This is a genomic window from Streptomyces sp. B6B3 (assembly GCF_039871525.1).
Taxonomy (GTDB): domain Bacteria; phylum Actinomycetota; class Actinomycetes; order Streptomycetales; family Streptomycetaceae; genus Streptomyces.
In genome coordinates, this window is sequence record NZ_JBDPLU010000026.1 from 1 (window position 1) to 57,089 (window position 57,089).

Sequence of the window (57,089 nt, forward strand, 5' to 3'; positions counted from 1 at the left end):
CGGCGCCCCCACGGGGGGCCCGCGCGTGGCGCGTCGGGGAGGTCGGGGGAGCTAGCCGCCGAACTCCTGGAGACCCTTGAGCGCCTGGTCCAGCAGCGCCTGGCGGCCCTCCAGTTCTTGCTCCAGCTTCTCGGCCTTCGCGGTGTTGCCCGAGGCACGAGCCTTCTCCGCCTGCTGGCGGAGCCGCTCCACCGCGTCCTGCAGCTGGCCGGTCAGCCCCGCGGCCCGCGCCCTGGCCTCCGGGTTGGTGCGGCGCCATTCGGCCTCCTCGGCCTCCGCCACCGCGCGCTCCACGGCGTGGATCCGGCCCTCGATGCCCGCCCTGGCGTCCCGCGGGACGTGGCCGATGGCCTCCCAGCGCTCGCCGATCGAGCGCAGCGCGGCGCGCGCGGCGCGCAGGTCGGTGACCGGAAGCAGCTTCTCCGCCTCCGCGGCCAGCAGTTCCTTCGCGGCGAGGTTGTCCCGCTGCTCGGCGTCCCGCTCGGCGAAGGCGGAGCCGCGGGCCTGGAAGAAGACGTCCTGGGCCGCGCGGAAGCGGGTCCACAGGTCCTCCTCGGCGTCCCGGTGCGCCCGGCCCGCCGCCTTCCACTCCCGCATCAGCTCCCGGTACCGGGCCGCGGTGGGGCCCCAGTCGGTGGAGTCGGACAGCGCCTCCGCCTCGGCGATGAGCTTCTCCTTGCGCCGCTTGGTCTCGTCACGCTGGGAGTCCAGGGCGGCGAAATGTGCCTTGCGGCGCTTGGAGAAAGCCGAGCGGGCGTGCGAGAAGCGGTGCCACAGCTCGTCGTCGGTCTTCCGGTCCAGCCGGGGCAGGCCCTTCCAGGTGTCCACGAGCTCGCGCAGCCGCTCACCCGCGGACCGCCACTGTTCGCTGGCCGCGAGCTCCTCGGCCTCCGCGACCAGCGACTCCTTGGCGGCCCTGGCCTCCTCGGTCTGCCTGGCCCGGGCCGCCTTGCGCTCCTCGCGGCGCGACTCGACCGTCGAGACGAGGCCGTCGAGCCGCCGGGACAGGGCCTCCAGATCGCCCACGGCGTGCGCCTCCGCCACCTGCTCGCGCAGGTGGTCGATCGCGGTCGCCGCGTCCTTGGCGGACAGGTCGGTGGTCCGCAGCCGGCGTTCGAGCAGGTCGATCTCGACCACCAGCCCCTCGTACTTCCGCTCGAAGTAGGCGAGAGCCTCCTCGGGAGAGCCCGCCTGCCACGAGCCGACCACCTTCTCGCCGTCCGCCGTCCGCACGTACACGGTCCCCGCATCGTCCACGCGGCCCCACGGCTCGCTGCTCACAGCGCCTCCTTTTGATGCCCACCTCGGGTGCGTGCCCCCGGCATCGTCCACAGTTCTCATCCGGCACGGGCAGGCTCAGTCGGTCGTCCCGAGCCCCGCCGGGCGGAGCAGGCACCCTGCACAACGCCAACATAGGCGACCGTGCACCCGGCTGTCCGCACCTTGCCGCGCGGAAATTCCCGGTCGGCCCGGCTCAGCCCTCGTCCTCGCGACGCTCCACCGTGGCGTCGTTGATCACCACGGTCGCGTTCGGCGCCGTGTTGCCGGTCGTCGGGTCGGCCTCGGTGGCGCCGGCCGCGGCGATCTTCTCCAGCACGTCCATTCCGCCGGTGATGGTGCCGAACGGGGTGTAGTCGGCGGACAGGGTGCTGTCCTCGTACACCAGGAAGAACTGGCTGCCGCCCGTGTCCGGGCCGCTGTTCGCCATCGCCACGGTGCCCTTCGGATAGACGCCGCCGGCCACCTCCTCGGCGTCGAGGTTCTCGTCCGGCAGGCTGTACCCGGGGCCGCCCTGTCCGGTGCCCTCGGGGTCGCCGCACTGCAGCACGAAGATCCCCTCGTCGGTCAGCCGGTGACAGACCGTGCTGTCGAAGTAGTTGTTCCCGGCCAGGAAGTCGAAGGAGTTCACCGTGTGCGGCGCGGCCGCCGGATCCATGGTGATCTCGATGTCCCCGCAGGTGGTCTGCAGGGTCATGACGTAGCTGGCGGCGGTGTCCACCGTCATCTCCGGCTCCTCGTCCCACTGCTTTCCGACCGGGAAGCCGTCTCCCGCCGGCTCGCAGGGGTCCTCCGCTGCCGTGCTCGGGTCGTCCGTGGCCTCGCTCTGCTCGTCGCTCGCCTGGTCGGTGGTCTCGTCGTCCCCGCCCAGGAGCTTCATCGCGCCGAAACCGCCGCCGGCCACCAGCACCACGAGTGCCGCGGCGATGATCACGTTACGCCGCCGGTTCCGCCGGATCCGATCCACTCGGCGCTGCTGCTGCCGCTCCCACTTGGCCCGCGCCAGCTCCCTGCGTCGCTGCTCCTTGCTGCTCACCTTGTCAATCCTCCTGACAGTGCTGACAGACGTTCCTCTCCGTGGGCCGCCGGACCCTGGGCGTCACCGTATACGGATGCGGGTTCGCGTGCCGACCGCCGACGCCGGTAGGCTCTGGAGCCGGGCAGCCCGTAAGCCGTTGACGACCGAAGGACGACCGTGCTCGTTGCTGGGTTCCCCGCCGGGGCATGGGGGACCAACTGCTATCTGGTCGCGCCCGCCGCCGGCGAGGAGTGCGTGATCATCGACCCGGGTCACCGGGCCGCGCCGGGGGTGACGGAGACCGTCGCCCGGCACCGTCTCAAGCCGGTCGCGGTGGTGCTCACACACGGCCACGTGGACCACGTCGCCTCGGTGGTGCCGGTGTGCGGCGCGCACGGGGTGCCGGCCTGGATCCACCCGCGGGACCGGTACATGCTCTCGGATCCGGAGAAGGCGCTCGGCGCCCGGATCGGCGAGCCGCTGATGGGGGAGCTGACCGTCGGCGAGCCGGACGACCTGCGGGAGCTGTCCGACGGGGCGGAGCTGGCGCTCGCCGGCCTCACGCTCACCGTCGCGCACGCGCCCGGCCATACCAGGGGGTCGGTGACCTTCGGGATGCCCGAGCAGCCGGACGTGCCGCCGCTGCTCTTCTCGGGCGACCTGCTGTTCGCCGGCTCCATCGGACGCACCGACCTGCCCGGCGGAGACCACGCCGAGATCCTGCGGTCGCTGGCCCGTGTCTGCCTGCCGCTGGACGACGCCACCGTGGTCCTGTCCGGGCACGGTCCGCAGACCACCATCGGCCGCGAGCGCGCGAGCAACCCGTTCCTTCGCCCGCTGGCCGCAGGCGACGGCGCCGCGGACGTCGCGGCGCCGCGACAAGGAATGTGACAACACCCGTGAGCACCTTCTCCGCCCCCAGGGGCACCTACGACCTGATCCCGCCGGACTCCGCCGCGTTCCTGGCGGTGCGCGAGGCGCTCGCCGCCGGCCCGCGCCGCGCCGGGTACGGCTACGTGGAGACCCCGGGCTTCGAGCACGTCGAGCTGTTCTCCCGCGGCGTCGGCGAGTCGACCGACATCGTGACCAAGGAGATGTACACCCTCACCACCAAGGGCGGCACCCACCTGGCGCTGCGCCCCGAGGGCACCGCCTCGGTGCTGCGCGCCGCGCTCCAGGCCAACCTGCACCGGGCGGGCGGCCTGCCGGTGAAGCTCTGGTACTCCGGCACCTACTACCGCTACGAGCGCCCCCAGGCCGGCCGCTACCGGCACTTCTCCCAGGTGGGAGCGGAGGCCATCGGCGCGGAGGATCCGGCCCTCGACGCCGAGCTGGTCATCCTGGCCGCCGACGCGTACCGCTCGCTCGGCCTGACCGGCGTCCGGCTGCTGCTGAACTCCCTGGGCGATCCGGAGTGCCGCCCGGCCTACCGGGCCGCGCTGCAGGAGTTCCTGCGCGGACTCGACCTGGATCCCGACACGTTGGCCCGGGTCGAGATCAACCCGCTGCGGGTGCTGGACGACAAGCGGGAGAGCGTCCAGCGGCAGCTGGTCGGGGCGCCCCTGATGCGCGACCACCTGTGCCAGGCCTGCAAGGAGTACCACGAGGGGGTGCGTGAGCTGCTGCGCGCCGAGGGGGTCGCGTTCGAGGACGACCCGCGCCTCGTGCGCGGCCTGGACTACTACACGCGCACCACGTTCGAGTTCGTGCACGACGGCCTCGGCGCCCAGTCGGCGGTCGGCGGCGGCGGCCGGTACGACGGCCTCTCGGAGCTGATCGGCGGGCCGCCGCTGCCCTCCGTGGGCTGGGCGCTCGGCGTGGACCGCACGGTGCTGGCGCTGCGCGCCGAGGGCGTCGACCCCGCGCTGCCGCCGGGCACCCGGGTCTTCGCCGTGCCGCTCGGCGAGGAGGCGCGCCGGGCGCTGTTCACGGTGGTCACCGAGCTGCGCCGGGCCGGCGTGCCGGCGGACTTCTCCTTCGGCGGACGCGGCGTGAAGGCGGCCATGAAGGCGGCCAACCGCAGCGGCGCCCGGTACGCGGTGGTGGCCGGCGAGCGCGACCTCGCCGAGGGCGTGGTCCAGGTCAAGGACCTCGACAGCGGCGACCAGTCCCCGTGCCCGCTGGACACGGTGGTCGCCGAGCTCCGCGCACGCCTGTCCTGAGCCGTCGCGGGGCGCCCCCGCGGGCGCCCCGCGCCACCCCCGCGCGGCGGGTCAGAGCGGTCCATGGCGCGGTGTGTGCGTGCTCGTGCTGTTGGCGGCTGTCGCCGCGTGGGCGTGGGCTGGTCGTGTGGCCGTTGTTGTGGGCGAGCGCGGCGGGTCAGAGCAGCCCGTGGCGGAGCGCGTGCGTGACGGCGGCGGTGCGGTCGGTGACGCCCAGCTTGCCGAAGGCGCGGAGCAGATGCGTCTTCACCGTCGACTCGCCGATGTAGAGCCGCCGCCCGATCTCGGCGTTGGTGCACCCCTCCGCCACCAGCCGCAGCACCGCGGTCTCGCGCTCCGACAGCCGCGGACGCTCCGGCCGGGCCCGCACCTGGTCCATCAGCCTGGCGGCCACCGACGGCGCCAGCACCGTCTCGCCGCGCGCCGCCGCCCGGACCGCGTCGGCGAGTTCGCCGCGGGTGGCGTCCTTCAGCAGATAGCCCGCCGCGCCCGCCTCCACCGCCCGCAGGATGTCCCGGTCGGTCTCGTAGGTGGTCAGCACCACCACCCGGCAGGGCAGTCCCGCCGCGGTGATCCGGCCCACCGACTCCACGCCGTCGCCGCCGGGCATCCGCAGATCCATCAGCACCACGTCGGGGCTCAGCGAGGCGGCCAGGGCCTCGCCGCGCGGCCCGCTGTCGGCCTCGCCCACCACCTCCAGGTCAGGTTCGGCGCCGAGCATCCCGCTCAGCCCGGTTCGCACCACGGGATGGTCGTCGACCAGCAGGATCCGGATCATCGCTCAGCACCCTCCCGCGCGCGTTCCCACGCCCGCTCCCACTCCGCCTCGCTCCGCGCCGGCCCCGCCTCCGGCCCCGGCAGGACCGGTAGGAGCACGCTGACCTCGGTGCCCCCGCCGGGCACGGCGCTGATGCGCGCCGTCCCGCCGATCTCCGTGGCCCGGGCGCGGATGCCGGCCAGGCCGTAGCCACGCCCGCCGTCCGCCACCTCCGGGGCGGCCTCGAAGCCGCGGCCGCGGTCGTGGACGCGCAGCCGCACCGCGTCGGCACCGTACTCCAGGGTGATGGTGACCGGCGCGCCCGGCCCGGCGTGCTGACGCACGTTGGCCAGCGCCTCCTGGCACGCGCGCAGCGCCACCACCTCCGCGGCGGCGGGCAGCGCCCGTGGCGCGCCCCCGACCTCGACGCTCGCGGGGGCGCCGGACTCCGCGGAGTGGCGGGCGGCCACCCGCCGGAGCGCGTCCGGCAGCGAGCTGCCGTCCAGCCCCGCCGGGCCGCCGCCCGCCACCAGGGCCCGGGCCTCGGCGAGGTTCTCGCGGGCCGTGGCGGCCATCAGCGCCAGATGGTCGCGGGCCCGCACGGGATCGCGTTCCAGGTCCGCCTCCAGGGCCTGCACCAGCATCAGCAGGCTGGTGAAGCCCTGGGCCAGGGTGTCGTGGATCTCGCGGGAGAGACGGTCCCGTTCGGTCATGGCGCCGTGCGCCGTCGACAGCCGGGCGATCTCGTCCCGGCTGGTGGCCAACTCCTCGATCAGCCGGGCCCGTTCCGCGCTCTGTTCGGCGATGTGGGTCACCCATGTGCCGAGGACCACCGAGAAGGCGATGGCGACCACGGAGAACAGCGCCTGGGGCACCCACTCCGCGGCCAGCGGGCGGGCGACCAGGCCCCAGAGCGCCACGGGCAGGCCGTTGATCACCAGCATCGCGGCCACGGCCCACGCCCGGCGCAGCAGCATGAAGCACTGCGGGGCGATGGCGAAGGTCGCCATCTGGGTCTCGCCCACCACCACCGTCAACGGGAGGAAGAGCCCGACCATGCCGGCCGTGTAGAGCACGGCACGCCGCACGTCCGCCCCCTCCACCAGCAGGACGGGCCGGCCGACCCACACGTACCAGGGCACGGTGAGCGCGAACAGCCCGGCGGTGATCAGGCGGGCCCGGAGACCGGGAGAGGAGACGAGGAGGATGAACAGCGTGGTGATCACCCACACCATCGCGAAGTACAGGTCCCAGCGCCGGATGTGCCGTTCGGTCCACTGGTCTCCCATCCCGTGGGCCTCGCTCATCGACTCGTCCCTCCCTTCCCGGCCCCCGCCGCGCATCCGTCCGACCTGCCTCCGTTCAGCCGTCGCGCGCCGTCTTCCAGCGGAAGGTGGTCAGACACAGCACCAATCCTGCGACGCACCACGCCGCCAGCACCAGCGCCACCCGCTCGAACTCCCAGGCGCCCGCCTGCTCCAGGACGGCTGCCGAGTCGGGCAGGAAGACCCCCCGCAGACCCTGGCACATCCACTTCAGTGGGAAGAGCGCCGCGACGTTCAGCATCCACCCGGGGATGCCGTCGATCGCTATGTAGACGCCGGAGATGAACTGCAGCACCAGGAACGGCAGGATCACCACGGAGGTGGCGCTCTTCCCGGACCGCGGCAGGCTGCTGATGGCGATGCCGAGCAGGGCGCAGGAGGTCAGCCCGAGCACGAAGATCCAGCCGAACGTGAGCCAGGTCGTCACGTCGGAGGGCAGCTCGATGTCCCAGAACACCACGCCGGCGAGCAGCAGCAGCGCGACCTCGAGGACGCCGGTCACCAGCACCAGCCACAGCTTGCCGAGGAAGTACGCGGTCGGCGGCATCGGCGTGCCGCGCAGCCGCCGCAGCACCTTCTCGTCCCGCTCGATCGCGATGGAGACGCCCAGCGACTGGAAGCTGACCGACATCATGCCGGCCCCGATCATCGCCGGCACGTACAGCTGCGAGGCGGTGATGCCGGCGCCCTCCACGTCGTCGCTGAAGATCGAGGCGAACAGGCCCAGGAAGATGATGGGGAAGGCGAAGGTGAACACCGCCTGGTCGCGCTGGCGGAAGAACTGCCGGAGCTCGATGGCGGCGCGGTGCCGGCCGACGGTCCACGCGCCGGGCGGCCGGGGCGTGGCGCTCCGGTCGGCGGTGGCGTGCCCCGCGCGCGGCGTGGTCGTGGTGCTCATCGTTCCTTCCCCTCTCCGGTGAGCTCCAGGTAGACGTCCTCCAGGGTCGGGCGGGTGATCCGCAACCCCGGTATCTCGCCGCCGAACCGGGCGGCCAACGCGGTGACGGTCCGGGTGGGCGTCGCGGTCACCTCGTGACCCGGTCCCCGTTCGGGGTCGAGCCAGTGCACCGTGGCCTCGCTGCCGTGCCGGTGCCGGACGTCGTCGGCGGTGCCCTCGGCCACCACCCGCCCGGCCTGGATCACGGCGAGGCGGTCCGCGAGCACCTCCGCCTCCTCCAGGTAGTGAGTGGTGAGCAGGATGGTGGTGCCGTCCTCGGCCAGCCGCCTGATCAGCTCCCAGAACTGCCGCCGCGCCGCCGGGTCGAAGCCCGTGGTCGGCTCGTCGAGCAGCAGCAGCTCCGGGTCGCCGATGATGCCGAGGGCCACGTCGAGGCGGCGGCGCTGGCCGCCGGAGAGCGACTTGATCCGGCTGCGCGCCTTTCCGGCCAGCCCGACCAACTCGATCACCTCGCCCGGGTCCCGCGGGCGGGGGTAGTAGTGGGCGAAGTGCCGGACCGACTCGGCGACGGTCAGCTCGGCGGGCGCGGACTCGTCCTGCCAGACGATGCCGACGCGGGCCCGCCACGTCCCGTCCGCGGTGGCCGGGTCCCGGCCGAGCACGCTCACCGTGCCGGCGTCCCGGGAGCGGTGCCCCTGCAGGATCTCGACGGTGGTGCTCTTGCCCGCGCCGTTCGGGCCGAGCAGGCCGAACACCTCCCCGCGCTGGATGCCGAGGTCCACCCCGTCAACCGCGGTCACCTGGCCGTACCTCTTTCGTAGTCCCCGGACGTGCACCACGCGCTCCGCGTCCCCGCCGGAGCGCGCCCCCGTGTTCTCCTCGGTCTGAGTGGTCATGGCGCCAGCCTTCCGGACGGAGAGCGGTACGGGGACGACCGGACGGTCCGTCCGCTGTCCACCGTTCGGTGGACGCCGGGCGCGCCTCGGCCGGGCTTCGGCCGGTTCCGTGGGGTCCGCGGGCTCGGCGCGCTGGGGCACAATGGGGAGCCGTATCCGGCGCGGAGCAGACCCGACACGGAGTGGATGGGTGAGATGGCGGCAACGGTGGTGGACGAGGTGCGGACGGACGAGCCCGCGCGGCAGGAGTCAGGCGGTGTGGGCGCGGGTCGCGCCTTCTCCCTGCTGCTGGTGATCACCGGATTCGCGGGCCTGCTGGCCGCGTGGGTCATCACCCTCGACAAGAACCACATCCTCGAGGCGAAGGCCGTCGGGGACGAGTACATCCCCGCGTGCAGCCTCAGCCCGATCGTCTCCTGCGGCAGCGTCATGGAGAGCGACCAGGCGGAGGCGTTCGGCTTCCCCAACCCGATGCTGGGCCTGGTCACCTACGGCATGGTGATCGCCATCGGCGCGGGGCTGCTGGCCGGCGCACGGTACCAGCGGTGGTTCTGGTTCGGGCTGCAGGCCGGGACGCTGTTCGGCGTCGGCTTCTGCACCTGGCTCATGTACCAGTCGCTGTACAACATCAACGCGCTGTGCCTGTGGTGCTGTCTGGCCTGGGTCGCCACCATCTTCATGTTCTGGTACACGACGTCGCACAACCTGCGGCGCGGCATCATCCCCGCCTCCGCGGGCGTGAAGCGGACCGTGGACGAGTTCCACTGGCTCTTCCCCTCCGTGCACGTCGCGGTGATCGGCATGCTGATCCTGACCCGCTGGTGGGACTACTGGACCAGCTGAGCGGCCGACCCACTGTCAGCGGGGTGGCTTAGGGTCGGACGCGTGGAAGCCGACCTGTTCACCGCCGCCGCGGAGGAGCGTGCCGAGAAGGACCCGGCCGCCCGGCCGCTGGCCGTCCGGATGCGCCCGCGGACCCTCGACGAGGTGGTGGGCCAGCAGCACCTGCTCCGCCCCGGTTCACCGTTGCGCCGGCTGGTGGGCGAGGGCGCGGGCGGGCCCGCGGGACCGTCCTCGGTGATCCTGTGGGGCCCGCCGGGCACGGGCAAGACCACCCTGGCGTACGTGGTCAGTCAGGCCACCGACAAGCGCTTCGTGGAGCTCTCGGCCATCACCGCGGGAGTCAAGGAGGTGCGCGCCGTGATCGACGGGGCCCGCCGCTCCTCGGGCGCCTTCGGCAGGGACACCGTGCTGTTCCTGGACGAGATCCACCGCTTCAGCAAGGCGCAGCAGGACTCGCTGCTGCCCGCGGTGGAGAACCGCTGGGTCACGTTGATCGCGGCCACCACGGAGAATCCGTACTTCTCGATCATCTCGCCGCTGCTCTCCCGGTCGCTTCTGCTCACCCTGGAGCCGCTGACCGAGGAGGACGTGCGCGGGCTGCTGCGCCGCGCCGTCGCCGACGAGCGGGGCCTCGGGGGCGCCGTCGAGTTGCCCGAGGAGACCGAGGCGCATCTGCTGAGGATCGCCGGCGGCGACGCCCGGCGGGCGCTCACCGCGCTGGAGGCCGGCGCCGGCGCGGCGCTCGCCAAGGGGGAGCGCGAGGTGGCCCTGGCCACCCTGGAGGAGGCCGTCGACCGGGCGGCGGTGACGTACGACCGGGACGGTGACCAGCACTACGACGTGGCCAGCGCGCTCATCAAGTCCATCCGCGGCTCCGACGTGGACGCCGCCCTGCACTATCTGGCCCGGATGATCGAGGCGGGCGAGGATCCGCGTTTCATCGCCCGGCGGCTGATGATCTCGGCCAGCGAGGACATCGGCATGGCCGATCCCACGGCACTGCCCACGGCGGTCGCCGCCGCCCAGGCCGTCGCGATGATCGGCTTCCCCGAGGCGGCCATCACGCTCGGCCACGCGACCATCGCCCTCGCCCTGGCGCCGAAGTCCAACGCGGCGGTGCTCGCCATCGGGGCGGCACAGGCCGACGTGCGGGCCGGGCTCGCCGGCCCGGTGCCGTCGCATCTGCGCGACAGCCACTACAAGGGCGCCGCCAAGCTGGGCCACGGCGAGGGGTACCAGTACCCGCACGACGTGCCCGGCGGCATAGCCGCCCAGCAGTACGCGCCGGACTCCGTGCACGGCAAGCGGTACTACCACCCGACCCGGCACGGGGCCGAGGCCCGGTACACCGAGGTGCTCGACCGGATCCGCGAGCGCCTTGCCGGCGGGTCGGCCCCGGACTGACCTCACCCGCCGGGCGGCGCGACGAGGCCCCGGCAGAGCCGAACGGCTGGCCCGAGCCCCGCCGGCCCATGACCCGAAGCGGCCCTGGCGGCGTGGGCGGGGTTCGGCCGTCGTGCCGTGCTCCGATCGTGCGTGGTTCCGTCCGTCTGCCGGGTGGCTGTGGGCCCCAGCGTCCAGGGCCGCGGCGCCGGGGCTGTGCGACGCTCCGACCGCGTGCGTTTGGCGCCGCTGGCCTGGTGGCCGTGGTCCGCGGTGTCCACGGTGCGCTGCGGGCGTCGTGCCGTGCTCCGGCCGTGTGGTTGCTCCCGCTGGCCTGGTGGCCGTGTGCCGGGGTCTCCGGGGGTGCGGCGCACGCGCTATGCCGTGCCCCGCGTGCGGTTGTGGCCGTGAGTCGGGCGTCCGGGGTGGGGGCTCGCCGCCCTTCGGGGCGGCCGGGGCGCCGCGTCGCCGTGTCCGATGCGTGACCGAACGCGGGTGCGGCCCGGCAAGGGCTAGCGTGCGGCGGCGTCGAAGAGGTGGCGCATGGCGCGGCGGAGTTCGCCGATGTCCCGGACCGGCTCCGGGAAGTCGAAGCGCGCGTCCCGGCACAGCCCGTCGGCGCAGAACCGCACCCGCAGGCCGAACCGGTCGAGGCTCAGCGGCACCACCCGGCGCCACGGCCCGTGTTCCCTGACCGGCTCGCCGATCAGGTCGCAGAGCGTGCGCAACTGCTCCCCGTGCGCCGCGGACAGATGCTGGAGCAGCTCCGCCTCGTGCCGCACCAGCGGATCGGGCGCCGCGGCGGCGAACTCCCCGGGCTCGACGTGTCCGGCGCCCCACAGGTCGTCGGTGTACGCCTCGCCGACCTCCAGCCGCAGCGGCGTCCAGTGGCGCCCGGCCGCCGGTCCGGTCGGATGGTGCCGGGCCAGCAGTTCGAGGCCGGTGGCGCGCTCCGCGCCCCGGGTGGCCGTCAGCCAGCCCGCCACCCAGCCGCGCCCCCGGATCCGGTGCGGCACGGAGACCGGCGCCACGTCGGTGATCTCCATCACGGCGGTGAGCTCGTCGTCCCTGGCGTGCGCCGCGGCCCGAGCGGCCAGCGAGTCGGCGGGCAGCAGCAGGTAGACGTCCCCCGAGGGCGCCACGGCCCGCGACTCGGGCACCCCGTGCGGCGGTCCGGAAGACGCGTCGACCGGCGGTGACCCGTTCAGCTCAGCGCCTGGAATCACCAGGGTCGCCGAGGCGTTTGAGTCGACGAGGGTGCGTACCCGCTCGGCGGGCGAGGGCTGCGTGAGCTGGCCGTCCGGCTCCTCGGGCCGTCGCCGGCCGTCTTCGCGCACGGGGCTCCCGGGTCGAATCATGCGATCTCCTCAGCTAAGGTAAGCCTCACCTAACTTACATGGAGGTCCGTTCACCGTGAACCAGTCGCGTCCCAAGGTCAAGAAGTCACGTGCGCTCGGCGTGGCTCTCACCCCGAAGGCCGTCAAGTACTTCGAGCGACGCCCCTTCCCCCCGGGTCAGCACGGACGCGGCCGGAAGCAGACCAGCGACTACAAGGTCCGGCTGTTGGAGAAGCAGCGGCTGCGCGCCCAGTACGACATCAGCGAGCGGCAGATGCTCCGCGCCTACAACCGGGCCCGCAAGGTGACGGGCAAGACCGGCGAGGCGCTCATCGTCGAGCTGGAGCGCCGGCTGGACGCCCTGGTGCTGCGTTCGGGCCTCGCCCGCACCATCTACCAGGCGCGCCAGATGGTCGTGCACGGTCACATCTCGGTCAACGACCGGAAGGTCGACAAGCCGTCCTTCCGGGTCGCCCCCGAGGACGTGGTGGCGGTGCGCGAGCGCAGCCGGGGCAAGCACCCCTTCCTGGTGGCCAGGGAGGGCGGTTACGCGCCCGACGGCGAGATCCCGCGCTATCTGGAGGTCAACCTGCAGGCGCTGGCCTTCCGCCTGGACCGCGAGCCGAACCGGAGCGAGATCCCGGTGATCTGCGACGAGCAGCTGGTCGTCGAGTTCTACGCACGCTGAGCAGCCGCTACGGGCCCGCCGCCGGCTCGCCGCCCCCCGGTGCGCGCGGCGGAAGTGGTTACAGTCCGGGGCGCCGGGCGCGGTAGGGTCGTCACCTGCCGCCGCCCCCGAGACGGGCGCCGCCGGGCCGGGTGAGCGGCGGCGCGCCCCGCGGAGCCCCAGACGGAAGGCAGCGCTCGTGTCCGGTGGAGAGGTGGCCGGCCTCCTGGTGGCCGTCTTCTGGGCCATTCTGGTCTCGTTCCTCGCCGTCGCGCTGGTGCGGCTGGCCCAGGCCCTGCGGGCCGCCACGACGCTGGTGCACCAGGTCACCGAGCGCGCCGTGCCGCTGCTGGGCGAGGCGTCGGACACCGTGCGCGCCGCGCAGGGCCAGTTGGACCGCGTGGAGACCATCACCGCCGACGTGCAGGAGGCCGCGGCCAACGCCTCGGCGCTGTCCACCACCGTGGCCTCCACCTTCGGCGGCCCGCTCGTGAAGGTCGCCGCCTTCGGCTACGGCGTGCGCCGCGCGCTCGGCCGCGCCCCGGCGGCGGCCGCCCCGCCCGCCGACCCGTCCCGCTCCGGCGACCCCGGCGGCGCACCCGCCGACCGGCGTACCGTCGTAGGAAGGACGCTGCCGCCCGCCCGGCGCCGCCGGCGGGGAAAGGACTGAGTACAGCGCTATGATCCGCCGCGCCTTCTGGTTCACCACGGGTGCCGCCGCCGGCATCTGGGCCACCACCCGCGTCCAGCGCACGCTGCGGGAGCTCGCCCCCGACAGCCTCGCGGCCCGGGCGACCGGCCGCGCGGCCGCCGCGGGACAGCGACTGCGCGGGTTCGCCCTCGACGTCCGGACGGGCATGGCCCAGCGGGAGACCGAGCTGAACGAGGCGCTGGGGCTCACCACCCCGCCGCCCGCGGAACCGAACAGCACCAAGCCGCATCGCGGCGCACCACCGGAAAAGAGGACCACCGATGGAGTCGGCTGAGATCCGTCGTCGCTGGCTGAGCTTCTTCGAGAAGCGTGGGCACACCGTCGTGCCGTCGGCGTCGCTGATCGCGGACGACCCGACACTGCTGCTGGTCAACGCGGGCATGGTGCCGTTCAAGCCGTACTTCCTCGGCGAGGCCACCCCTCCCTACCGGCGCGCCGTCAGCGTGCAGAAGGTCGTGCGGACGCCGGACATCGAGGAGGTCGGCAGGACCACCCGGCACGGCACGTTCTTCCAGATGTGCGGCAACTTCTCCTTCGGCGACTACTTCAGAGAAGGCGCCATCACCCAGGCCTGGGAGCTGCTGACCGTCCCGGTGGCGGACGGCGGGTACGGGCTGGACCCCGAGCGGCTGTGGATCACCGTCTTCGAGCGGGACGACGAGGCCGAGCGGATCTGGCGGGACGTCGTCGGTGTGCCGGCCGAGCGGATCCAGCGCCTCGGCATGGGCCCCAACTTCTGGTCCATGGGCGTGCCGGGCCCGTGCGGGCCCTGCTCCGAGATCTTCTACGACCGCGGCCCCGGGTTCGGCCCCGAGGGCGGCCCCGCCGTCAACGACGAGCGCTACGTGGAGATCTGGAACCTGGTCTTCATGCAGTACGAGCGGGGTCCTGGCGAGGGCAAGGAGGACTACCCGATCCTCGGCGAACTGCCCGCCAGGAACATCGACACCGGGCTCGGCCTGGAACGCCTGGCGATGATCCTGCAGGACGTCCACAACATGTACGAGACGGACACCCTGCGCGTCGTCATCGACCGGGCCAGCGAGCTGACCGGCGTGCGCTACGGCGACGCCGAGAGCTCCGACGTCTCCCTCCGCGTCGTCGCCGACCACCTCCGCACCTCGGTGATGCTCATCGGCGACGGCGTCACCCCGGGCAACGAGGGCCGGGGCTACGTGCTCCGCCGCATCATGCGTCGCGCCATCCGCACCATGCGCCTCCTCGGCGCCACCCGCCCGGTCGTCGGCGACCTCGCCGACACGGTGCTCGGGATGATGGGCCAGCAGTACCCGGAGCTGCTGACCGACCGCGCCCGGATAGAAGCGGTCGCGCGGGCCGAGGAGTCCGCCTTCCTCAAGACCCTGCAGGCCGGCACCACCATCCTCGACGCGGCTGTCGCCGACACCCGGGCCGCCGGCAGCGCCGTGCTCGCCGGCGACAAGGCCTTCCAGCTCCACGACACCTGGGGCTTCCCGATCGACCTGACCCTGGAGATGGCCGCCGAGCAGGGCCTGTCGGTGGACGAGGCCGGCTTCCGGCGCCTGATGCAGGAGCAGCGGGACCGCGCCAAGGCCGACGCCCGGGCCAAGAAGCAGGGGCACGCCGACCTGTCCGCGTACCGCGAGGTCGCGGACGCCGCCGGGCCCTCCGAGTTCACCGGCTACACCGAAACGGCCGGCGAGGTCCGGGTCGTCGGGCTCCTCGCGAACGGCGCGTCGGTGCCCGCGGCCAGCGAGGGTGACGACGTCGAGGTGGTGCTGGACCGTACCCCGTTCTACGCCGAGGGCGGCGGTCAGCTCGCCGACACCGGCCGGATCCGGCTGGAGAACGGCTCCGTCGTCGAGGTGCGCGACGTGCAGCAGCCCGTGCCGGGCGTCATCGTGCACAAGGGCACCGTGCAGGTCGGCGAGGTCACCGTGGGCGCCGGCGGGTACGGCCGGATCGACCTGCACCGGCGCCGGGCCATCGCCCGCGCCCACAGCGCCACCCACCTGACCCACCAGGCGCTGCGCGACGCCCTGGGCCCGACGGCCGCCCAGGCCGGGTCGGAGAACGCGCCGGGACGTTTCCGCTTCGACTTCGGTTCGCCGGCGGCCGTGCCCGGCACGGTGCTGTCGGACGTGGAGCAGAAGATCAACGACGTGCTGGTCAGGGAGCTCGACGTCTCCGCCGAGGTGATGTCGATGGAGGAGGCCCGCAAGCAGGGCGCCATCGCGGAGTTCGGCGAGAAGTACGGCGACCGGGTGCGGGTCGTCACCATCGGCGACTACTCCAAGGAGCTGTGCGGCGGCACGCACGTGCACAACACCGCGCAGCTCGGCCTGGTCAAGCTGCTCGGCGAGTCGTCCATCGGCTCCGGCGTGCGCCGCGTGGAGGCCCTGGTGGGCGCCGACGCCTACCGGTTCCTGGCCCGCGAGCACACCGTCGTCGCCCAGCTCACCGAGCTGGTCAAGGGACGGCCCGAGGAGCTGCCGGAGCGCGTCTCCGGAATGCTGACCCGGTTGCGGGAGGCCGAGAAGGAGATCGAGCGGTTCCGCGCGCAGAAGGTGCTGGAGGCCGCCGGCAGCCTGGCCGCCGGGGCCCGGGACGTGCGCGGCGTCGCGCTGGTCACCGGGCGGGTGCCGGACGGCACCACCGCCGACGACCTGCGCACCCTGGTGCTGGACGTGCGTGGCCGGATCACCGGCGACCGGCCGGTCGTGGTGGCCCTGTTCACCGTGGCCAAGGGCCGGCCGCTGACCGTAGTGGCCACCGACGAGGCCGCCAGGGAACGCGGTCTGCGGGCCGGGGACCTGGTCAGGGCGGCCTCCAGGGCGCTGGGCGGCGGGGGCGGTGGCAAGCCCGACGTGGCCCAGGGCGGCGGCCAGGACCCGGCCGCCATCGACGAGGCCCTGACGGCCGTCGAGCGCCTGGTCGCGGAGGCCGCGTGAACGCTCGTCCGCGCGGTTCGGCCGCCGGTCGGGGAGCCGGCTGATGCGGCGCGGCAGGAGGCTCGGCGTCGACGCGGGGGAGGCCCGCATCGGCGTCTCCGCCTGCGACCCCGACGGGTTGCTGGCCACCCCCGTGGAGACCGTGCCGGCCCGCGACGCGTCCGCGGCCCAGCGGCGGCTGGCCGAGCTCGTCGCCGAGTACGAGCCCATCGAGGTCGTCGTCGGGCTGCCCCGCTCCCTGCACGGCGGCGAGGGACCGGCCGCCGCGCGGGCGCGGGCCTTCGCGCAGCGCACCGCCCGGCGGATCGCGCCGGTCCCGGTGCGCCTGGTGGACGAGCGGCTGAGCACCGTCAGCGCGGCGCGCGAGATGCGGGCCTCGGGAGTCTCGGCGAAGCGCGGGCGATCCCGCATCGACCAGGCCGCGGCCGTCGTTATCCTGCAGAGCGCTCTCGACACGGAACGGGCGTCGGGACGTCCTCCGGGTGAGAACGTCGAAGTGGTTGTCTGATCGCGATACGGTAACGTTCGGCGCGACGCGGCAGTCATCCGGCTGCCCGGCCGCCCGCGGCGGGGGGCGCGGCGAGCAGGAACTCCCGTCACAAGGGGATCGATGACAGCAGAGTATGGCCGGGGCGCGGGCTCCGATCCGTGGCACCCCGACGACCCGCTGTACGGGGATCAGGGCTGGTCCGGGGGATACGACACGACGGCCGGCCAGCCCTCCGGGGGCTGGGATCCCTACGGCGGCGCGCCCCAGCAGCCGCAGCAGGACTACTACGATCCCTCGCGGACCGGCCAGTGGGAGGCGCCGGGCCAGTACTACGACCCCGACCCGTACTCCTACGGGCAGCAGGCCGCCCAGCAGCCGTTTCCGCCCGGCCCGCACGACACCGGCTCCTATCCCACGGGCCAGCACCAGACGGGCCAGCACCCGACCGGTCAGCATCAGACGGGCCAGCATCCGACGGGTCAGCACCCCACCGGCCAACACCCCACCGGCCAGCATCAGACCGGCGGATACGGTCAGCATCCGACCGGTCAGCATCCGACCGGTCAGCATCCGACCGGTCAGCATCCGACCGGCCAGCACCCGGTCGGGGGGCATCCGGCGGGTCCGTACCCCACTGGCGGGCAGCAGGCGGCGTACGGCCGGCAGGACGCCTATCCGGCCGAACACCACCCGCACCCCCAGCACCAGCCCCGGCAGCACCCGCACGGTCCCTCGCGGCCCCAACCCGAGCCGGCCTACCAGGAGTTCGCGGCGGCCGGCCACCCCGCCGCGCCGGGTGCCACGCGGCACGAGCCGGGCTCGGGGCCGGACCCGGAGACCGGCTGGGACCCGGGCCCCGACCAGGGCGAACACGACTTCTTCTCCCGCCGCGACGACGATGACGCCGACGACGAGGTCGACGTGCCCCGCGCGCGGCGCGCGGAGCGCCGCGGCGAGGCCACCCGCCCCAAGCGGCGGCGCGGCGGCTGCGGCTGCCTCGCGCTCGCGCTGGTCCTGGTGGGCGGCGTCGGCGGCGTCGGCTACTACGGCTACCAGCAGTACCAGGATCGGTTCGGCCCGGCGCCCGACTTCGCGGGCGAGGGCAGCGGCCAGGTGCAGGTGGAGATCCCGGAGGGCGCCACCGCCTCCGACATCGGCAACCTGCTGAAGGAGGCGGGCGTGGTCAAGAGCCACGACGCCTTCGTGGAGGCCGCCTCGGCCGACCAGGAGGCGGCCCTGAGCATCCAGCCGGGCGTCTACAGCCTGCGCCAGGAGATGTCGGCCGAATCCGCGCTGCAGATGCTGACCGACCCCTCGACGCTCAACGTCCTCACCATCCCCGAAGGGCTGCGGGCCACCGAGGTGTACGCGGCCATCGACGAGAAGCTCGGCCAGCCGGAGGGCACCACCGAGGACGTCGCCGAGAGCGCCGACCTCGGGCTGCCGGAGTACGCGGAGGGCGACGTCGAGGGCTTCCTCTTCCCCGCCCGCTACGACGTGGGCGCGGAGACCACGCCCGAGGAGTTGCTCACCTCGATGGTGGATCGCGCGGAGCAGGAGTTCGCCGAGATCGACCTGGAGAGCCAGGCGGCGGAGCTCGACCGCTCCCCGCGCGAGATCATCACCGTCGCCTCGCTCATCCAGGCCGAGGCGCAGGAGGACGAGGAGTTCGGCCGGGTCTCCCGCGTCATCTACAACCGGCTGGAGCAGGACATGAGGCTGGAGTTCGACTCCACCATCAACTACGCGATGGGCCGCTCCACCCTCAACACCTCCATCGAGGACACCCAGTTCGACTCGCCGTACAACACGTACGTCGAGTTCGGCCTGCCGCCGGGACCGATCGACAACCCCGGTCACCAGGCCCTGGAGGCCGCGCTGAACCCGGCCGACGGCCCCTGGCTGTACTTCGTCACCGTCTCGCCCGGGGACACCCGCTTCACCGACGACTTCGACGAACACCAGGCCAACGTCGACGACTTCAACGCCGCCCAGGAAGGGAACGAGTGACGTCCACGCCGCGGCCCGCCCGCCGCGCGGCGGTGCTCGGCTCGCCCATCGCGCACTCGCTCTCCCCGGCGCTGCACCGGGCGGCCTACCAGGCCCTGGGCCTGCGCCACTGGAGCTACGGGCGGTACGAGGTGGACGAGGCGGGCCTGGCCGGGTTCCTCGCCGGCCTGGACCCCGACTGGGCCGGGCTCTCCCTGACCATGCCGTTGAAGCGGGCCGTCATCCCGCTGCTCGACGAGGTCAGCGAGACCGCCGCCGCGGTGGAGGCGGTCAACACCGTCGTGTTCACCGAGGACGGACGACGCCTCGGGGAGAACACCGACATCCCCGGGCTCGTCGAGGCGCTGCGGGAGCGCGGCGTCCGCCATGTGGAGCGGGCCGCCGTGCTCGGCGCCGGCGCCACCGCCTCCTCCGCGCTCGCCGCCCTGGCCCGGATCTGCGGCGGCGAGATCACCGCCTACGTCCGCGGCCCGGCCCGCGCCGCGGAGATGCGCGGCTGGGGCGAGCGGCTGGGCGTGCCGGTGCGCACCGCCGACTGGGCGGACGCCCACCGCGCGCTGGAGGCGCCGCTGGTCGTCGCCACCACGCCGGCCGGCGCCACGGACGCGCTGGCCGCGGCGGTGCCCGACGCACCCGGCACCCTCTTCGACGTGCTGTACGCCCCGTGGCCCACGCGGCTGGCCGCCGCGTGGGAGGCGCGGGAGGGGAGGGTCATCGGCGGCCTCGACCTGCTCGTGCACCAGGCGGTGCTCCAGGTCGAGCTGATGACGGGCATCGTTCCGGCACCGCTCAAGGAGATGCGGGAGGCCGGCGAGACGGCGCTCGTGACCCGGCCCGGCTGAGCCGTCCACGCTGCGGACCCGTGCGTGGCACGCCCCCGGCTCGTGGGAGGATCGGACCGGTACCAGGCATACCAGGCGTGGCGTCGAGTACCGCGCCGACGAGCACCGCGAAGGAGCACCGTTGAGCAGGTTGCGCTGGCTGACCGCGGGGGAGTCACACGGCCCCGCTCTCGTGGCGACCCTGGAAGGGCTGCCCTCGGGCGTGCCGGTGACCACCGAACTGGTGGCCGACGCGCTGGCCCGCCGCCGGCTGGGCTACGGCCGGGGCGCGCGGATGTCGTTCGAGCGGGACGAGATCACCTTTCTCGGCGGCGTCCGGCACGGGCTGACCCTCGGCTCGCCGGTCGCCATCATGGTCGGGAACACCGAGTGGCCCAAGTGGGAGAAGGTCATGGCGGCCGACCCGGTCGACCCCGACGAGCTCGCGGGCCTGGCCCGCAACGCGCCGCTGACCCGGCCCCGCCCCGGCCACGCCGATCTCGCCGGCATGCAGAAGTACGGATTCGCGGAGGCGCGGCCGGTGCTGGAGCGCGCCTCGGCCCGGGAGACCGCCGCGCGGGTGGCGCTCGGCGCCGTGGCCCGGTCGTACCTGAAGGAGACCGCGGGCGTGGAGATCGTCTCGCACGTGGTGGAGCTCGGCGGAGCCGCGGCGCCGAGCGGCCTCGTCCCGCTCCCCGGCGACGTCGAGCGCCTGGACGCCGACCCGGTCCGCTGCCTGGACCCGGACGCCAGCAAGGCGATGGTGGCCGAGATCGACCAGGCGCACCGGGACGGCGACACCCTGGGCGGCGTCGTCGAGGTGGTCGCCCACGGGGTGCCGGTGGGCCTCGGCTCGCACGTGCACTGGGACCGGCGGCTCGACGCCCGGCTGGCCGGCGCGCTGATGGGCATCCAGGCCATCAAGGGCGTCGAGGTCGGCGACGGCTTCGGCCTGGCCCGGATCCCCGGCTCCCAGGCGCATGACGAGATCGTGCCGGGTCCCGACCGCATCACCCGCGCGTCCGGGCACTCGGGCGGCACCGAGGGCGGGCTGAGCACCGGCGAACTGCTGCGGGTCCGGGCGGCGATGAAGCCCATCTCCACGGTGCCCCGGGCACTGGCCACCGTCGACGTGGTCACCGGCGAGGTGGCCCGCGCGCACCACCAGCGGTCCGACGTGTGCGCCGTCCCGGCGGCCGGCATCGTGGCCGAGGCCATGGTGGCGCTCGTGCTGGCGGACGCGGTGGCGGAGAAGTTCGGCGGCGACAGTGTCCGGGAGACCCGACGCAACGTCACCGGCTACCTGGACCATCTGGAGGTCAGGTGACCGCCACCCCGGCCGTCGTGCTGGTCGGGCCGCCAGGTTCCGGCAAGTCCACCGTCGGGGCGGTGCTGGCCGAGCGACTCGGCGTGACCCTGCGCGACACCGACGCCGACATCGAGCTCGCCGCCGGCAAGGGCGTGCCGGAGATCTTCGTCGAGGACGGCGAGCCGCGCTTCCGGGCCCTGGAGACCGCCGCCGTCCGCGCCGCGGTCGCCGAGCACGACGGCGTGCTCTCGCTCGGCGGCGGCGCCGTCCTCAGCCCGGAGAACCGCGCGCTGCTCGCCGGACTGCCCGTCGTGTTCCTGGACGTGGCGCTCGGCGAGGCCATGCGCCGGGTCGGGCTCGACACGCCGCGGCCGCTGCTCGCCGTCAACCCCCGGCAGCGGTGGCGCGCCCTGATGGAGGTCAGGCGGCCGCTGTACACGGAGGTGGCCCGGGCCGTGGTGCGCACCGAGGAGCGCACCCCGGACGAGGTCGCCCAGGAGGTTCTCGACGCATTGGAGCTCAGGCCCGCATGACCACCCGTCACGACGCCACCGCGTCCCCCGCCGACGCCGGTGCCGCGGCCCCACCGACCCGGATCACCGTCGCCGGTTCCGCCGGCACCGCGCCGTACGACGTCCTGGTCGGCCGCGGACTGCGCGGCGAGCTGCCGGGACTGGTCGGGGACGCGGCCACCCGGGTCGCGGTGCTGCACCCCGAGGCGCTCGCCGCGACCGGCGAGGAACTGCGCGCCGACCTGACCGCCGCCGGCTACCAGGCCGTCGCCGTTCCGCTGCCCGACGCCGAGGGGGCCAAGACCGCGGAGGTCGCCGCCGGCTGCTGGTCGACGCTCGGCCGCGCCGGCTTCACCCGGACCGACGTCGTGGTCGGCGTCGGCGGCGGGGCCACCACCGATCTCGCGGGCTTCGTCGCGGCGACCTGGCTGCGCGGGGTCAGGTGGATCGCGGTGCCCACCACCGTGCTCGGCATGGTGGACGCCGCGGTCGGCGGCAAGACCGGCATCAACACCGCCGAGGGCAAGAACCTGGTCGGCTCCTTCCACCCGCCGGCGGGCGTGCTCTGCGACCTCGCGGCGCTCGACTCGTTGCCGGTGGACGACTACGCCTCGGGGCTCGCCGAGGTCATCAAGGCGGGGTTCATCGCCGATCCGGCCATCCTGGAGCTGATCGAGGCCGACCCGCGGGCGGCGGTGCGGCCCTCGGGGCCGCACACCGCGGAGCTCGTCGAGCGGTCCATCCGGGTCAAGGCCCAGGTGGTCTCGGGCGACCTGCGGGAGTCCGGGCCCCGGGAGGTCCTGAACTACGGCCACACCCTGGGCCACGCCATCGAGAAGAACGAGGGCTACACGTGGCGCCACGGCGCCGCCGTCTCCGTCGGGATGGTGTTCGCCGCGGAGCTCGGCCGGCGCGCCGGACGGCTGGACGACGCCACCGCGGACCGGCACCGCGCGGTGCTCACCGCGGTCGGGCTGCCGGTCGGGTACCGCGGCGACCAGTGGCCCCGGCTGCTGGACGCGATGCGGATCGACAAGAAGTCGCGGGGCGACCGGCTGCGCTTCGTCGTGCTGGACGGCCTGGCCAGGCCGGCGCTGCTGGAAGGGCCGGATCAGGACCTGCTGCGCGCCGCCTACGCCGTGGTCTCCGGCTGAATCCGTGCGCGCCCGCCACGGAGGTGGCAGGCTGGGTGCTGTCCGGCGGATGTTCGCGGGCCCGCGACGGCGAGGACCGACACGGCGCGGGCACCCGGCGGCCCCGTCGTGCGTTCCCCATGCGACGGGCAAGACCGGTACGGTATGTCACCGAGTCGAACGGACGCGCGGTCCCGGTGGCCGCGCGCGGAGCTGACGGAGTGGGCAGCGGATGCAACAGCACGGTGGGATGCCGGTGCCACCCCCCGCGTCGCCGCGGAACGACGGGGGTGCCCCCCAGGCAGCGGATCTGTCCGCGGCAGGGACCACAGGGTTCTTCCAGCTGCCACCCGGCGGCGTCGTGCCCGTCCCGCACCCGGTCCCGGAGGCCGCGCGGCCGGACGCCGCGCACGCCGGGGTCGCGGTGCTGCTGATCGGCCCGGCCGGCGCTGGCAAGACGACCGTCGCGCGGTTCTGGGCGGACCGCCGCCCGGTCCCCACGGCCCACATCAGCCTGGACGACGTGCGCGAGTGGGTGCGCTCCGGCTTCGCGGACCCGCGCTCGGGCTGGAACGACCGCTCCGAGGCGCAGTACCGCCTGGCCCGCCGCACCTGCGGCTTCGCCGCGCGCAACTACCTGGCCAACGGGATCTCCTGCATCCTGGACGACGCGGTCTTCCCCGACCGGCCGGCCGTCGGCCTCGGCGGCTGGAAGCGGCACGTGGGGCCGGGGCTGATCCCCATCGTGCTGCTGCCCGGGCTCGACATCGTGCTGGAGCGGAACGCCGCCCGCACCGGCTCGCGCCGGCTGTCCGACGAGGAAGTGGCCACCATCCACGGCCGGATGGCCGGCTGGTACGGCTCAGGGCTGCCGATCATCGACAACTCGGCACACGACGTGGCCACCACCGCCCGGATGCTCGACGAGGCGGTCTCCCACAGCCTGGCCAGCCCGCCGGCCTGGTGACGGGCCCCGGCCCGCCCGTCCGGACGCGCTGAGAGAGCGGCCGACCGTCCCGCTGCGTAGTCTCGATCCATGTCCGAGGTTCACGTGGCCCGCCGCTCACGGCTGCGTGCCGACAGCGCGTCGGCGGGCGGCACCGCTCTGGTCGTCACCCGGCCGGCGAACGTGCGTTACCTGGTCGGCGCGGCACCCGCCGGCTCGGTGCTGCTCGTGGGCCACGCCGGCGACGACGTGCTGCTCACCCACTGGGACCCGGCGACGGACCAGGAGGAGGTCGTGAGCCGGACGGCGGAGTCGGGCGGGCTGCGCACCGCGGTGCTCGACGACGACACCGACCCGGCCGTCGCCGCCGCCGGGCTGGCCGCCGAGGCGGGCGCCGAGTCCGTCGCGGTCGAGGAGCACCACCTGACCGTGGCCCGGCACCGGGCACTGACCGCCACCGTCCCGGGGCCCCGGTACACGGACCTGGGATTCGCCGTGGAGCGGCAGCGGCTGGTCAAGGACGAGGACGAGATCGCGGCGCTGCGCGTCGCCGCCGAGATCACCGACCGGGCGCTGGGGGAGCTGCTGGAGTCCATCCTGGTCGGCCGCACCGAACGGCACCTCGCCCTGGAGTTGGAGCGCCGCCTCATCGATCACGGCGCCGACGGCCCGGCCTTCCGCACCTCGGTCGCCACCGGGAGCCACTCGGGCCTGGCCGGGCACCGGCCCACCGACCGGCGGGTGGAGGAGGGGGACTTCCTCACCGTGTGCCTCGGCGCGCGGTTCCGCGGCTACCGCTGCCAGATCGGGCGGACCTTCGTCATCGGCACCAGCCCGGCCGACTGGCAGATCGAGCTCTACGAGGTGGTGTTCGCCGCCCAACGGGCGGCACGGGAGGCGTTGGCCCCGGGCGCCGAGTGCCGGGCCGTGGACGCGGCCGCCCGGCAGGTGCTCGCGGCGGCCGGGCACGGCCGGGCGCTCGGCCCGCTCACCGGACGCGGTGTGGGGCTGGAAATCGGGGAGGACCCTCGGTTGTCACCCGCGGCCATGGGTAGACTTGGCGCCTGTGTGCCGGTCACCGTCGAGCCGGGGGTACATCTCCCAGGCCGGGGCGGGGTCCGTATCGACGACACACTCGTCGTCCGCCCACCGGCGGACGGCGGACCCGAGCTACTCACCATCACGACCAAGGAACTCCTCGCGCTGTAGTCCGACGGACCGGCGCGCGGCGCCCGAGGTCGCTCACGCAGCAGTCCGTAGGAGATTCCAGGCCGTGGCCACCACGAACGACCTCAAGAACGGCATGGTGCTCAAGCTGGACGGCGGCCAACTGTGGTCCGTCGTCGAGTTCCAGCACGTCAAGCCCGGCAAGGGTGGCGCCTTCGTGCGCACCAAGCTCAAGAACGTGCTCTCCGGCAAGGTGGTGGACAGGACGTTCAACGCCGGCACGAAGGTCGAGACGGCGACCGTCGACCGGCGCGGCATGCAGTTCTCCTACAAGGACGGTGCCGACTTCGTCTTCATGGACACCGAGACGTACGACCAGCTCCTCGTCAACCCGGAGACCGTGGGCGAGGCCGCCAACTACCTGCTGGAGGGCCAGGACTGCACCGTGGCCATCTACCAGGAGAACCCGCTGTTCATCGAGCTGCCCGCGGCCGTCGAGCTGGTCGTGGAGTACACCGAGCCCGGGGTCCAGGGCGACCGGTCCACCGGCGGCACCAAGCCCGCCCGCCTGGAGACCGGTTACGAGATCGGCGTGCCGCTCTTCATCACCACCGGCGAGAAGATCAAGGTGGACACCCGCTCCGGCGAGTACCTCGGCCGGGTGAACAGCTAGGTGGCTGCCCGCAGCAAGGCCCGCAAACGAGCCCTGCAGATCCTCTTCGAGGCCGACCAGCGGGGCAGCGCGCCCACGGAGGTGCTGGCCGAGCGGATACGGCTCGCCGGCACCGACGACCGGCCGCAGGTGAGCGACTACACCATGCTGCTGGTCGAGGGCTATGCGGAGCACGCGGAGCGGATCGACGAGCTCCTCGCCCAGTACACGATCGGCTGGCCGCTGGACCGGATGCCGGGGGTGGACCGCACCATCCTGCGGCTCGCCGTCTTCGAGCTGCTCTGGCAGGACGAGACGCCCGACGCGGTGGTGCTCGACGAGGCCGTCCGGCTGGCCAAGGAGTTCTCCACCGACGAGTCTCCGGCCTTCGTCAACGGCCTGCTCGGCCGTCTGAAGGACCTGAAGCCCACTCTCCGCCGCTGACCCCTGGCCAGCGGCGCGCACGGCGCCGGGGTGGCGGGACACCCAGCCCCGCCACCTCTCCGGCCCGCGCGACGAAACTCCGAGACGTGCGGAAACAGGGCCGGGAAGAGGGCGAGGTCAGCCCTCTTCCGTCTGCACCGCCCGCCGGGCGTCCGCGCCCAGCACGCCCCAGCTGATCAGCTGCTCCGTCAGCACCGACGGCGACTGGTCGTAGATCACGGCGAGGGTGCGCAGGTCGTCCTGGCGGATCGACAGCACCTTGCCGTTGTAGTCGCCGCGCTGGCTCTGGATCGTCGCGGTGTACCGCTGCAGCGGACCGGCCTTCTCGCTCGGCACGGTCGCCAGCCGCTCCAGGTCGAGCACCAGCTTCGGCGGCGGCTCGGCGGCCCCGCCCGGCGTCGAGCCCGGCAGCAGTTCCTGCACCGGGACCCCGTAGAAGTCGGCCAGCTCGGCGAGGCGCTGCACGGTCACCGCGCGGTCGCCGCGCTCGTACGAACCGACCACCACCGCCTTCCACCGGCCCTGGGACTTCTCCTCGACCCCGTGGAGCGACAGACCCTGCTGGGTACGGATGGCACGGAGCTTGGTACCAAGCTGTTTTGCGTATTCGCTGGACATGTGTCTCCCCGGACGGCATCTTCGTAACTCATAGTGAGGTTACGCAGCGTAATTTGGCTCGTCAAGCGGGGCGCGAAGAGACGGCCCTGACCTGCGGCGACGCACAGCGGGTGGTGGGCGCCTGATACGGTGGGGGGCGATCCACCCGACATCCTTTAAGGCCCGTCCCGTGAGGCGGGGAAGGAGGTCCACTTCACCATGGTCGACAACGGCAACGTGCCGTCCCGTCCGGTGCTGGAGGCGCCGGACATCGCGCGGGCGCTGACCCGCATCGCCCACGAGATCGTCGAGCGCGCCAAGGGCGCGGACGACGTGGTGCTGCTCGGCATTCCCACCCGTGGCGTCAACCTCGCCCGGCGGCTGGCCGCCCGGCTCGAGGACATCACGGGCCACCCCGTTCCCGTGGGTTCCCTGGACATCACGATGTACCGGGACGACCTGCGGCTGCGCCCGGCGCGCGCGCTGGCCCGCACCGACATTCCCGGGACCGGCGTCGACGGCCGGCTCGTCGTCCTCGTGGACGACGTGCTCTTCTCCGGGCGCACCATCCGCGCCGCCCTGGACGCGCTGAACGACATCGGCCGGCCGCGCGCCGTGCAGCTCGCGGTCCTGGTGGACCGCGGGCACCGCGAGCTGCCCATCCGCGCCGACTACGTCGGCAAGAACATCCCCACCTCCCTGCGGGAGGCGGTCAGGGTCCTGCTCACCGAGGAGGACGGCCGCGACGTCGTGCTGCTCGGCGTGCGCGATCCGGCCCCGGCGGCCGAGCGCCAGTAACGCCCGGCGCACCCCTGCGCCCCGTCAGGCCGCCGACCAGGCCCTGTCACGCCAGCACGCCCCGAACCCACGGAAGGCACCAGATGAAGCGCCACCTCATCTCGGCCACCGACCTCACCCGCGACGACGCCGTGCTGATCCTCGACACCGCCGAGGAACTCGCCCGCGTCGCCGACCGGCCGATCAAGAAACTCCCGACACTCCGCGGCCGCACCGTCGTCAACCTCTTCTTCGAGGACTCGACGCGCACCCGGATCTCCTTCGAGGCCGCCGCCAAGCGGCTCTCCGCCGACGTCATCAACTTCTCCGCCAAGGGCTCCTCGGTCTCCAAGGGCGAGTCGCTGAAGGACACCGCGCTCACCCTGGAGGCCATGGGCGCCGACGCCGTCGTCATCCGCCACCACGACTCCGGTGCCCCGCACCGCCTCGCCACCTCGGGCTGGATCGGCGGCTGCGTCGTCAACGCCGGCGACGGCACCCACGAGCACCCCACCCAGGCCCTGCTGGACGCCTTCACCCTGCGCCGCCGGCTCTCCGCCGGCGGCGCGGGTCGCGGTGGGGACCTGGCGGGCCGGCGGATCACCATCGTCGGCGACATCCTGCACAGCCGCGTCGCCCGTTCCGGCGTCCAGCTGTTCACCACCCTGGGCGCCGAGGTCACGGTCGTCGCCCCGCCGACCCTGATGCCCATCGGCGTGGAACGCTGGCCCTGCGCCGTCGACTACCAACTCGACGCCGTGCTGCCGAAGTCCGACGCGGTGATGATGCTCAGGGTGCAGCGGGAGCGGATGAACGCCGCCTACTTCCCGACCGAGCGCGAGTACGCGCGCAGGTACGGCCTGGACGGCGCCCGCATGGCCCGGATGCCCGAGCACGCCATCGTGATGCACCCCGGCCCGATGAACCGCGGCATGGAGATCACCGCCGAGGTCGCCGACTCCCCCCGCTGCACCGCCGTGGAGCAGGTCGCGGGCGGGGTCAGCGTCCGGATGGCCGTCCTGTACCTGCTGCTCGGCGGCGCCGAGCCGGCCGTCACCACCCGTACCGCCGAGACCCGTACCGCCGAGGAGGGCGCGTGAGCACCACCAGGAGTCAGTCCCCACGGACGCTGATCCGCGGCGCGAGCGTCCTCGGCGGACAACCTCGCGACGTGTTGATCGAGGACGGCGTCATCGCCGAGGTCAGCCGCAACGTCGCCGCGGCGGGCGCCAGCGTCGTCGAGGCCGAGGGCCGCGTGCTGCTGCCGGGGCTCGTCGACCTGCACACCCACCTGCGGGAACCGGGCCGGGAGGACTCGGAGACGGTCCTCACCGGCACCCGGGCCGCGGCCACCGGCGGCTTCACCGCGGTGCACGCCATGGCCAACACCTTCCCGGTGGCCGACACGGCCGGCGTCGTCGAGCAGGTCTGGCGGCTGGGCCGGGAGTCCGGGTACTGCGACGTCCGACCGGTCGGCGCGGTCACCGTCGGCCTGGACGGCAAGCAGCTGGCCGAGCTCGGGGCGATGCACGACTCCGCCGCCGGCGTCGTGGTCTTCTCCGACGACGGCCGCTGCGTGCACGACGCCGTCATCATGCGCAGGGCCCTGGAGTACGTGAAGGCGTTCGACGGCGTCGTCGCCCAGCACGCCCAGGAGCCGCGGCTGACCCAGGGCGCCCAGATGAACGAGGGTGTGGTGTCCGCCGAGCTCGGCCTGGCCGGCTGGCCGGCCGTGGCCGAGGAGGCGATCATCGCCCGGGACGTGCTGCTGGCCGCCCATGTCGGCTCCCGGTTGCACATCTGCCACCTCAGCACCGCCGGCTCGGTCGAGCTGGTGCGCTGGGCGAAGTCCAAGGGCTGGCGGGTCACCGCCGAGGTCACCCCGCACCACCTGCTGCTCACCGACGAGCTGGTGCGTTCCTACGATCCGGTCTACAAGGTGAACCCGCCGCTGCGCACCGAGGCCGACGTGCTGGCGCTGCGTGAGGCACTGGCCGACGGCACCATCGACTGCGTCGCCACCGACCACGCTCCGCACCCGTACGAGGACAAGGACTGCGAGTGGGGCGCCGCGGCCATGGGCATGACCGGCCTGGAGACCGCGCTCAGCGTCGTGCAGCAGACCATGGTGGACACCGGCCTGCTGGACTGGGCCGGCATCGCCGACCGGATGTCCCGCCGGCCCGCCGCCATCGGCCGGGTCGCCCGCCACGGACGTCCGATCGCGGTGGGCGAGCCCGCCCACCTCACGCTGCTCGACCCGACGCACCGCGCAGTCGTCAACCCCGCGGAGCACGTCTCCCGCAGCCGCAACAGCCCGTACGCCGGCCGGGAGCTGCCGGGCCGGGTCACCCACACCTACCTGGCCGGCCGGCCCACCCTGCTGGACGGAGTCCTCACATGACCGCCGGCCGCCCTCCCGGGTCCACCAGAACCACCAGAACCACCCGCGACCAGCGACCGGAGCGTGCCCGATGACCAGCGCCACCCAGGCCACCACCCCGGCCCTGCTCGTCCTCGAGGACGGCCGTGCCTTCCGCGGCCGGGCCTACGGCGCGGTCGGCGAGACCTTCGGCGAGGCGGTCTTCGCCACCGGCATGACCGGATACCAGGAGACCCTCACCGACCCCTCGTACCACCGCCAGGTCGTGGTGATGACCGCCCCGCACGTCGGCAACACCGGCGTCAACGACGAGGACCCCGAGTCCGCCCGCATCTGGGTCGCCGGCTACGTGGTCCGCGACCCGGCCCGCGTCCCGTCCAACTGGCGCTCGGTGCGCTCCCTCGACCAGGAGCTGACCGCCCAGGGCGTGGTCGGGATCAGCGGGGTCGACACCCGCGCCCTCACCCGGCACCTGCGGGAGCGCGGCGCCATGCGGGCGGGCATCTTCTCCGGACCCGCCCTCGCCGACGAGCCGACGCTGCTCGCCCGGGTGCGCGCCGCACCCCGGATGACCGGCGCCGACCTGGCGCCCGAGGTCGCCACCGCCGAGCCGTACCTGGTCCCGGCCCTCGGCCGCAAGCGGTTCACCGTCGCCGCGGTCGACCTCGGGATCAAGGGCATGACCCCGCACCGGATGGCCGAACGCGGCATCGACGTGCACGTCCTGCCCGCCACCGCCACCCTGGACGAGGTGTACGCCGTCTCGCCCGACGGCGTCTTCTTCTCCAACGGCCCCGGCGATCCGGCCGCCGCCGCGCATCCGGTGGAGCTGATGCGCGGCGTCCTCGACCGCCGTACCCCGCTCTTCGGCATCTGCTTCGGCAACCAGATCCTCGGTCGTGCCCTCGGCTTCGGCACGTTCAAGCTCAAGTACGGTCACCGCGGCATCAACCAGCCGGTCAAGGACCTGGCCACCGGCCGGGTCGAGGTGACCGCGCACAACCACGGCTTCGCCGTCGACGCCCCGCTGGACCGCGATTCCGACACCCCACACGGGCGGACTCGGGTCTCCCATGTCTGCCTCAACGACAACGTCGTCGAAGGGCTGCGGCTGCTCGACCGGCCGGCCTTCAGCGTCCAGTACCACCCCGAAGCGGCGGCAGGCCCCCACGACGCGGCCTACCTCTTCGACCGCTTCGTCTCCCTGATGGAGGGCGAGCGTGCCTAAGCGCACCGATATCACGTCAGTCCTGGTGATCGGCTCGGGGCCGATCGTGATCGGGCAGGCCGCGGAGTTCGACTACTCGGGTACCCAGGCGTGCCGGGTGCTGAAGGCCGAAGGGCTGCGCGTCGTCCTGGTCAACTCCAACCCGGCCACGATCATGACCGACCCGGAGATCGCCGACGCCACCTACGTCGAGCCGATCACCCCCGAGTTCGTGACCAAGATCATCGAACGGGAGCGCCCCGACGCGCTGCTGCCCACCCTCGGCGGCCAGACCGCGCTGAACGCCGCCATCGCGCTGCACGAGGCCGGCACCCTGGCCGAGTACGGCGTGGAGCTGATCGGCGCCAGCGTCGAGGCGATCGCCAAGGGCGAGGACCGCGAGCGGTTCAAGACCGTCGTGGACGCGGTCCGGGCCACGACCGGGCACGGCGAGTCGGCCCGCTCGGTCATCTGCCACTCGATCGAGGAGGTGGTGGACGGCGTCACGGAACTCGGCGGCTACCCGGTCGTGGTGCGGCCCTCCTTCACCATGGGCGGCGCCGGATCCGGCTTCGCCCACGACGAGGACGAACTGCGCCGGATCGCCGGCCAGGGGCTCGCGCTGTCCCCGGTCGGCGAGGTGCTGCTGGAGGAGTCCATCGTCGGCTGGAAGGAGTTCGAGCTGGAGCTGATGCGCGACCGCAACGACAACGTCGTCGTGGTCTGCTCGATCGAGAACCTCGACCCGATGGGCGTGCACACCGGCGACTCGATCACCGTGGCACCCGCCATGACCCTGACCGACCGCGAGTACCAGATCCTTCGCGACGTCGGCATCGCCGTGATCCGCGAGGTCGGCGTGGACACCGGGGGCTGCAACATCCAGTTCGCGGTCAACCCCGACGACGGCCGGGTCGTGGTGATCGAGATGAACCCGCGGGTCTCCCGGTCCTCGGCGCTGGCGTCCAAGGCCACCGGCTTCCCGATCGCCAAGATCGCGGCCCGGCTGGCCATCGGCTACACCCTCGACGAGATCCCGAACGACATCACGGGACAGACCCCCGCCTCCTTCGAGCCCACCCTCGACTACGTCGTCGTCAAGGTGCCGCGGTTCGCGTTCGAGAAGTTCCCGGCCGCCGACGCCACGCTCACCACCACCATGAAGTCCGTCGGCGAGGCCATGGCCATCGGCCGGAACTTCACCGAGGCGCTCAACAAGGCGCTCCGCTCCGTGGAGAAGCCCGACGCGCCCTTCGACTTCGCCGCCGACCCCGGCGACCGGGACGCGGCACTGGCGGCCGCGGCCATCCCCACCGACGGCCGGCTGGGCGCGGTGATGCGGGCCATCCGCGCCGGCTCAGACGCCGCCCAGGTGTGCGCGGCCACCGGCATCGACCTGTGGTTCGTCGACCAGCTCTGCCTGATCAACGAGATCGCCGAGGAGTTGGCCGCCGCTGACCGGCTCGGCCCCGAACTCCTGGCCACCGCCAAGCGGCACGGCTTCTCGGACGCCCAGATCGGCGCCGTCCGCGGCCTCGCCGAGGACGTGGTGCGGGAGGTCAGGCACGCGCTCGGCGTCCGCCCGGTGTTCAAGACCGTGGACACCTGCGCCGCCGAGTTCGCCGCCCGCACCCCGTACCTGTACTCGTCCTACGACCAGGAGACCGAGGTCACGCCCCGCGAGCGGCCCGCCGTGATCATCCTCGGCTCCGGGCCCAACCGCATCGGCCAGGGCATCGAGTTCGACTACTCCTGCGTGCACGCCTCGTTCGCGCTGAGCGACGCCGGCTACGAGACGGTGATGGTCAACTGCAACCCCGAGACCGTCTCCACCGACTACGACACCTCCGACCGGCTGTACTTCGAGCCGCTCACCCTGGAGGACGTGCTGGAGGTCGTGCACGCCGAGACCGAGGCGGGCCCGGTGGCCGGGGTCGTGGTCCAACTCGGCGGCCAGACCCCGCTCGGCCTCGCCCAGGCGCTGAAGGACAACGGCGTGCCCGTGGTCGGCACCCAGCCCGAGGCGATCCACCTCGCCGAGGACCGCGGTGCGTTCGGCCGGGTGCTGGCCGCCGCCGGGCTGCCCGCCCCCACCTACGGCACCGCGTTCTCCTTCGAGGAGGCCCAGGAGATCGCCGGCCGCATCGGCTACCCGGTCATGGCCCGCCCCAGCTACGTGCTCGGCGGCCGCGGCATGCGGATCGTCTACGACGAGGCGTCGCTGGCCGACTACCTCACCCGGCACGCCGGGCTCATCGACGAACATCCGGTGCTGATCGACCGCTTCCTCGACGACGCCATCGAGATCGACGTGGACGCGCTCTACGACGGCCAGGACCTGTACCTCGGCGGGGTGATGGAGCACATCGAGGAGGCCGGCATCCACTCCGGCGACTCCGCCTGCGCGCTGCCCCCCACCACCCTCGGCGGCTTCGACATCAAGCGGCTGCGCGCCTCCACCGAGGCCATCGCCCGCGGCGTCGGCGTGCGCGGCCTGATCAACATCCAGTTCGCGCTGTCCGGGGACATCCTCTACGTCCTGGAGGCCAACCCGCGGGCCTCCCGCACCGTGCCGTTCACCTCCAAGGCGACGGCCGTGCCGCTGGCCAAGGCGGCCGCCCGGATCTCGCTCGGCGCCACCGTCGCCGAACTGCGCGCCGAAGGGCTGCTGCCGGAGCGCGGCGACGGCGGCACGCTGCCGCTGGACGCCCCGATCTCGGTCAAGGAGGCGGTCATGCCGTTCTCCCGCTTCCGCGACGTGCACGGCCGCGGGGTGGACACGGTGCTCGGCCCGGAGATGCGCTCCACCGGCGAGGTGATGGGCATCGACAGCGTCTTCGGCACGGCCTACGCCAAGTCCCAGGCCGCCGCCTACGGGGCGCTGCCCACCAAGGGCCGGGCGTTCGTCTCGGTGGCCAACCGCGACAAGCGGGCGGTGATCCTGCCGGTCCGCGCGCTGGCCGACCAGGGCTTCGAACTGCTGGCCACCTCGGGCACCGCCGAGGTGCTCCGCCGCAACGGCATCCAGGCGACCGTCGTCCGCAAACAGGGCGAGGGGGAGGGGCCCAACGGCGAGCCGACCATCGTCCAGCTCATCCACGCCGGTCAGGTCGACCTCATCGTCAACACCCCCTACGGCACCACGGGCCGCCTCGATGGCTACGACATCCGCACCGCCGCCGTGGCCCGCGGCGTGCCCTGCCTGACCACCGTGCAGGCCCTGGCCGCGGCCGTGCAGGGCATCCACGCCCTCGGCCGCGGCGAGGTCAACGTCCGCTCGCTCCAGGACCACGCGCGGCAGCTCACCGCGGCCCGCGCCCGATGAGCCGGCACCCCGGCTACCGGCTGCTGTTCGCCGTCCTGCTACGCCGCCTCGACCCGGAGCGGGCGCACGGGCTGGCCTTCGGGCTGATCCGCGCCGCGGCCCGGGTCCCCGGCCTGCGCGGCGCGGTGCGGGCCGCGTTCGCCCCGCCGCATCCGACGCTCCGGGTCACCGCGTTCGGCCTGGACCTGCCAGGACCCTTCGGGCTCGCCGCCGGCTTCGACAAGAACGCCGTCGGCGCCCGCGGCCTCGGGCTGCTCGGCTTCGACTTCGTCGAGATCGGCACCGTGACCGCGCGGCCCCAGCCGGGCAACCCCCGCCGGCGGCTGTTCCGGCTGCCCCGGGACCGGGCGCTGGTGAACCGGATGGGGTTCAACAACGACGGGTCGGCCGCCGTCGCCGCCCGCCTCGCCCGCCGCCGGCCGGGACGCGGCCCCGTGCTCGGCGTCAACATCGGCAAGACCAAGGTCGTGCCCGAGGAGGAGGCGGTCGCCGACTACGTGACCAGCACCGAGCGGCTGGCCGGGCACGCCGACTACCTGGTGGTCAACGTCTCCTCGCCGAACACCCCGGGGCTGCGCGCCCTCCAGGCCGCCGACCGGCTGCGCCCGCTGCTCGTCGCCGTCCGGGAGGCGGCCGACCGGGCGACGCCGGGCCGGCGCGTGCCGTTGCTGGTCAAGATCGCCCCCGACCTCGACGACGCCGAGATCGACGCCGTCGCCGACCTGGCCGTGGACCTGGGCCTGGACGGCATCATCGCCACCAACACCACCGTCGCGCGGGACGGGCTGGCCAGCCCGCCCGAGCGGGTGGCGGCGGTGGGCGCCGGCGGCCTGTCCGGCGCGCCGCTGCGCGAGCGCTCCCTGGCGGTCCTGCGCCGCCTGTACGCCCGGGTGGGCGACCGGATCACCCTGGTCGGCGTCGGCGGCGTGGAGACGGCCGAGGACGCCTGGCGACGGATCCTCGCCGGCGCCACCCTGGTCCAGGGCTACACCGGGTTCGTCTACGCCGGCCCCGGCTGGCCGCGTGCCCTGCACCGCGGCCTGGCCGCCCGGCTGGCCGCGAGCCCGCACGCCACCCTCGCCGACGCGGTCGGCGCCGACACCAGGAGGGCCCTGCCATGACCGACGCCGCCCAGACCCCGCACCCGGACCCCTTCGGCGCCCGGCTGCGCCGCGTCGTGGCGGCGCGCGGGCCGCTCTGCGTGGGCATCGACCCGCACCCGGCCCTGCTGACCGCCTGGGGCGTCGGCGACGACCCGGCGGGGCTCGACCGCTTCGCCGGCACGGTGGTGGACGCGCTGGCGGACCGGGTCGCCGTGCTCAAGCCGCAGTCCGCGTTCTTCGAGCGCTTCGGCTCGCGCGGCGTCGCCGTGCTGGAGCGGACCGTCGCCGACGCCAGGTCCGCCGGCGCCTTGGTGCTGCTGGACGTCAAACGCGGCGACATCGGCTCCACCATGGCCGCGTACGCGGCGGCCTACCTCACGCCCGGCGCACCGCTGTTCGCGGACGCCGTCACGCTCAGCCCGTACCTCGGCTTCGAGTCCCTGCGCCCGGCGTTCGACGCGGCGCGGGCGGCCGGCGCCGGGGTGTTCGTGCTGGCCCGCACCTCCAACCCCGAGGGCGCGCAGACCCAGGAGGCCACCACCCGGGACGGCGTCCCGCTCGGTCGGCTGATGCTGGAGCGGCTGGCGGCCGAGAACGCCGGGGCCGTCCCGCTCGGCTCCTGCGGCGCGGTGGTCGGCGCCACCCTCGACGCGGCGGCCGCGGCCGCGCTGGGCTCCGCGCTGGAGCTGAACGGCCCGCTGCTGGCCCCCGGCCTCGGCGCCCAGGGCGCCGCCGCCGACGACCTGCCCCGGATCTTCGGCGGTGCGCTCCGGAACGTGCTGCCGAGCTTCAGCCGCGAGGTGCTGCGACACGGGCCCGACCCGGCCGGGCTGCGCGCCGCCGCCGCGCGGGAGGGCGACGCGGTGGCCCGAATCCTCGATGTGAACGACTGAGTACGGTCACCGTGGGTACCCGGGTGGCTGCTGAGGACCGGTTACTGGTGGTGATATGACCGATAAGTCCCTGGGGATTCACAGCTGACCAGGACTTTTTGTCGATTCTCGCTGACTTGAGGCGGGGACGGCCGCTAGTCTCCGACGAGAGCGGAGCCCCGGGCGCGTTGCTCGTTGCTCCACTGGTGCGGTGCCAGTAGGTTCCACACCGATTCCGTATCCGACAGTTCGACACCCGAGGTGACGTAGGCGTGGCTCTTCCGCCCCTAACCCCTGAACAGCGCGCAGCCGCGCTTGAGAAGGCCGCCGCGGCTCGCCGGGAGCGCGCCGAGGTCAAGAATCGGCTCAAGCACTCCGGCGCCTCGCTGCACGAGGTCATCAAGCAGGGCCAGGAGAACGATGTCATCGGCAAGATGAAGGTCAGCGCACTGCTGGAGTCGATGCCTGGCGTCGGCAAGGTCCGTGCCCGCCAGATCATGGAGCGGCTCGGCATCTCCGAAAGCCGCCGGGTCCGCGGACTCGGCTCCAACCAGATCGCCGCGCTGGAGCGCGAGTTCGGCAGCGGTTCGGCCTGAGTACTCCCGCCCCATGGGAACCGGGATAATCGCCGCATGAACGATCGTCCACGACTGACCGTGCTCTCCGGCCCCTCCGGGGTCGGTAAGAGCACGGTCGTCGCCCACCTGCGCAAGGCCCACCCGGAGGTCTGGCTCTCCGTCTCAGCCACCACCCGCCGGCCCCGTCCGGGAGAGCAGCACGGCGTGCAGTACTACTTCGTGGACGACGAGGAGTTCGACAAACTCATCGCGAACGGCGAGCTGCTCGAATGGGCCGAGTTCGCCGGGAACCGTTACGGAACACCCCGCCGGGCCGTCCTGGACCGACTCCAGGCCGGGGAACCGGTGCTGCTGGAGATCGACCTCCAGGGCGCCCGGCTGGTCCGTACGTCCATGCCCGAGGCGCGACTCGTCTTTCTCGCGCCGCCGAGCTGGGAGGAGCTGGTGCGCCGGCTCACCGGCCGGGGCACCGAGCCGCCCGAGGTGATCGAACGCCGCCTCGCGGTGGCCAGAACCGAGCTCGCGGCCGAGCCGGAGTTCGACGTCACCCTGGTCAACACCTCGGTCGAGGACGTCGCCGCCGAGCTGCTAGCCTTGGTGTTTTGAGTACCAGGGGGCATCAGCCCCCCGCGTAAGCAACCCAGCGGAAGGCAGAGCGTGTCCTCTTCCATCGCCACGCCCGAGGGCATCATCAACCCCCCGATCGACGAGCTGCTCGAGGCCACCGACTCCAAGTACAGCCTCGTGATCTACGCCGCCAAGCGCGCGCGCCAGATCAACGCGTACTACTCGCAGCTCGGCGAGGGCCTGCTGGAGTACGTCGGCCCGCTGGTGGACACCCACGTCCACGAGAAGCCGCTGTCCATCGCGCTGCGCGAGATCAACGCCGGCCTGCTGACCTCCGAGGCCGTCGAGGGCCCGACCGAGTAGGTGGACGCACCGCGCGGACCCAGCGTCGTCCTGGGCGTCGGCGGCGGCATCGCCGCGTACAAGGCCTGTGAGCTGCTCCGGCGGCTCACCGAGAGCGGTCACCGGGTGCGGGTCGTGCCCACGGCCGCCGCGCTGCGTTTCGTCGGCGAGGCCACCTGGGCCGCGCTCTCCGGCGCTCCCGTGGCCACCGAGGTCTGGGACGCGGTGCACGAGGTGCCGCATGTGCGCATCGGCCAGCGCGCCGACCTGGTCGTGGTCGCCCCGGCCACCGCCGACCTGCTGGCCAAGGCCGCCACCGGCCAGGCCGACGACCTGCTCACCAGCACCCTGCTGACCGCCCGCTGCCCGGTCGTCTTCGCGCCCGCGATGCACACCGAGATGTGGGAGCATCCGGCGACCCGGGAGAACGTCGCCACCCTGCGCCGGCGTGGCGCCCTGGTGATCGAGCCCGCCGTGGGCCGGCTGACCGGTGTCGACACCGGCCGCGGCCGGCTGCCCGACCCGGACGCGCTCTTCGAGGTGTGCCGCCGCGTGCTGAGCCGCGGCACCGCCGCGCGCGACCTCGACCTCGCCGGCCGCCACGTGGTGGTCAGCGCCGGCGGCACCCGGGAACCCCTGGACCCGGTGCGGTTCCTCGGGAACCGCTCCTCGGGCCGGCAGGGGTACGCCCTGGCCCGCACCGCCGTCGCGCGCGGCGCCCGGGTCACCCTGGTGGCCGCCAACACCGACCTGCCGGAACCCGCGGGCGCCGAGGTGGTCCGGGTGGGCACGGCGGAGGAGCTGCGGGACGCGATGCTCAAGGCGAGCGCTGCCGCGGACGCCGTGGTGATGGCCGCGGCGGTCGCCGACTTCCGCCCGGCCGCCAGGGCCGCGCACAAGATCAAGAAGCGGGAGGGGCAGGACCCGGAGCCCGTCGCGCTGGTCCGCAACCCCGACGTTCTGGTGGAGCTCGCCGCCGCCCGGCCGGCCGGCCAGGTGGTGGTCGGCTTCGCGGCCGAGACCGAGAACGTGCTGGACAACGGCCGGGCCAAGCTGGCCCGCAAGGGTTGCGACCTGCTGGTCGTCAACCAGGTGGGGGAGGACCGCGGCTTCGGCACCGAGGGGAACGAGGCGGTCATCCTGGCCGCCGACGGTGGCCGGATCGACGTCCCGTTCGGCCCCAAGGAGGCGCTCGGCGACCGCGTCTGGGACGCGGTGCGGGCGCACTGGTAGTTTCCCTCGGATATCTGAGCGACCGGGCGGGAGAACCAGGGGAAACGCTGGTCGGGGCGGGCAGCAGGCCGTCTCGGAGTGCGGGCCAGCCTCCCCGGGCGAGGGCTCGGCGGCTAGAATGGCGCGGATCACCAACGACGAGTCGATGGTGGTCGATCAGCCAGCAGCCGCTGCAACCCCAGGGAGCGATGTGTCCCGGCGCCTGTTCACCTCCGAGTCCGTGACCGAGGGTCACCCCGACAAGATCGCGGACCAGATCAGCGACACCATCCTCGACGCGTTGCTCAAGGAGGACCCGGCCTCCCGGGTCGCCGTGGAGACCATGATCACCACGGGCCTGGTGCACGTCGCCGGAGAGGTCACCACCAAGGCCTACGCACCGATCGCGAGCCTCGTGCGCAACAAGGTCATCGAGATCGGCTACGACTCGTCCAAGAAGGGCTTCGACGGCGCCTCCTGCGGCGTTTCGGTCTCCATCGGCGCCCAGTCACCCGACATCGCCCAGGGCGTGGACGCCGCGTACGAGTCCCGGGTCGAGGGTGTGCAGGACGAGCTGGACCGGCAGGGCGCGGGGGACCAGGGGCTGATGTTCGGCTTCGCCTGCGACGAGACGCCGGAGCTGATGCCGCTGCCGATCCGGCTGGCGCACCGGCTCTCGCACCGCCTCTCGGAGACCCGGAAGAACGGCACCATCCCGTACCTGCGGCCCGACGGCAAGACCCAGGTGACCATCGAGTACGACGGTCACAAGGCGGTGCGACTGGACACGGTGGTGGTTTCCAGCCAGCACGCCAGCGACATCGACCTGGAGTCGCTGCTCGCTCCCGACATCCAGGAGTTCGTCGTCGAGCCCGAGCTGAAGGCCCTGATCGGCGAGGGCATCAAGCTCGACACCGAGGACTACCGGCTGCTGGTCAACCCGACCGGACGGTTCGAGATCGGCGGCCCGATGGGCGACGCCGGGCTCACCGGCCGGAAGATCATCATCGACACCTACGGCGGCATGGCCCGGCACGGCGGCGGCGCCTTCTCCGGCAAGGACCCCTCCAAGGTGGACCGGTCCGCCGCCTACGCGATGCGCTGGGTCGCGAAGAACGTGGTGGCCGCCGGCCTCGCCACCCGGTGCGAGGTCCAGGTCGCCTACGCCATCGGCAAGGCCGAGCCGGTGGGGCTCTTCGTGGAGACGTTCGGCACCGCGACGGTGGGCCCCGACCGCATCGAACGCGCCATCGGCGAGGTCTTCGACCTGCGGCCCGCGGCCATCATCCGCGACCTGGACCTGCTGCGCCCGATCTACGCCCAGACCGCGGCGTACGGGCACTTCGGCCGGGAGCTGCCCGACTTCACCTGGGAGCGCACCGACCGGGTGGAGGCACTCCGCGCCGCGGCCGGCGTCTAGCCCGTTCGACGATCCCGTTCGACGCCCCTGTCCGACCAGGTGCCGACCGCCCCCGCGCCGGCTTCGCCGCCGGCGCGGGCCTGTCCGTTCCGTCTGGTGTACTGGCCGCATGGGTGACGAGCGGCGGCGAGCGGACCCGGAGAACGAGCAGCTCGCGCTCATCCGCGAGACCGCCCGCGCGGCCAGGCCGCCGCGGGCCAGGCCGCGCACGTGGCGCGGGGCCGCCCTCGCGGACCGGCTGCCGGTCGCCCGGGTCCTGGTCGACAAGGGCCTGGTCCACCTCGACCGGTACTTCGACTACGCCGTCCCCGCCGCCATGGACGCCGAGGCCCGGCCCGGCGTCCGGGTCCGGGTCCGGTTCGGCGCCGGCGAGCGTGGCGGACGCCGGGAGGGCGGCGGCCTGATCAACGGCTTCGTGGTGGAGCGCCGCGCGGAGAGCGACTATCCCGGGGTGCTGGCCCCGCTGGCCCAGGTGCTCTCGACCGAACCGGTGCTGGACGAGCCGCTGCTGCGGCTGTGCCGCGCCGTCGCCGACCGCTACGCGGGCGCCCTCGCCGACGTGGTGCAGCTGGCCGTGCCGCCCCGGGTGGCGCGCGTCGAACGGCAGCCCGCGGGGCCCGCGCCCGCCCCGCCGCCACCGCCCGAGCCCGGCGGCTGGTCCCGGTACCCGCGCGGCGCCGCGTTCCTCGGCGCGCTGGCCGCGGGAGAGAGCCCGCGGGCGGTGTGGGCCGCGCTGCCCGGGCCGGGCTGGCCCGACGAGCTCGCGCGCGCCCTGGCCACCGTGCTGGCCGCCGGCCGGGGCGCGCTCGCCGTGCTCCCGGACGGCCGCGCCGCGGCCCGGGTGGACGCCGCGCTCCGCGCGGTGCTCGGCGGCGCCGACCAGCATGTGCTGCTCACCGCCGACGCCGGACCTGAGGCGCGGTACCGCCGCTGGCTCGCGGTCAACCGGGGGACGGTGCGCTGCGTCGTCGGCACCCGGGCGGCGATGTTCGCGCCCGTGCGCGACCTGGGACTCGCCGCGATCTGGGACGACGCCGACCCCTCGCACGGCGACGACCGCGCGCCCCAGCCGCACGCGCGCGAGGTGCTGCTGCTGCGCGCCGCCCAGGAGGGCGCCGCGCTGCTGCTCGGCGGCCATGGCGTCAGCGCCGAGGCGGCGCAGCTGGTCGAGACCGGCTGGGCCGCGCCGCTGGCCGCCGACCGGGAGACCCTGCGCACGACCGCCGCGCTGGTCCGGACCGTCGACGAGACGGACGTGGCCCGGGATCCGGCGGCCCGCACGGCCCGGCTGCCGAGCCTGGCCTGGCGCACCGCCAGGGACGCGCTGGCCCGGGGCCCGGTGCTGGTCCAGGTGCCGCGCCGCGGGTACGTGCCCCGGCTGGCCTGCGACCGCTGCCGCGCCCCGGCCCGCTGCGACACCTGCCACGGTCCGCTGGCCGCCGAACGCGCGGGGGAGGAGGTGCGCTGCGGCTGGTGCGGCACCGAGGTCCCCGGCTGGCACTGCGCCGAATGCGGCGGCGGTCGGCTGCGCGCCACGGTCGTCGGCGCCCGGCGCACCGCCGAGGAGCTCGGACGCGCGTTCCCGACCGTCCCGGTCCGCACCTCGGGCCGCGAGCATGTCCTGCCCACCGTGCCCGATCAGCCCGCGCTGATCGTCAGCACCCCGGGCGCCGAACCGGTGCCCGAGGGCCCCGGCTACGCGGCGGCCCTGCTGCTCGACGGCTGGGCGCTGCTCGGCCGTCCCGACCTGCGCGCGGGCGAGGAGGCGTTGCGCCGCTGGCTGACCGCCGCCGCGCTGGTCAGGTCGCAGCAGGACGGAGGCACGGTGCTGGTGCTCGCCGAGCCCACGCTCGCGCCGGTGCAGGCCCTGGTGCGCTGGGATCCGGCGGGCCACGCCAGGCGCGAACTGGCGGACCGCGCCGTGCTCGGCTTCCCACCGGTGTCCCGGATGGCGGCGGTGAGCGGTCCGGCGGAGGCGGTGGACGGCCTGCTGCGGGCGGCCCGGCTGCCCGCCGAGGCGGAGGTGCTGGGCCCGGTGCCGCTGCCGGTCACCGAGCCGGGCGCGCCCCGCCGGGTCGGCCGGCCACCGCCGGGGGAGCGGTGGCAGCGCGCGCTGGTCCGGGTCCCGCCCGGCATCGGCGCGGCACTCGCCGCCGCTCTCAAGTCGGCGCAGGCCGCCCTGTTGACCCGCCGGGAGGGGCCCGTCGCCTGGGTGCGGATCGACCCTCCCGACATCGGCTGACCGCCGGCGCCGGCCCCGGCTCAGCCGGAGCGCGGCGCCGGCAGGGCGCCCGTCCTGGCCTCCCTGGCCAGCGGCCCGGTGCGGGCCGGGGGCACGCCGGGGGCCATCGGCAGCGGCCGCTCCGCGCCGGGCGGCTCGGGTTGTCCCGCGCCGTCCCGGGCGGCGCCGGTGGTGGCCCGCCGGGTGCCGTACCTGCGGTGTACCGCCTGCTTCGTGACGCCCAGGGCCGAGCCCACCGCGTCCCAGGAGAAGCCGAGCGAACGGTCGAAGTCGACGGCGGCGGTGACCAGCGCCTCGACGCTGTCCCGCAGCTCCTGGGCGAGCCGGACCGTGGGGGCGGGGGCGCGGCCGTAGACGACGAAACCGGTCGCCGGCCCGGTGCGTCGCGGGCGGTAGACGTTGCCCAACTGGGCGGTCAACGTGCGCAGCGCGTCCACCTGGCGGCGGACCCGCTCGATGTCCCGCACGAGCAGATGCAGGCTGGCCCGTGCCTGTGCGTCAGGGGTGGCGTGGTCGGCCATGAACAAGCCTCTCGAACCGGAGACAGGGAAGGAACGGGCCGGGCGTCAGGAAGGCGGGGCCCGCTGTGGTCAATCTCACTTGACCAACGCCCGGCGGCCGTCGGAGTCACGGTGCAGAGCGAGCCGTCTGCGCGGCGGAGCGCGGGCGCCGGTCCGTACGCCCCGTCACACGCCGGGCGGCCGCCGCCCGGAGCGGCCCGTAGACTCGTCAGCCGCCCCCGCGCCCGTGGGGATGGCTCGAGAGAGGTGACGTACGCACGATGAGGCTCGTCTTCGCCGGCACGCCCGAGGTCGCCGTTCCCGCCCTGGACGCGCTGCTCGCCTCGGACCGGCACGAGGTCGCCGCCGTCGTGACCCGCCCCGACGCCCCGGCCGGCCGGGGCCGGCGCCTCGTCGCCAGCCCGGTGGCCGAGCGCGCCGCCGAGGCCGGCATCGAGATCCTCCGGCCGCGCCGGCCGCGGGACCCGGACTTCCAGGACAGGCTGCGGCGGATCGCCCCCGACTGCTGCCCGGTCGTCGCCTACGGCGCGTTGCTGCCCAAGAGCGCGCTGGACATCCCCGCGCACGGCTGGGTCAACCTGCACTTCTCCCTGCTTCCCGCCTGGCGCGGGGCCGCGCCGGTGCAGCACGCGCTGCTCGCCGGTGACGAGATCACCGGGGCGACGACGTTCCTGATCGAGGAGGGCCTCGACTCCGGCCCGGTCTTCGGCGTGCTCACCGAGCAGATCCGCGCCCAGGACACCAGCGGCGACCTGCTCACCCGGCTCGCCCTGGCCGGCGCCGGGCTGCTGGTCGCCACCATGGACGGCGTCGAGGACGGCACGCTGCGGGCGACGCCGCAGCCGGCCGAGGGGATCACCAGCGCGCCGAAGTTCACCGTGGACGACGCCCGGGTGGACTGGTCGGCGCCCGCGCTCCGGGTGGACCGGCTCGTGCGGGCGTGCACGCCGGCGCCCGGCGCCTGGACGGTCTTCCGGGGCGAGCGCCTGAAGCTCCGTCAGATCGCGCCGGCACCCGAGCACGCCGGGCTCGCGCCGGGGGAGCTCGCCGTGGAGAAGCACTCCGTCCACGCGGGCACCGGCTCGCACGCCGTGGCGTTGCGCTGGGTGCAGCCGCAGGGCAAGAAGCCGATGCGGGCCGAGGACTGGGCCCGCGGTCTCCGGCTGGCCTCGGGCGAGCGCCTCGGCGCGTGACCCGCCGCCCCGGCCCGCCGCGCGGCACCGCGGTGCTCCCTCGGGCACCGGCGGTCCCGGTCCCGGCACGGGCAGCCCCTAGGCTGGGGCCGCCATGTCCCGGTGGCGCGCGACCCCGCGCCACCGCCCGCCCTGACCCAGTAACGCCGGAGCGAACCGTCCCGTGAGCAGTCGGCCCCGCCGCCCCACCTCCCGTCCCCGCCGCCCCCGTCGCGATCCCGTCCGGGTCCTCGCCTTCGACGCGCTGCGCGCCGTCGAGGAACGCGACGCCTACGCCAACCTGGTGCTGCCCCCGCTGCTGCGCCGGGGCCGCGACGCCGGCGAACTCGACGCCAGGGACACCGCCCTGGCCACCGAGCTGGTCTACGGCACGCTGCGCTGGCAGGGCAGCTACGACGCGGTGATCGACGCCTGCTCCGACCGGCCGCTGGCCGGCATCGACCCGCCCGTGCTCGACGTGCTGCGGATCGGCACCCACCAGCTGCTGGGCACCCGCATTCCGGGCCACGCCGCGGTGAGTTCGGCCGTGGAGCTGGCCAGGTACGTGCTGGGCGAGGGGCCGGCGAGGTTCGTCAACGCGGTGCTGCGTCGGGTGGCCGCCGACGACCTGCGCGGCTGGCTGGACCGGCTGGCGCCGCCGTTCGAGCGGGACCCGGAGCGGCACCTGTCGCTCGTGCACGCCCACCCGCGCTGGGTGGTCTCCGCGCTCTGGGACGCGCTGGGCGGCGGTCGGGAGGACATCGAACGGCTCCTCGCCGCCGACAACGAGCGCCCGCAGGTCACCCTCGTGGCCCGTCCCGGCCGCAGCACCGCCGCCGAGCTGCTCACCGCGGCCCGGGACGGGGACGAGGGCCGGGCCCTGCCCGGACGCTGGTCCCCGCTGGCGGTGCGGCTGACCGAGGGCGGCGATCCGGGCGCGGTCCCGCAGGTGTGCGACGGCCTCGCCGGCGTGCAGGACGAGGGCAGCCAGCTGGTGGCCCTGGCGCTCGCCGCCGCCCCGTTGGAGGGCGCCGACGCCCGGTGGCTGGACGGCTGCGCCGGCCCCGGCGGCAAGGCCGCGCTGCTCGGCGCGCTGGCCGCGGAGCGTGGCGCGGCGCTGCTGGCGGCCGAGCCGCGCCCGCACCGCGCCCGGCTGGTGCGCCGCGCGCTGGCCGGCACGCCGGGCGCCCACCAGGTCGCCATCGCCGACAGCACCCGCCCCCCGTGGCGTTCCGGCACGTTCGACCGGGTGCTGGTGGACGTGCCGTGCACGGGCCTCGGCGCGCTGCGCCGCCGTCCCGAATCGCGCTGGCGCCGCCGCCCCGGCGATCTGGAGGGGCTCGCGTCGTTGCAGCGCGGGCTGCTCCGCCAGGCGCTGGCCGCGGCCCGGCCCGGCGGTGTGGTCGGCTACGCGACCTGCTCGCCGCACCTCGCGGAGACCCGCGCCGTGGTAGCGGACGTGCTGAAGAAGCCCGGGCAGGCAGCCGCCGAGTGGATCGACGCCCGGCCGTTGCTGCCCGGCGTGCCCGAACTCGGTGCCGGGCCCGACGTCCAGCTGTGGCCGCACCGACACGGCACCGACGCCATGTACCTGGCGCTGCTGCGCCGCACCGGGTGACTCGGTGGGTGAATACTTGACGGCATGGTGCAGATCAATCCGAGCATCCTCTCGGCCGACTTCGCACGGCTGGCCGACGAGGCGAAGGCCGTCGAAGGCGCCGACTGGCTCCATGTCGACGTCATGGACAACCACTTCGTGCCGAACCTGACCCTGGGCCTGCCGGTCGTCGAGGCCCTGCGCAAGGCCACCGGCACGCCGCTGGACTGCCACCTGATGATCGAGGACCCGGACCGCTGGGCGCCGGGCTACGCCGAGGCCGGCGCCGGCTCGGTCACCTTCCACGCGGAGGCCGCGACGGCCCCGGTGCGGCTGGCCAGGGAGCTCAGGCGGCTCGGCGCGCGCGCCGGCCTGGCGCTGCGGCCGGCCACCCCGGTCGAGCCCTACGAGGACCTGCTGCCCGAGCTGGACATGCTGCTGATCATGACGGTGGAGCCGGGCTTCGGCGGCCAGCGGTTCCTGGACGTGACGCTGCCCAAGATCCGCCGCGCCCGCCGGCTCCTGGAGCGGCACGGGCTGTCGCTGTGGCTCCAGGTGGACGGCGGCGTCTCCGACGAGACGATCGAGCGCTGCGCGGAGGCCGGCGCCGACGTCTTCGTGGCCGGGTCCGCGGTCTACGGCGCCGACGATCCGGCGGCGGCGGTGCGCCGGCTGCGCGAGGCGGCGGAACGCGTCGCGGGCCGCGCGGGCGCCGGGGAGACGCCGCGGTGAACGCACGGCCACCCGGGCGTGACCGCTTCGTGCACCCCGCAAGGGCAGCGTTGGCGGCCCGGCGGATCTGGGAGGATGAACCCGCAGGACGGGAGCGGGACGTGAGCCGTAGGACAGTGAGGTGAGTGCGGTGTCGGCCGGAAGGTCAGCCACTCGAATGGGACCGGCCGAGCTGATGCAGGCGGCGGCGATGGCCCGCCGCTTCTATCTGGAGGGCAAGTCGAAGATCCAGATCGCCGACGAGTTCGGGGTGAGCCGCTTCAAGGTCGCCCGGGTGCTGGAGTCGGCGGTGGAGCACGACCTGGTGCGCATCGAGATCCGGGTCCCGGCCGAGCTCGACGCGGAGCGCTCCGACGCGCTGCGCGCCCGGTACGGGCTGCGGCACGTCGTGGTCGCGCAGTCGCCCTCCGAGGCCGCCGAGGACAACCCCGACCCGGAGCATCTGGGCGAGGTGGCCGCCGAGCTGCTCGGCGAGCTCGTCGCGGACGGCGACGTCCTGGGCCTGGCCTGGGGCCGCTCGACCATCCACATGGCGGCGGCGCTGCGCGAGCTGCCGCCGTGCACGGTGGTGCAGCTGACCGGCGTCTACGACGCGGGCGCCGCGGAGCGCGGCTCGGTCGAGGCGGTGCGGCGGGCGGCCGCGGTCTCCGGCGGCCAGGCTCATCCGATCTACGCGCCCATGCTGCTGCCCGACTCCGCCACCGCTGCGGCGCTGCGGCGCCAGCCGGGCATCGCGGCGGCGTTCGACTACTTCGACAAGGTGACGATCGCGGCGGTCTCCATCGGCTCCTGGGAGCCCGGCATCTCCGCGGTGCACGACATGCTCGGCAAGGAGGAGCGCGAGCACTACGCCTCGCTCGGCGTGGCCGCCGAGATGTCGGCACACCTCTTCGCGGCGGACGGCCGGCGGGTGGGGCGGGACCTGGGGGAGCGGTGCATCACCGTGGAGCCGGAGCGGCTGCGCCGGGTGCCCGAGGTGGTCGCCATCGCCGGTGGGCGCCGCAAGGCGGACGCCATCGGGGCCGTGCTGCGTTCCGGGCTGGTGACCAGCCTGGTCACCGACACGGTCGCGGCCGACCAGCTGCTGACCCAGTCGCCCGGCCGCCGGCCGGCACTGGAGCGGGTCGATCCGGACCAGGACTAACACGTCCTGTCCTGACAACCCGGGGATAATGGGAACAGGAGCTCGCCGCTCCCCGCCCGCACGTACCGCCTGCCGCAGGTGAGGAGAGCCGACGTGAAGTTCCTCAACGACGCCCCGCCGCCGTACGACCTGACGTACGACGACGTGTTCATGGTCCCGGGCCGTTCCGCGGTCGCCTCCCGTCACGACGTGGACCTCTCCACGCGTGACGGGTCGGGCACCACCATCCCCCTCGTGGTCGCGAACATGACGGCCGTGGCCGGCCGCCGGATGGCGGAGACCGTGGCGCGGCGCGGCGGCGTCGCCGTCATCCCGCAGGACATCCCGCTGGACGTGGTGGCCGACGTGATCGGCTGGGTCAAGCGGCGCCACCTGGTCTTCGACACGCCGATCGTGCTGGCGCCGGGGCAGACCGTCGGCGACGCGCTCGCCCTGCTGCCGAAGCGGGCGCACGGTGCGGGCGTGGTCGTCTCGGACGGGCGTCCGGTGGGCATCGTCACCGAGGGGGACCTGACCGGGGTGGACCGGTTCACCCAGCTCGGCGAGGTGATGTCGCGGGACCTGTTGGTGCTGGACGCGGGCATCGAGCCGCGCGAGGCGTTCACCACGCTGGACGCGGCGCACCGCAAGATCGCGCCCGCCGTGGACGCGGAGGGCCGGCTGGTCGGCATCCTCAGCCGGCGCGGCGCGCTGCGCGCCACGCTGTACACCCCGGCCACCGACGCCGAGGAACGGCTGCGCGTGGCCGCGGCCGTCGGGGTGAACGGCGACGTGGCGGGCCGGGCCAAGGCGCTGCTCGACGCCGGCGTGGACACCCTGGTGGTGGACACCGCGCACGGCCACCAGGAGTCGATGGTCGCGGCACTGGCCGCGGTCCGCGGCCTGGATCCCGGGGTGCCGGTGGTGGCCGGCAACGTCGTCTCGGCCGAGGGCGTGCGGGACCTGGTCGCGGCCGGGGCGGACATCGTCAAGGTCGGGGTGGGGCCGGGCGCCATGTGCACCACCCGGATGATGACCGGCGTCGGCCGCCCGCAGTTCTCCGCCGTGCTGGAGTGCGCGGCCGAGGCCCGCCGGCTCGGCCGGCACGTGTGGGCCGACGGCGGCGTGCGTCACCCGCGGGACGTGGCGATGGCCCTGGCGGCCGGGGCGTCGAACGTGATGATCGGCTCGTGGTTCGCCGGCACGTACGAGTCGCCCGGCGACCTCCAGCAGGCCACGGACGGCCGGCTCTACAAGGAGAACTTCGGCATGGCCTCGGCCCGGGCGGTGCGCAACCGCACCGGCGAGGACTCGCCCTACGACCGGGCGCGCAAGGCCCTCTTCGAGGAGGGCATCTCCACCTCCCGGATGTATCTGGACGCGTCGCGCCCCGGCGTCGAGGACCTGATCGACACGATCATCGCCGGCGTCCGCTCCGCCTGCACCTACGCCGGTGCCGGCACCCTCGAGGAGTTCGCCGAACGTGCCGTGGTGGGTGTGCAGAGCGCCGCGGGGTACGCCGAGGGGCAGCCGCTGCACACCAGTTGGGACTGATGTGCTTCGATGACCCGTATGACGCAACGGGTACGTGAGGGTTACCAGGGCACCGGACCGGGCGACATCACGCCGGACGGCTGCGCGGTGGAGCACTGGCTGCGGCTCTCGGCGGGCGACGAGCCGGACGTGGTCGAGGCCGCGGTCCCGGCCGGCGCGTCGGTCCTGGAGCTCGGCTGCGGCGTCGGCCGGATCACCCATCCGCTGCTGGAGCGTGGCTTCACGGTGACCGCCGTGGACGAGTCGCCGGGGATGCTGGCGCACGTGCGCGGCGCCCGCACCGTGTGCGGCGCCGTCGAGACGCTCGACCTGGGCGACGAGCGGTTCGACGTGGTGCTGCTCGCCTCCTTCCTGGTGCACAACGGCGACCCCGAGGTGCGCCGGGGCCTGCTCCGCACCTGCCGGCGGTACGTCGCGGACGGCGGTCAGGTGCTGATCCAGCGCGAGGGCCAGGGCTGGTACGAAGGGCTGCCGCGGGAGACGCACAACCGTGACGGCGGCGTGGTCCGCGTCGTCTCCGCCGAGCCGACGGACGTGCCGCACACCTCCCGGGTGCACCTGGAGTACGAGTACCCCGACGCCCGATGGACGCAGACCTTCCTGTCCTTCCGGTACACCGGGGACGCCTTCGAACGCGCCCTGGCCGAGGCGGGGCTGACGCTGGACGCCGTGCTGACCGAGGACGGCACGTGGGTGCGGGCGCGGCCCGCCTGAGCCTGCCGCCTCCCGTTTTCCGACCGGTCAACTACCCGCCATGGCCGGACCGTTGAGCTTTCGTCTACCGGCGCGTAACTTCTGATTCCGGAATCGTGGGCCGCCGCAAGGGGCCGCCCCACCCGATCTCCGGAGGTCACCCATGCGCATGCGTCATCGGCTCGCCACCGTCCTGACCGCCGCCAGCCTCGCGCTCGGCGGCGTCGTCGCCTCGGCGGCGCCGGCCACCGCCGCGCCGGCGGACAAGCCCCAGGTGCTCTCGTCCTGGACGCAGACCAGCGCGAGCAGCTACAACACCTGGCTCTCCGCCAGGAACAACCAGTCCGCCTGGGCGGCCTACGAGTTCGACTGGGGCACCGACTACTGCTCCTCCTCGCCCGACAACCCCTTCGGCTTCCCCTTCGAGCTGTCATGCGCGCGACATGACTTCGGCTACCGCAACCACAAGGACCTGGGCATCTTCGACGCCAACAAGTCGCGCCTGGACAACGCCTTCTACCAGGACCTGCTGCGGGTCTGCGACCGCTACTCGGGTGCCACCGCCACCTCCTGCGACGGCCTGGCCTGGACGTACTACCAGGCCGTGGTGATCTTCGGCTGACCTTCCCGGCCGACCGCGCGGCGCGCCGACGGGTGGCCCAGTACGGGCCACCCGTTCGCCGGGCCCCCGCACGCGTTCCGCGCCGCCGCCTGGCATGCTGGACCGGGCCTCAAGACGGGACCGGCGGGGACCGTCCCGCGCGACCACCGGCACCAGGAAGGCGGCCGACGTTGACAGCCTCCGAGCAGCTCCCCGACGGCATAGCCCTGGCTCGGCCCGCCGAGCCCGCCGAGCCCACCGCGGCGAATCCCTTCGCCCGGCTCTCGCTCACCGACCTGCGCCGCCGCACGAGCATGAAGTGGCGCGCCTACCCCGACGACGTGCTGCCGCTGTGGGTGGCGGAGATGGACGTGCCGCTCGCCGAGCCCGTGTCCCGGGCGGTGACGGAGGCCCTGGCCCTCGGCGACACCGGCTACCCGACCGGCGGCGTCTACGCCGAGGCGCTCGACGCGTTCGCCCGGCGGCGTTGGGGCTGGGCGGTGCCGCGGGAGCGCACGGCGATCGTGCCCGACGTGATGCTCGGCATCGTGGAGATGCTCAAGCTGGTCACCGGCCCCGGCGACGCCGTGGTGATCAACTCGCCCGTCTACCCACCCTTCTACGCCTTCGTCCGGAACCTCGACCGGCGGGTCGTGGAGGCGCCGCTGGGCCCCGAGGGCCGCCTCGACCCGGCCACCATCGAGGAGGCGTTTCGGGGTGCCGTCGCCGGCGGACGCCGGGCCGCGTTCCTGCTGTGCAGCCCGCACAACCCCACCGGCACGGTGCACACCGCCGAGGAGCTGACCACGGTCGCGGAGCTGGCCGCCCGGCACGGGCTGCGGGTCGTCGTCGACGAGATCCACGCGCCGCTCACCCTGCCCGGCGCCAGCCATGTGCCCTACCTGTCGCTGCCCGGCGGCGCCGCCGCCTTCTCGCTGATGTCCGCCTCCAAGGGGTGGAACCTGGCCGGGCTCAAGGCCGCGCTCGCGGTGGCCGGCCCCGACGCGGCGGCCGATCTGGCCCGGCTGCCCGAGGAGGTGAGTCACGGGCCGAGCCATCTCGGCGTCATCGCGCACGCCGCGGCGCTGCGGGAGGGCGGCGAGTGGCTGGACGAGGTGCTCCGCGGCCTGGACGAGAACCGGGCGCTGCTCGCCGGACTGCTGGCAGACCAACTGCCGGCGGTGCGCTACCGGCAGCCCGAGGCCACGTACCTGGCGTGGCTGGACTGCCGCGGCCTGGGCCTGGGCGCGGACCCGGCCGAGACGTTCCTGGCCAGGGGGCGGGTCGCGGTGGTGCCCGGGCACCAGTTCGGCACGGGCGGCGCCGGGCACGTCAGGCTCAACCTGGCGGCGTCACCCGAGGTGCTCGCCGAGGCCGTGCGCCGGATGGCCGCCTCCCTGTGACGCCCGGCCGGCGGACCGCCGGCCGGACCGCCGGCCGGACCGGCGGCCGGCCGTGGGCGTGCCGCCGCGCGGCCCGCCGAGCACCCCGGCGATCAGCACCATGACCACGCCCGCCGCCGTCACCACGCCGAAGGAGACGCGCAGCGTCGCCACCTCGCCGACCACGCCGATCAGGGTGGGCGCGACCAGCCCGGTGGTGTAGGTGACGGTGGCCACGCCGGCGATCGCCTGACTGGGGTTCTCGCCGCTGCGCCCGGCCGCGGCGAAGGCCAGCGGCACCACCACCGCCATGCCGATGCCCATCAGCGCGAAACCGGTGATCCCCAGCGCGGGGCCGGGCGCGACCACGACGAGCACGCCGCCGAGCACCGCGACGCAGCCGCCCGCCCGCACGGTGCGCACCGGCCCGTGGCGGCGGATCACGAGGTCGCCGACCAGCCGCCCCGCGGCCATGGTGCAGTTGAACGCGGTGGTGCTGGCGGCGGCGACGGTCTCCGAGGCCCCGGTGACGTCCCGCAGGTAGACGCCCGACCAGTCGGCGCTGGCGAACTCGGCCAGGATCGCGCACATGCCGACGGCGCCGATCAGCAGCGCCGACCGGGGCGGCAACGCGAAGTGCGGCGGCGGCTCCGCCTCGGGCTCGGCCCGCACGTCGAGCAGTCCCCGGCAGGCCAGTGGCACCAGCGCGGTCAACACCAGGGCCGCCACGGCCAGATGCGTCCGGGCGTCGAGATCGGCGTGCACCGCGACCACGCCGACCGCGGAGCCGAGCATGGCGCCCACGCTCCACAGGCCGTGCAGCCCCGACATGATCGACCGCCCGTGCTGCCGCTCCACGTCCACGCCCTGGGCGTTCATCGCCACGTCCGCCATGCCGGCGGTCGCCCCGAGCGCGACGAGCAGCGCGCAGAGCGTGACCAGCGACGGCGCGAGTGCCGGGAGGGCGAGCGCCGCGCACCACAGGGCGAGCAGCGCGCGCACCGCCGCCCGCGCCCCGTAGCGGTGCATGATCCGCCCGGCCAGCGGCATGGCCACCGCCGCGCCGACGGGCGGGAACGCCAGCGCCAGACCCAGCGCGGCGGGGCTCAGGTCGAGGTGGTCGCTCATCCAGGGGATGCGGGTGGCGAAGCTGCCGGTGACGGCGCCGTGCAGGGCGAAGACGCCGCTGACGGACAGCCGGGCCCGACGGGTTCGGGCGCGGTCGACGGGTGCGGCGGGGTGCGGCGGCATGGGCGGGTCCGTCCCTCGTGGATGCCGGATGGGTGGCTCGGATATTATCAGGAAGGTTTCCTGATAAAAAGGAGCTGCGAGGATCGTCCCATGACCACCACGCGCGGCGGCTCCGCCCGCACCACCCGGGCCATCAACGACCGCATCGCCCTGGACCTGCTCGCGGGACGGGGACCGCTGACCGCGGCCCAGCTGCGCGAGCTGACCGGCCTCTCCCGGCCCAGCGTCGCCGACCTCCTCGACCGGCTCGGCCAGGACGGCCTGGTCACCGTGGTCGGCGAGACCGGCGCCGACCGCAGGGGACCCAACGCCCGGCTCTACGGGCTGGTGGCCGACCGGGCCCACGTCGCCGCGCTGGACGTGCGCACCACCGGCGTCTCGCTGGTCCTCGCCGACCTCACCGGGCGCACCCTGGGCCGCGCCGCGCTCCCGGTGGACCCCGTGTGCTGCGGCGTGGAGGCCGGGGGCGCGGCCGCCGTCGGCGCCGTTCTGGAGGCGCTCGCGGACACCACCCGCCGCGCCGGCGTCTCCTCGGTGCACACGGCGGTGATGGGCGCCCCGGGACTGGCCGATCCGGCCACCGGCGCGTTCCGGCCGATGAGCGCGCTGCCCGGCTGGCACGCCGAGCTGCTGGCCGCGCTGCGGGACCGCCTGGACGGCCCCGTGCTGCTGGAGAACGAGGTCAACCTCTCGGCCGTGGCCGAGCACCGGCAGGGCGCGGTCACGGACCGGGACGCGTTCGTGCTGTTCTGGCTCGGGCACGGGGTCGGGGCCGCCGTGATGCTGGACGGCGCGCTGCGCCGGGGCGCCTCGGGCGGCGCCGGGGAGATCGGCTTCCTGCCCGTGCCGGGAACCGGCGGCATGCCCTCGGCCACCGACTGCGACGGCGGTTTCCACATGCTCGCCTCCTCCGGCGCCGTGGCCGCGCTCGCCCGCGCGCACGGCCTCGACCCGGCCGGCGAGGACGCGGCCGCGGCCGAGGCCGTGGTGGAGGCGGCCCGGACGGCGGCGGACGACCCGGCCGCCGGCGCGGGACCCGCGGAGTTCCTCGCCGAGCTCGCCGGCCGGATCGCGATCGCCTCGGCCTCCGTGGCCGCGGTGCTCGATCCGGGCTGCGTGGTGCTCGGCGGCGAGGTGGGCCGGGCCGGGGGAGCGGTGCTCGCCGAGCTCGTGCGGCGACGGCTGCGCGACATCTCCCCGCTGGAGACCGAGGTGCGCGCCGCCACCGTGGCCGGCAACCCGGTGCTCAGCGGGGCCCTGCTCACCGCCCTCGACGCCGCGCGCGGCGAGGTGTTCGCGGCCGTCGGCGCCCGCCGGTCGCTGTGAGGACCCCCACAGCCGGCCGGAATCCGTCGGTGGGACGTGGCACACTGGAGGGCGTACCAGCGACGTAGCGCACTCCGGGGTCGGTGAAATTCCGAACCGGCGGTAACAGTCCGCGACCCGGCCGCCGCCAGCGGCCGGTTGACCAGGTGGAATTCCTGGACCGACGGTGAAAGTCCGGATGGGAGGCAGTGCGCGGCGGAGCGGGGACCGGTTCGCCTTCGTGCGGTCCACCCTCGGGGTGGTCCGTCTCCTGACGGGGCGTCAGCCGTGCCCCGTCGTTCCGTCAGTCCCGTAACGCCCCGGAGCCGTGCCCGACGAGGCAGGAGGCAGGTTCCGGTGGCGGACCCATCCGCGGCGCCCTTCGGCGATTCCGAGACTCTCGCGATGCGCCGCGCCCTCGCGCTCGCCGCGCGCGGACTCGGCGCCACCAGCCCCAACCCCGTCGTCGGCTGCGTCGTCCTCGACGCGCACGGACAGCAGGTCGGCGAGGGCTGGCATCGCCGCGCGGGCGGCCCGCACGCCGAGGTGCACGCCCTGGCCGAGGCCGGCGCCGCGGCCCGCGGCGGCACCGCCGTCGTCACCCTCGAGCCCTGCGCCCACACCGGCCGCACCGGACCGTGCGTCGAGGCGCTGCTCGCCGCCGGCGTCGCCCGCGTCGTCTACGCCGTCGCCGATCCGCACGCCGCCGCCGGCGGCGGCGCCGCCGCGCTGGCCGCCGCCGGCGTGCGTACCGCGGCCGGCCTGCTCGCGGCGGAGGCCGAGGCCGTCAACGCCGCCTGGCTGACCGCCATCCGCCACGGCCGGCCGTACGTGCGCTGGAAGTACGCCGCGACCCTGGACGGGCGGGTGGCCGCCGCCGACGGCACCAGCCGCTGGATCACCTCCGCCCCGGCCCGCGCCGACGTGCACCGGCTGCGCGCCGAGGCCGACGCCGTGCTGGTGGGCTCGGGCACCGCCCGGGCCGACGACCCGCACCTGGCGGCCCGCGACGTGCCGGACGCCGTGCAGCCGCTCCGGGTGGTCGCGGACACCGGCGCCCGCGCCGTCGGCCCGGGTGCCCGGGTGCTCGACGCCGCCGCGCCCACCCTGATCGCCGTCGCCGACGACGCGCCCGACGGCCGGGTCACCCTGCTGGGCCGGCACGCCGACGTGGTCCGGCTGCCGCGCGCCGCCGACGGCCGCGGACTCGACCCGCGGGCCCTGCTGGCCGAGCTGCACCGCCGCGAGGTGCGCTCGGTGCTGCTGGAGGGCGGCCCCACCCTCGCCGGCGCCCTCGTCGCCGCGCGCCTCGTCGACGAGGTCATCGCCTATCTCGCCCCCGCCCTGCTCGGCGGCGGGCCGCACGCCCTGGCCGACGCGGGAATCGCCACGATCTCCGCCGCGTTGCGTCTGCGCGTCACCGACATCACCCGCGTCGGCGACGACCTCCGGGTCACCGCCGTCCCCCTCCCCGCCGACAAGGAGCGTTGAGTGTTCACGGGAATCATCGAAGAAATGGGAGAGGTCGTCGCCCTGCGCACCGCCGGCGACTCCGCGTTGCTGCGTCTGCGCGGCCCGCTGGTCGCCGAGGACAGCGCGCCCGGGGACTCCGTCGCCGTCAACGGCGCCTGCCTCACGGTCGTCGAGATCGGCGACGGCGAGTTCACCGCCGACGTCATGGCCGAGACCCTGCAACGCTCCACCCTCGGCGACCTGGTGCCCGGCGACCGGGTCAACCTGGAACGCCCGATACGGCTCGGCGGCCGGCTCGGCGGACACCTGGTGCAGGGACACGTGGACGGCACCGCCACCCTCCTGGACCGGGTGCCGGGCGACAACTGGGAGACGGTCACCGTCTCGCTGCCCGTCGCGCTCGCCCGCTACGTGGTGGAGAAGGGCTCCATCAGCGTGGACGGCGTCAGCCTCACGGTCGTCGGCGTGTCCGAGGACCGCTTCACCATCGGTCTCATCCCCACCACCCTCCGGCTCACCACCCTCGGCAGGAAGCAGCCGGGCGAGGTGGTCAACCTGGAGGTGGACATCTTCGGCAAGTACGTGGAACGGCTCCTGGCGTTCCGCGAGCGGGTTCCCGGCGCGGCGTCGGACGAGCCGGCCGGCGAGGTGACGGCGCCGTGACCGGCCTGCTCGACCAGCTCAACAGCACGGCGTTCACGGCCTTCGGCCAGCACGTCATCTGGTCCGACATGGTCGGCAACCTCGCCGGGCTCGCCGCCCTCGCCCTCGGCTGGCGGCGTTCCGTGGCCACCTGGCCGGTGCAGCTGCTCTCCGGGCTCATCCTCGTCGCCGCCTACGCCTCGGCCCAGCTCGGCGGGGGAGTGGGCAAGCAACTGCTGGTCATCACCGTGGCCCTGTGGGGCTGGCGGCAGTGGCGGGTCGGCAGCCGGGCGTCCGGCGACGGGCAGATCACCGTCCGGTTCGCGACCTGGACCGAGCGCGGCGTGCTGGCGGCCGGCGCGGCCCTGGGCACCCTCGCCGTCGGCGGGCTGTTCACCGCCTTCCCCGACCTGTCCTGGAACCCCTGGCCGGACGCGTACATCTTCGTCGGCACCCTGGTGGCCATGGTCGCCCAGGCCCGTGGCCTGGTCGAGTTCTGGATCGCCTGGCTGCTCGTCGACCTGGTCGGCGTGCCGCTGGCCTTCGACAGCGGCCTGCCGTTCTCCGGCCTCGTCTATCTCGTCTATCTCGGCCTCGTGCTGTGGGGCATGCGCGACTGGTGGCTGCGCTCCCGCTCCGCGCCCTCCCGGCCGGCCCTGGAAGGAGCAGCGGCATGACCGTCACCCAACCGGCCACGACCCCCGTCCCCCCGACCACGGCGGGACCGA

The 57,089-nt window shown here is 74.3% G+C and carries 54 protein-coding genes and 1 riboswitch (1 of these 55 running past the window's edge); of the genes, 44 read left to right on the forward strand and 10 right to left on the reverse strand.

What is annotated here, in order from left to right:
• Positions 1-51: 51 nt before the first annotated feature.
• Positions 52-1,281 carry a DUF349 domain-containing protein gene (locus ABGB06_RS34170; RefSeq protein ID WP_347597598.1) on the reverse strand — a complete coding sequence of 410 codons (1,230 nt, stop codon included), beginning with the start codon at positions 1,279-1,281 and terminating at the stop codon, positions 52-54.
• A gap of 193 nt (positions 1,282-1,474) precedes the next feature.
• Positions 1,475-2,314: a peptidylprolyl isomerase gene (locus tag ABGB06_RS34175; RefSeq protein ID WP_347597601.1), complete on the reverse strand. Its 840-nt coding sequence runs from the start codon at positions 2,312-2,314 to the stop codon at positions 1,475-1,477.
• Between the two features lie 159 nt (positions 2,315-2,473).
• Between ABGB06_RS34175 and ABGB06_RS34180 the strand changes: the two genes are divergently transcribed.
• Both ABGB06_RS34180 and hisS read left to right on the forward strand, forming a co-directional pair.
• The gene (locus ABGB06_RS34180; protein WP_347597604.1) at positions 2,474-3,187 is read left to right on the forward strand and encodes an MBL fold metallo-hydrolase; all 714 of its coding nucleotides are present in this window, start codon (positions 2,474-2,476) and stop codon (positions 3,185-3,187) included.
• An 8-nt stretch (positions 3,188-3,195) separates the two neighbouring features.
• On the forward strand, positions 3,196-4,458 hold the full coding sequence (hisS, locus tag ABGB06_RS34185) for a histidine--tRNA ligase (RefSeq protein WP_347597607.1): 1,263 nt from the start codon (positions 3,196-3,198) through the stop codon (positions 4,456-4,458).
• A gap of 157 nt (positions 4,459-4,615) precedes the next feature.
• On the opposite strand, the gene ABGB06_RS34190 is transcribed toward hisS, so the two are convergent.
• Genes ABGB06_RS34190 through ABGB06_RS34205 form a run of 4 tightly spaced genes read right to left on the reverse strand, consistent with a single transcriptional unit; the run spans position 4,616 to position 8,334 of the window.
• A complete protein-coding gene (locus tag ABGB06_RS34190) occupies positions 4,616-5,236 on the reverse strand; it encodes a response regulator transcription factor (RefSeq protein WP_347597610.1) in 621 nt (206 codons plus the stop codon).
• The gene (locus tag ABGB06_RS34195) at positions 5,233-6,522 is read right to left on the reverse strand and encodes a sensor histidine kinase (RefSeq protein WP_347597613.1); all 1,290 of its coding nucleotides are present in this window, start codon (positions 6,520-6,522) and stop codon (positions 5,233-5,235) included. Before ABGB06_RS34195 ends, ABGB06_RS34190 begins: the two co-directional genes overlap by 4 nt.
• 55 nt (positions 6,523-6,577) lie before the next feature.
• A complete protein-coding gene (locus ABGB06_RS34200; RefSeq protein ID WP_347597616.1) occupies positions 6,578-7,438 on the reverse strand; it encodes an ABC transporter permease in 861 nt (286 codons plus the stop codon).
• Positions 7,435-8,334: an ABC transporter ATP-binding protein gene (locus ABGB06_RS34205; protein ID WP_347597619.1), complete on the reverse strand. Its 900-nt coding sequence runs from the start codon at positions 8,332-8,334 to the stop codon at positions 7,435-7,437. The genes ABGB06_RS34200 and ABGB06_RS34205 overlap by 4 nt, the downstream gene beginning before the upstream one ends.
• A gap of 195 nt (positions 8,335-8,529) precedes the next feature.
• Between ABGB06_RS34205 and ABGB06_RS34210 the strand changes: the two genes are divergently transcribed.
• The gene (locus ABGB06_RS34210; RefSeq protein WP_347597622.1) at positions 8,530-9,177 is read left to right on the forward strand and encodes a vitamin K epoxide reductase family protein; all 648 of its coding nucleotides are present in this window, start codon (positions 8,530-8,532) and stop codon (positions 9,175-9,177) included.
• Between the two features lie 42 nt (positions 9,178-9,219).
• Positions 9,220-10,581, forward strand: a complete 1,362-nt coding sequence (locus ABGB06_RS34215) for a replication-associated recombination protein A (protein WP_347597625.1) — start codon at positions 9,220-9,222, stop codon at positions 10,579-10,581.
• 491 nt (positions 10,582-11,072) lie between these two features.
• On the opposite strand, the gene ABGB06_RS34220 is transcribed toward ABGB06_RS34215, so the two are convergent.
• Positions 11,073-11,918, reverse strand: a complete 846-nt coding sequence (locus ABGB06_RS34220; RefSeq protein WP_347597628.1) for a DUF2470 domain-containing protein — start codon at positions 11,916-11,918, stop codon at positions 11,073-11,075.
• 55 nt (positions 11,919-11,973) lie between these two features.
• Between ABGB06_RS34220 and rpsD the strand changes: the two genes are divergently transcribed.
• The 14 genes from rpsD (at position 11,974) to nusB (ending at position 25,690) form a co-directional block, all read left to right on the forward strand.
• Positions 11,974-12,585, forward strand: coding sequence for a 30S ribosomal protein S4 (gene rpsD / locus ABGB06_RS34225; protein WP_347597631.1), 612 nt, complete (start codon positions 11,974-11,976; stop codon positions 12,583-12,585).
• A gap of 178 nt (positions 12,586-12,763) precedes the next feature.
• Complete coding sequence (locus tag ABGB06_RS34230) at positions 12,764-13,234, forward strand: DUF948 domain-containing protein (protein WP_347597634.1); 471 nt, start codon at positions 12,764-12,766, stop codon at positions 13,232-13,234.
• A 10-nt stretch (positions 13,235-13,244) separates the two neighbouring features.
• Positions 13,245-13,550 (forward strand): DUF6167 family protein, encoded by a 306-nt coding sequence (locus tag ABGB06_RS34235; protein ID WP_347597637.1) that lies wholly within the window; start codon positions 13,245-13,247, stop codon positions 13,548-13,550.
• Positions 13,537-16,206, forward strand: a complete 2,670-nt coding sequence (gene alaS, locus ABGB06_RS34240; protein WP_347597640.1) for an alanine--tRNA ligase — start codon at positions 13,537-13,539, stop codon at positions 16,204-16,206. Before ABGB06_RS34235 ends, alaS begins: the two co-directional genes overlap by 14 nt.
• A gap of 43 nt (positions 16,207-16,249) precedes the next feature.
• Complete coding sequence (gene ruvX, locus ABGB06_RS34245; protein ID WP_347597643.1) at positions 16,250-16,714, forward strand: Holliday junction resolvase RuvX; 465 nt, start codon at positions 16,250-16,252, stop codon at positions 16,712-16,714.
• Between the two features lie 102 nt (positions 16,715-16,816).
• Complete coding sequence (gene mltG / locus ABGB06_RS34250) at positions 16,817-18,706, forward strand: endolytic transglycosylase MltG (RefSeq protein ID WP_347597646.1); 1,890 nt, start codon at positions 16,817-16,819, stop codon at positions 18,704-18,706.
• Positions 18,703-19,548, forward strand: coding sequence for a shikimate dehydrogenase (locus tag ABGB06_RS34255; RefSeq protein WP_347597649.1), 846 nt, complete (start codon positions 18,703-18,705; stop codon positions 19,546-19,548). The genes mltG and ABGB06_RS34255 overlap by 4 nt, the downstream gene beginning before the upstream one ends.
• 121 nt (positions 19,549-19,669) lie before the next feature.
• Positions 19,670-20,854, forward strand: coding sequence for a chorismate synthase (aroC, locus tag ABGB06_RS34260; RefSeq protein ID WP_347597652.1), 1,185 nt, complete (start codon positions 19,670-19,672; stop codon positions 20,852-20,854).
• A complete protein-coding gene (locus ABGB06_RS34265; protein WP_347597655.1) occupies positions 20,851-21,369 on the forward strand; it encodes a shikimate kinase in 519 nt (172 codons plus the stop codon). Before aroC ends, ABGB06_RS34265 begins: the two co-directional genes overlap by 4 nt.
• Positions 21,366-22,502, forward strand: a complete 1,137-nt coding sequence (aroB, locus tag ABGB06_RS34270; RefSeq protein ID WP_347597658.1) for a 3-dehydroquinate synthase — start codon at positions 21,366-21,368, stop codon at positions 22,500-22,502. Before ABGB06_RS34265 ends, aroB begins: the two co-directional genes overlap by 4 nt.
• A gap of 211 nt (positions 22,503-22,713) precedes the next feature.
• Complete coding sequence (locus ABGB06_RS34275; RefSeq protein WP_347597661.1) at positions 22,714-23,448, forward strand: AAA family ATPase; 735 nt, start codon at positions 22,714-22,716, stop codon at positions 23,446-23,448.
• Between the two features lie 69 nt (positions 23,449-23,517).
• Positions 23,518-24,636 carry a M24 family metallopeptidase gene (locus ABGB06_RS34280; protein ID WP_347597664.1) on the forward strand — a complete coding sequence of 373 codons (1,119 nt, stop codon included), beginning with the start codon at positions 23,518-23,520 and terminating at the stop codon, positions 24,634-24,636.
• 64 nt (positions 24,637-24,700) lie between these two features.
• Positions 24,701-25,267: an elongation factor P gene (efp, locus tag ABGB06_RS34285; protein WP_347597667.1), complete on the forward strand. Its 567-nt coding sequence runs from the start codon at positions 24,701-24,703 to the stop codon at positions 25,265-25,267.
• Entirely contained in the window at positions 25,268-25,690 is a 423-nt protein-coding gene (gene nusB, locus ABGB06_RS34290; RefSeq protein WP_347597670.1) for a transcription antitermination factor NusB, read from the forward strand.
• Between the two features lie 117 nt (positions 25,691-25,807).
• On the opposite strand, the gene bldD is transcribed toward nusB, so the two are convergent.
• Entirely contained in the window at positions 25,808-26,308 is a 501-nt protein-coding gene (gene bldD / locus ABGB06_RS34295; RefSeq protein WP_347597673.1) for a transcriptional regulator BldD, read from the reverse strand.
• A 198-nt stretch (positions 26,309-26,506) separates the two neighbouring features.
• Here bldD and pyrR point away from each other — a divergent pair, with 198 nt between their 5' ends.
• From pyrR to ABGB06_RS34360, 13 genes are all read left to right on the forward strand, one after another.
• Positions 26,507-27,085 (forward strand): bifunctional pyr operon transcriptional regulator/uracil phosphoribosyltransferase PyrR, encoded by a 579-nt coding sequence (pyrR, locus tag ABGB06_RS34300; RefSeq protein WP_347597676.1) that lies wholly within the window; start codon positions 26,507-26,509, stop codon positions 27,083-27,085.
• Between the two features lie 83 nt (positions 27,086-27,168).
• Positions 27,169-28,164 (forward strand): aspartate carbamoyltransferase catalytic subunit, encoded by a 996-nt coding sequence (locus ABGB06_RS34305; RefSeq protein WP_347597679.1) that lies wholly within the window; start codon positions 27,169-27,171, stop codon positions 28,162-28,164.
• Entirely contained in the window at positions 28,161-29,468 is a 1,308-nt protein-coding gene (locus tag ABGB06_RS34310; protein ID WP_347597682.1) for a dihydroorotase, read from the forward strand. Before ABGB06_RS34305 ends, ABGB06_RS34310 begins: the two co-directional genes overlap by 4 nt.
• Positions 29,469-29,538: 70 nt before the next feature.
• Entirely contained in the window at positions 29,539-30,675 is a 1,137-nt protein-coding gene (gene carA, locus ABGB06_RS34315; protein ID WP_347597685.1) for a glutamine-hydrolyzing carbamoyl-phosphate synthase small subunit, read from the forward strand.
• Positions 30,668-33,979 (forward strand): carbamoyl-phosphate synthase large subunit, encoded by a 3,312-nt coding sequence (carB, locus tag ABGB06_RS34320; RefSeq protein WP_347597688.1) that lies wholly within the window; start codon positions 30,668-30,670, stop codon positions 33,977-33,979. The genes carA and carB overlap by 8 nt, the downstream gene beginning before the upstream one ends.
• The gene (locus ABGB06_RS34325; RefSeq protein WP_347597691.1) at positions 33,976-35,100 is read left to right on the forward strand and encodes a quinone-dependent dihydroorotate dehydrogenase; all 1,125 of its coding nucleotides are present in this window, start codon (positions 33,976-33,978) and stop codon (positions 35,098-35,100) included. Before carB ends, ABGB06_RS34325 begins: the two co-directional genes overlap by 4 nt.
• A complete protein-coding gene (pyrF, locus tag ABGB06_RS34330) occupies positions 35,097-35,975 on the forward strand; it encodes an orotidine-5'-phosphate decarboxylase (protein WP_347597694.1) in 879 nt (292 codons plus the stop codon). The genes ABGB06_RS34325 and pyrF overlap by 4 nt, the downstream gene beginning before the upstream one ends.
• A 251-nt stretch (positions 35,976-36,226) precedes the next feature.
• Entirely contained in the window at positions 36,227-36,550 is a 324-nt protein-coding gene (locus ABGB06_RS34335) for an integration host factor (RefSeq protein ID WP_347597697.1), read from the forward strand.
• Between the two features lie 36 nt (positions 36,551-36,586).
• Positions 36,587-37,138: a guanylate kinase gene (gmk, locus tag ABGB06_RS34340; protein WP_347597700.1), complete on the forward strand. Its 552-nt coding sequence runs from the start codon at positions 36,587-36,589 to the stop codon at positions 37,136-37,138.
• A gap of 51 nt (positions 37,139-37,189) precedes the next feature.
• Entirely contained in the window at positions 37,190-37,462 is a 273-nt protein-coding gene (rpoZ, locus tag ABGB06_RS34345) for a DNA-directed RNA polymerase subunit omega (protein ID WP_347597703.1), read from the forward strand.
• Complete coding sequence (gene coaBC / locus ABGB06_RS34350; protein WP_347597706.1) at positions 37,463-38,674, forward strand: bifunctional phosphopantothenoylcysteine decarboxylase/phosphopantothenate--cysteine ligase CoaBC; 1,212 nt, start codon at positions 37,463-37,465, stop codon at positions 38,672-38,674.
• 190 nt (positions 38,675-38,864) lie between these two features.
• Complete coding sequence (metK, locus tag ABGB06_RS34355) at positions 38,865-40,073, forward strand: methionine adenosyltransferase (protein WP_347597709.1); 1,209 nt, start codon at positions 38,865-38,867, stop codon at positions 40,071-40,073.
• 109 nt (positions 40,074-40,182) lie between these two features.
• The gene (locus ABGB06_RS34360) at positions 40,183-42,315 is read left to right on the forward strand and encodes a primosomal protein N' (RefSeq protein WP_347597712.1); all 2,133 of its coding nucleotides are present in this window, start codon (positions 40,183-40,185) and stop codon (positions 42,313-42,315) included.
• Positions 42,316-42,335: 20 nt separating this feature from the next.
• Here the strand turns inward: ABGB06_RS34360 and ABGB06_RS34365 are convergent, their stop codons facing one another.
• On the reverse strand, positions 42,336-42,836 hold the full coding sequence (locus ABGB06_RS34365; RefSeq protein WP_347597715.1) for a hypothetical protein: 501 nt from the start codon (positions 42,834-42,836) through the stop codon (positions 42,336-42,338).
• A 260-nt stretch (positions 42,837-43,096) separates the two neighbouring features.
• On the opposite strand from ABGB06_RS34365, the gene fmt reads away from it, so the two are divergent.
• The 8 genes from fmt (at position 43,097) to ABGB06_RS34405 (ending at position 51,711) form a co-directional block, all read left to right on the forward strand.
• Positions 43,097-44,029: a methionyl-tRNA formyltransferase gene (gene fmt, locus ABGB06_RS34370; RefSeq protein ID WP_347597718.1), complete on the forward strand. Its 933-nt coding sequence runs from the start codon at positions 43,097-43,099 to the stop codon at positions 44,027-44,029.
• Positions 44,030-44,192: 163 nt separating this feature from the next.
• Positions 44,193-45,626, forward strand: a complete 1,434-nt coding sequence (locus tag ABGB06_RS34375; RefSeq protein WP_347597721.1) for a transcription antitermination factor NusB — start codon at positions 44,193-44,195, stop codon at positions 45,624-45,626.
• A 24-nt stretch (positions 45,627-45,650) separates the two neighbouring features.
• Positions 45,651-46,337 carry a ribulose-phosphate 3-epimerase gene (rpe, locus tag ABGB06_RS34380; RefSeq protein WP_347597724.1) on the forward strand — a complete coding sequence of 229 codons (687 nt, stop codon included), beginning with the start codon at positions 45,651-45,653 and terminating at the stop codon, positions 46,335-46,337.
• Positions 46,338-46,494: 157 nt separating this feature from the next.
• Positions 46,495-47,481 (forward strand): sugar-binding domain-containing protein, encoded by a 987-nt coding sequence (locus ABGB06_RS34385; RefSeq protein ID WP_347597727.1) that lies wholly within the window; start codon positions 46,495-46,497, stop codon positions 47,479-47,481.
• Between the two features lie 93 nt (positions 47,482-47,574).
• Positions 47,575-49,014, forward strand: coding sequence for a GuaB1 family IMP dehydrogenase-related protein (locus ABGB06_RS34390; protein WP_347597730.1), 1,440 nt, complete (start codon positions 47,575-47,577; stop codon positions 49,012-49,014).
• 18 nt (positions 49,015-49,032) lie between these two features.
• Positions 49,033-49,728, forward strand: coding sequence for a class I SAM-dependent methyltransferase (locus tag ABGB06_RS34395; RefSeq protein WP_347597733.1), 696 nt, complete (start codon positions 49,033-49,035; stop codon positions 49,726-49,728).
• Positions 49,729-49,876: 148 nt separating this feature from the next.
• Entirely contained in the window at positions 49,877-50,329 is a 453-nt protein-coding gene (locus ABGB06_RS34400; protein WP_347597864.1) for a phospholipase, read from the forward strand.
• Positions 50,330-50,622: 293 nt separating this feature from the next.
• The gene (locus ABGB06_RS34405) at positions 50,623-51,711 is read left to right on the forward strand and encodes a MalY/PatB family protein (protein ID WP_347597867.1); all 1,089 of its coding nucleotides are present in this window, start codon (positions 50,623-50,625) and stop codon (positions 51,709-51,711) included.
• On the opposite strand, the gene ABGB06_RS34410 is transcribed toward ABGB06_RS34405, so the two are convergent.
• Entirely contained in the window at positions 51,661-52,941 is a 1,281-nt protein-coding gene (locus tag ABGB06_RS34410; protein WP_347597735.1) for an MFS transporter, read from the reverse strand. The two genes, ABGB06_RS34405 and ABGB06_RS34410, sit on opposite strands and share 51 nt — an antisense overlap.
• A 90-nt stretch (positions 52,942-53,031) precedes the next feature.
• Between ABGB06_RS34410 and ABGB06_RS34415 the strand changes: the two genes are divergently transcribed.
• The 5 genes from ABGB06_RS34415 to ABGB06_RS34435 form a co-directional block, all read left to right on the forward strand.
• A complete protein-coding gene (locus ABGB06_RS34415) occupies positions 53,032-54,267 on the forward strand; it encodes an ROK family transcriptional regulator (protein ID WP_347597737.1) in 1,236 nt (411 codons plus the stop codon).
• A 65-nt stretch (positions 54,268-54,332) separates the two neighbouring features.
• A riboswitch (FMN riboswitch) is annotated at positions 54,333-54,463 on the forward strand.
• Positions 54,464-54,651: 188 nt separating this feature from the next.
• The gene (gene ribD, locus ABGB06_RS34420) at positions 54,652-55,737 is read left to right on the forward strand and encodes a bifunctional diaminohydroxyphosphoribosylaminopyrimidine deaminase/5-amino-6-(5-phosphoribosylamino)uracil reductase RibD (RefSeq protein ID WP_347597870.1); all 1,086 of its coding nucleotides are present in this window, start codon (positions 54,652-54,654) and stop codon (positions 55,735-55,737) included.
• A complete protein-coding gene (locus tag ABGB06_RS34425) occupies positions 55,738-56,382 on the forward strand; it encodes a riboflavin synthase (RefSeq protein ID WP_347597740.1) in 645 nt (214 codons plus the stop codon).
• A gap of 5 nt (positions 56,383-56,387) precedes the next feature.
• The gene (locus ABGB06_RS34430; protein ID WP_347597873.1) at positions 56,388-57,038 is read left to right on the forward strand and encodes a nicotinamide mononucleotide transporter family protein; all 651 of its coding nucleotides are present in this window, start codon (positions 56,388-56,390) and stop codon (positions 57,036-57,038) included.
• A protein-coding gene (locus tag ABGB06_RS34435; RefSeq protein ID WP_347597743.1) for a bifunctional 3,4-dihydroxy-2-butanone-4-phosphate synthase/GTP cyclohydrolase II crosses the window boundary here: on the forward strand, positions 57,035-57,089 show its start. The gene runs 1,253 nt beyond the window's last position; the window shows 55 of its 1,308 coding nt (coding positions 1-55); it begins with the start codon at positions 57,035-57,037; its stop codon lies off the right edge, out of view. The genes ABGB06_RS34430 and ABGB06_RS34435 overlap by 4 nt, the downstream gene beginning before the upstream one ends.

What these genes read in the sequence shown, in the direction of transcription:
- ABGB06_RS34190 (WP_347597610.1), bottom strand. Translation starts at nt 5,236, where the DNA reads ATGATCCGGATCCTGCTGGTCGACGACCATCCCGTGGTGCGAACCGGG.
- ABGB06_RS34195 (WP_347597613.1), bottom strand. Translation starts at nt 6,522, where the DNA reads ATGAGCGAGGCCCACGGGATGGGAGACCAGTGGACCGAACGGCACATC.
- ABGB06_RS34200 (WP_347597616.1), bottom strand. Translation starts at nt 7,438, where the DNA reads ATGAGCACCACGACCACGCCGCGCGCGGGGCACGCCACCGCCGACCGG.
- ABGB06_RS34205 (WP_347597619.1), bottom strand. Translation starts at nt 8,334, where the DNA reads ATGACCACTCAGACCGAGGAGAACACGGGGGCGCGCTCCGGCGGGGAC.
- ABGB06_RS34210 (WP_347597622.1), top strand. Translation starts at nt 8,530, where the DNA reads ATGGCGGCAACGGTGGTGGACGAGGTGCGGACGGACGAGCCCGCGCGG.
- ABGB06_RS34220 (WP_347597628.1), bottom strand. Translation starts at nt 11,918, where the DNA reads ATGATTCGACCCGGGAGCCCCGTGCGCGAAGACGGCCGGCGACGGCCC.
- ABGB06_RS34235 (WP_347597637.1), top strand. Translation starts at nt 13,245, where the DNA reads ATGATCCGCCGCGCCTTCTGGTTCACCACGGGTGCCGCCGCCGGCATC.
- alaS (WP_347597640.1), top strand. Translation starts at nt 13,537, where the DNA reads ATGGAGTCGGCTGAGATCCGTCGTCGCTGGCTGAGCTTCTTCGAGAAG.
- ruvX (WP_347597643.1), top strand. Translation starts at nt 16,250, where the DNA reads ATGCGGCGCGGCAGGAGGCTCGGCGTCGACGCGGGGGAGGCCCGCATC.
- mltG (WP_347597646.1), top strand. Translation starts at nt 16,817, where the DNA reads ATGACAGCAGAGTATGGCCGGGGCGCGGGCTCCGATCCGTGGCACCCC.
- aroB (WP_347597658.1), top strand. Translation starts at nt 21,366, where the DNA reads ATGACCACCCGTCACGACGCCACCGCGTCCCCCGCCGACGCCGGTGCC.
- ABGB06_RS34275 (WP_347597661.1), top strand. Translation starts at nt 22,714, where the DNA reads ATGCAACAGCACGGTGGGATGCCGGTGCCACCCCCCGCGTCGCCGCGG.
- ABGB06_RS34280 (WP_347597664.1), top strand. Translation starts at nt 23,518, where the DNA reads ATGTCCGAGGTTCACGTGGCCCGCCGCTCACGGCTGCGTGCCGACAGC.
- bldD (WP_347597673.1), bottom strand. Translation starts at nt 26,308, where the DNA reads ATGTCCAGCGAATACGCAAAACAGCTTGGTACCAAGCTCCGTGCCATC.
- pyrR (WP_347597676.1), top strand. Translation starts at nt 26,507, where the DNA reads ATGGTCGACAACGGCAACGTGCCGTCCCGTCCGGTGCTGGAGGCGCCG.
- ABGB06_RS34305 (WP_347597679.1), top strand. Translation starts at nt 27,169, where the DNA reads ATGAAGCGCCACCTCATCTCGGCCACCGACCTCACCCGCGACGACGCC.
- carA (WP_347597685.1), top strand. Translation starts at nt 29,539, where the DNA reads ATGACCAGCGCCACCCAGGCCACCACCCCGGCCCTGCTCGTCCTCGAG.
- ABGB06_RS34325 (WP_347597691.1), top strand. Translation starts at nt 33,976, where the DNA reads ATGAGCCGGCACCCCGGCTACCGGCTGCTGTTCGCCGTCCTGCTACGC.
- pyrF (WP_347597694.1), top strand. Translation starts at nt 35,097, where the DNA reads ATGACCGACGCCGCCCAGACCCCGCACCCGGACCCCTTCGGCGCCCGG.
- gmk (WP_347597700.1), top strand. Translation starts at nt 36,587, where the DNA reads ATGAACGATCGTCCACGACTGACCGTGCTCTCCGGCCCCTCCGGGGTC.
- ABGB06_RS34360 (WP_347597712.1), top strand. Translation starts at nt 40,183, where the DNA reads ATGGGTGACGAGCGGCGGCGAGCGGACCCGGAGAACGAGCAGCTCGCG.
- ABGB06_RS34365 (WP_347597715.1), bottom strand. Translation starts at nt 42,836, where the DNA reads ATGGCCGACCACGCCACCCCTGACGCACAGGCACGGGCCAGCCTGCAT.
- fmt (WP_347597718.1), top strand. Translation starts at nt 43,097, where the DNA reads ATGAGGCTCGTCTTCGCCGGCACGCCCGAGGTCGCCGTTCCCGCCCTG.
- rpe (WP_347597724.1), top strand. Translation starts at nt 45,651, where the DNA reads ATGGTGCAGATCAATCCGAGCATCCTCTCGGCCGACTTCGCACGGCTG.
- ABGB06_RS34385 (WP_347597727.1), top strand. Translation starts at nt 46,495, where the DNA reads ATGGGACCGGCCGAGCTGATGCAGGCGGCGGCGATGGCCCGCCGCTTC.
- ABGB06_RS34395 (WP_347597733.1), top strand. Translation starts at nt 49,033, where the DNA reads ATGACGCAACGGGTACGTGAGGGTTACCAGGGCACCGGACCGGGCGAC.
- ABGB06_RS34400 (WP_347597864.1), top strand. Translation starts at nt 49,877, where the DNA reads ATGCGTCATCGGCTCGCCACCGTCCTGACCGCCGCCAGCCTCGCGCTC.
- ABGB06_RS34405 (WP_347597867.1), top strand. Translation starts at nt 50,623, where the DNA reads ATGAAGTGGCGCGCCTACCCCGACGACGTGCTGCCGCTGTGGGTGGCG.
- ABGB06_RS34410 (WP_347597735.1), bottom strand. Translation starts at nt 52,941, where the DNA reads ATGCCGCCGCACCCCGCCGCACCCGTCGACCGCGCCCGAACCCGTCGG.
- ABGB06_RS34415 (WP_347597737.1), top strand. Translation starts at nt 53,032, where the DNA reads ATGACCACCACGCGCGGCGGCTCCGCCCGCACCACCCGGGCCATCAAC.
- ribD (WP_347597870.1), top strand. Translation starts at nt 54,652, where the DNA reads ATGCGCCGCGCCCTCGCGCTCGCCGCGCGCGGACTCGGCGCCACCAGC.